Annotated in this window: 59 protein-coding genes, 1 tRNA gene, 1 pseudogene and 1 riboswitch (2 of these 62 only partly in view); of the genes and pseudogenes, 18 read left to right on the top strand and 43 right to left on the bottom strand. The window is 72.0% G+C overall.

Annotated features, from left to right (window positions below):
- On the top strand, positions 1-614 hold the 3' portion of the coding sequence (locus tag E0H26_RS00790) for a tyrosine-type recombinase/integrase (RefSeq protein WP_131299532.1). 388 nt of this gene lie to the left of the window's left edge; the window shows 614 of its 1002 coding nt (coding positions 389-1002); its start codon lies beyond the left edge, outside the window; the stop codon is at positions 612-614.
- On the opposite strand, the gene E0H26_RS00785 is transcribed toward E0H26_RS00790, so the two are convergent.
- Positions 602-1168, bottom strand: a complete 567-nt coding sequence (locus E0H26_RS00785) for a TetR/AcrR family transcriptional regulator (RefSeq protein WP_131299529.1) — start codon at positions 1166-1168, stop codon at positions 602-604. The two genes, E0H26_RS00790 and E0H26_RS00785, sit on opposite strands and share 13 nt — an antisense overlap.
- 54 nt (positions 1169-1222) lie before the next feature.
- Between E0H26_RS00785 and E0H26_RS00780 the strand changes: the two genes are divergently transcribed.
- Positions 1223-2284: an FAD-dependent monooxygenase gene (locus E0H26_RS00780; RefSeq protein WP_131299526.1), complete on the top strand. Its 1062-nt coding sequence runs from the start codon at positions 1223-1225 to the stop codon at positions 2282-2284.
- A gap of 10 nt (positions 2285-2294) precedes the next feature.
- Here E0H26_RS00780 and E0H26_RS00775 read toward each other — a convergent pair whose 3' ends face one another.
- Positions 2295-3050, bottom strand: coding sequence for a hypothetical protein (locus tag E0H26_RS00775; RefSeq protein ID WP_131299523.1), 756 nt, complete (start codon positions 3048-3050; stop codon positions 2295-2297).
- A 201-nt stretch (positions 3051-3251) separates the two neighbouring features.
- Here E0H26_RS00775 and E0H26_RS00770 point away from each other — a divergent pair, with 201 nt between their 5' ends.
- Positions 3252-3647, top strand: a complete 396-nt coding sequence (locus tag E0H26_RS00770) for a MerR family transcriptional regulator (RefSeq protein WP_131299520.1) — start codon at positions 3252-3254, stop codon at positions 3645-3647.
- Between the two features lie 108 nt (positions 3648-3755).
- The gene (locus E0H26_RS00765; RefSeq protein ID WP_131299517.1) at positions 3756-4691 is read left to right on the top strand and encodes an NADP-dependent oxidoreductase; all 936 of its coding nucleotides are present in this window, start codon (positions 3756-3758) and stop codon (positions 4689-4691) included.
- Here the strand turns inward: E0H26_RS00765 and E0H26_RS00760 are convergent.
- The gene (locus tag E0H26_RS00760; RefSeq protein ID WP_131299514.1) at positions 4671-5450 is read right to left on the bottom strand and encodes an endonuclease/exonuclease/phosphatase family protein; all 780 of its coding nucleotides are present in this window, start codon (positions 5448-5450) and stop codon (positions 4671-4673) included. The two genes, E0H26_RS00765 and E0H26_RS00760, sit on opposite strands and share 21 nt — an antisense overlap.
- Before the next feature lie 178 nt (positions 5451-5628).
- Here E0H26_RS00760 and E0H26_RS00755 point away from each other — a divergent pair, with 178 nt between their 5' ends.
- The 3 genes from E0H26_RS00755 to E0H26_RS00745 all read left to right on the top strand — a co-directional run bounded on the left by E0H26_RS00755 (position 5629) and on the right by E0H26_RS00745 (position 7587).
- Complete coding sequence (locus tag E0H26_RS00755) at positions 5629-6408, top strand: TSUP family transporter (RefSeq protein WP_276320371.1); 780 nt, start codon at positions 5629-5631, stop codon at positions 6406-6408.
- A gap of 33 nt (positions 6409-6441) precedes the next feature.
- On the top strand, positions 6442-6915 hold the full coding sequence (locus E0H26_RS00750; RefSeq protein WP_240741947.1) for a hypothetical protein: 474 nt from the start codon (positions 6442-6444) through the stop codon (positions 6913-6915).
- A gap of 72 nt (positions 6916-6987) precedes the next feature.
- The gene (locus tag E0H26_RS00745) at positions 6988-7587 is read left to right on the top strand and encodes a GNAT family N-acetyltransferase (RefSeq protein ID WP_131299511.1); all 600 of its coding nucleotides are present in this window, start codon (positions 6988-6990) and stop codon (positions 7585-7587) included.
- On the opposite strand, the gene def is transcribed toward E0H26_RS00745, so the two are convergent.
- Positions 7540-8046 carry a peptide deformylase gene (gene def / locus E0H26_RS00740; RefSeq protein ID WP_131299508.1) on the bottom strand — a complete coding sequence of 169 codons (507 nt, stop codon included), beginning with the start codon at positions 8044-8046 and terminating at the stop codon, positions 7540-7542. The genes E0H26_RS00745 and def overlap by 48 nt on opposite strands.
- Before the next feature lie 49 nt (positions 8047-8095).
- Positions 8096-9304 carry a chorismate-binding protein gene (locus E0H26_RS00735; protein WP_206024826.1) on the bottom strand — a complete coding sequence of 403 codons (1209 nt, stop codon included), beginning with the start codon at positions 9302-9304 and terminating at the stop codon, positions 8096-8098.
- 96 nt (positions 9305-9400) lie between these two features.
- Here E0H26_RS00735 and E0H26_RS00730 point away from each other — a divergent pair, with 96 nt between their 5' ends.
- On the top strand, positions 9401-9601 hold the full coding sequence (locus tag E0H26_RS00730; RefSeq protein WP_131299502.1) for a DUF5999 family protein: 201 nt from the start codon (positions 9401-9403) through the stop codon (positions 9599-9601).
- A 128-nt stretch (positions 9602-9729) separates the two neighbouring features.
- Here the strand turns inward: E0H26_RS00730 and gcvP are convergent, their stop codons facing one another.
- The 14 genes from gcvP to E0H26_RS00660 form a co-directional block, all read right to left on the bottom strand.
- A complete protein-coding gene (gene gcvP / locus E0H26_RS00725; protein WP_131299498.1) occupies positions 9730-12552 on the bottom strand; it encodes an aminomethyl-transferring glycine dehydrogenase in 2823 nt (940 codons plus the stop codon).
- Positions 12553-12630: 78 nt separating this feature from the next.
- A riboswitch (glycine riboswitch) is annotated at positions 12631-12730 on the bottom strand.
- 74 nt (positions 12731-12804) lie between these two features.
- The gene (locus E0H26_RS00720; RefSeq protein WP_420812768.1) at positions 12805-13647 is read right to left on the bottom strand and encodes an NAD-dependent protein deacetylase; all 843 of its coding nucleotides are present in this window, start codon (positions 13645-13647) and stop codon (positions 12805-12807) included.
- Positions 13648-13759: 112 nt separating this feature from the next.
- Positions 13760-14356, bottom strand: a complete 597-nt coding sequence (locus E0H26_RS00715) for a MerR family transcriptional regulator (protein WP_206024785.1) — start codon at positions 14354-14356, stop codon at positions 13760-13762.
- A gap of 204 nt (positions 14357-14560) precedes the next feature.
- A complete protein-coding gene (locus E0H26_RS00710) occupies positions 14561-15025 on the bottom strand; it encodes a bifunctional nuclease family protein (protein WP_131299495.1) in 465 nt (154 codons plus the stop codon).
- A gap of 175 nt (positions 15026-15200) precedes the next feature.
- On the bottom strand, positions 15201-15902 hold the full coding sequence (gene ftsR, locus E0H26_RS00705) for a transcriptional regulator FtsR (RefSeq protein WP_206024783.1): 702 nt from the start codon (positions 15900-15902) through the stop codon (positions 15201-15203).
- Between the two features lie 50 nt (positions 15903-15952).
- On the bottom strand, positions 15953-16405 hold the full coding sequence (odhI, locus tag E0H26_RS00700) for an oxoglutarate dehydrogenase inhibitor Odhl (protein WP_013733916.1): 453 nt from the start codon (positions 16403-16405) through the stop codon (positions 15953-15955).
- 217 nt (positions 16406-16622) lie between these two features.
- Positions 16623-17003 (bottom strand): glycine cleavage system protein GcvH, encoded by a 381-nt coding sequence (gene gcvH, locus E0H26_RS00695; RefSeq protein WP_131299489.1) that lies wholly within the window; start codon positions 17001-17003, stop codon positions 16623-16625.
- A 56-nt stretch (positions 17004-17059) separates the two neighbouring features.
- On the bottom strand, positions 17060-18010 hold the full coding sequence (locus tag E0H26_RS00690) for a DUF881 domain-containing protein (protein WP_131299486.1): 951 nt from the start codon (positions 18008-18010) through the stop codon (positions 17060-17062).
- 9 nt (positions 18011-18019) lie between these two features.
- Positions 18020-18352 carry a small basic family protein gene (locus tag E0H26_RS00685; protein WP_013733919.1) on the bottom strand — a complete coding sequence of 111 codons (333 nt, stop codon included), beginning with the start codon at positions 18350-18352 and terminating at the stop codon, positions 18020-18022.
- Positions 18349-19278, bottom strand: a complete 930-nt coding sequence (locus E0H26_RS00680; RefSeq protein ID WP_131299483.1) for a DUF881 domain-containing protein — start codon at positions 19276-19278, stop codon at positions 18349-18351. The genes E0H26_RS00685 and E0H26_RS00680 overlap by 4 nt, the downstream gene beginning before the upstream one ends.
- Positions 19275-19901, bottom strand: a complete 627-nt coding sequence (clsA, locus tag E0H26_RS00675; protein WP_131299480.1) for a cardiolipin synthase ClsA — start codon at positions 19899-19901, stop codon at positions 19275-19277. Before clsA ends, E0H26_RS00680 begins: the two co-directional genes overlap by 4 nt.
- A gap of 280 nt (positions 19902-20181) precedes the next feature.
- Positions 20182-20631 carry a MarR family winged helix-turn-helix transcriptional regulator gene (locus E0H26_RS00670; RefSeq protein WP_131299477.1) on the bottom strand — a complete coding sequence of 150 codons (450 nt, stop codon included), beginning with the start codon at positions 20629-20631 and terminating at the stop codon, positions 20182-20184.
- 56 nt (positions 20632-20687) lie between these two features.
- Positions 20688-21866 (bottom strand): PP2C family protein-serine/threonine phosphatase, encoded by a 1179-nt coding sequence (locus E0H26_RS00665; protein ID WP_131299474.1) that lies wholly within the window; start codon positions 21864-21866, stop codon positions 20688-20690.
- A 62-nt stretch (positions 21867-21928) separates the two neighbouring features.
- Positions 21929-22675 (bottom strand): SAM-dependent methyltransferase, encoded by a 747-nt coding sequence (locus E0H26_RS00660; RefSeq protein WP_131299471.1) that lies wholly within the window; start codon positions 22673-22675, stop codon positions 21929-21931.
- Positions 22676-22812: 137 nt separating this feature from the next.
- Between E0H26_RS00660 and E0H26_RS00655 the strand changes: the two genes are divergently transcribed.
- From E0H26_RS00655 to E0H26_RS00645, 3 genes are all read left to right on the top strand, one after another.
- Positions 22813-23691, top strand: coding sequence for a universal stress protein (locus tag E0H26_RS00655; protein WP_131300453.1), 879 nt, complete (start codon positions 22813-22815; stop codon positions 23689-23691).
- Positions 23692-23770: 79 nt separating this feature from the next.
- Positions 23771-23983: a phosphatidylethanolamine-binding protein gene (locus E0H26_RS00650; protein WP_131299468.1), complete on the top strand. Its 213-nt coding sequence runs from the start codon at positions 23771-23773 to the stop codon at positions 23981-23983.
- Positions 23980-24456: a hypothetical protein gene (locus E0H26_RS00645; protein ID WP_131299465.1), complete on the top strand. Its 477-nt coding sequence runs from the start codon at positions 23980-23982 to the stop codon at positions 24454-24456. The genes E0H26_RS00650 and E0H26_RS00645 overlap by 4 nt, the downstream gene beginning before the upstream one ends.
- On the opposite strand, the gene E0H26_RS00640 is transcribed toward E0H26_RS00645, so the two are convergent.
- On the bottom strand, positions 24453-24656 hold the full coding sequence (locus E0H26_RS00640; RefSeq protein WP_131299462.1) for a hypothetical protein: 204 nt from the start codon (positions 24654-24656) through the stop codon (positions 24453-24455). The two genes, E0H26_RS00645 and E0H26_RS00640, sit on opposite strands and share 4 nt — an antisense overlap.
- A 164-nt stretch (positions 24657-24820) precedes the next feature.
- Here E0H26_RS00640 and E0H26_RS00635 point away from each other — a divergent pair, with 164 nt between their 5' ends.
- Complete coding sequence (locus E0H26_RS00635) at positions 24821-25468, top strand: hypothetical protein (RefSeq protein ID WP_131299459.1); 648 nt, start codon at positions 24821-24823, stop codon at positions 25466-25468.
- A gap of 92 nt (positions 25469-25560) precedes the next feature.
- Here E0H26_RS00635 and E0H26_RS00630 read toward each other — a convergent pair whose 3' ends face one another.
- From E0H26_RS00630 to E0H26_RS00590, 9 genes and pseudogenes are all read right to left on the bottom strand, one after another.
- Positions 25561-25746, bottom strand: coding sequence for a hypothetical protein (locus tag E0H26_RS00630; protein ID WP_131299455.1), 186 nt, complete (start codon positions 25744-25746; stop codon positions 25561-25563).
- A gap of 73 nt (positions 25747-25819) precedes the next feature.
- Positions 25820-26017, bottom strand: a complete 198-nt coding sequence (locus E0H26_RS00625; protein WP_131299452.1) for a hypothetical protein — start codon at positions 26015-26017, stop codon at positions 25820-25822.
- Positions 26018-26080: 63 nt separating this feature from the next.
- Positions 26081-27859, bottom strand: a complete 1779-nt coding sequence (gene selB, locus E0H26_RS00620; RefSeq protein WP_131299449.1) for a selenocysteine-specific translation elongation factor — start codon at positions 27857-27859, stop codon at positions 26081-26083.
- Between the two features lie 2 nt (positions 27860-27861).
- A complete protein-coding gene (gene selA / locus E0H26_RS00615) occupies positions 27862-29166 on the bottom strand; it encodes an L-seryl-tRNA(Sec) selenium transferase (RefSeq protein ID WP_131299446.1) in 1305 nt (434 codons plus the stop codon).
- 21 nt (positions 29167-29187) lie between these two features.
- A tRNA-Sec gene (locus E0H26_RS29080) sits at positions 29188-29283 on the bottom strand.
- 53 nt (positions 29284-29336) lie between these two features.
- Positions 29337-30371 (bottom strand): NrfD/PsrC family molybdoenzyme membrane anchor subunit, encoded by a 1035-nt coding sequence (nrfD, locus tag E0H26_RS00610; RefSeq protein WP_131299443.1) that lies wholly within the window; start codon positions 30369-30371, stop codon positions 29337-29339.
- Positions 30368-31333, bottom strand: coding sequence for a 4Fe-4S dicluster domain-containing protein (locus E0H26_RS00605; RefSeq protein WP_131299440.1), 966 nt, complete (start codon positions 31331-31333; stop codon positions 30368-30370). Before E0H26_RS00605 ends, nrfD begins: the two co-directional genes overlap by 4 nt.
- A 79-nt stretch (positions 31334-31412) precedes the next feature.
- Positions 31413-34626, bottom strand: a pseudogene (gene fdh, locus E0H26_RS00600) (formate dehydrogenase); the annotation flags it as partial.
- A 526-nt stretch (positions 34627-35152) separates the two neighbouring features.
- Positions 35153-35740, bottom strand: a complete 588-nt coding sequence (locus tag E0H26_RS00590; RefSeq protein WP_131299431.1) for a hypothetical protein — start codon at positions 35738-35740, stop codon at positions 35153-35155.
- Between the two features lie 414 nt (positions 35741-36154).
- On the opposite strand from E0H26_RS00590, the gene E0H26_RS00585 reads away from it, so the two are divergent.
- Complete coding sequence (locus E0H26_RS00585) at positions 36155-36496, top strand: hypothetical protein (RefSeq protein ID WP_131299428.1); 342 nt, start codon at positions 36155-36157, stop codon at positions 36494-36496.
- Positions 36493-37152, top strand: a complete 660-nt coding sequence (locus E0H26_RS00580; RefSeq protein ID WP_240741946.1) for a nucleotidyl transferase AbiEii/AbiGii toxin family protein — start codon at positions 36493-36495, stop codon at positions 37150-37152. The genes E0H26_RS00585 and E0H26_RS00580 overlap by 4 nt, the downstream gene beginning before the upstream one ends.
- 150 nt (positions 37153-37302) lie before the next feature.
- Here the strand turns inward: E0H26_RS00580 and E0H26_RS00575 are convergent, their stop codons facing one another.
- Positions 37303-38205 carry an SDR family oxidoreductase gene (locus E0H26_RS00575; RefSeq protein ID WP_131299422.1) on the bottom strand — a complete coding sequence of 301 codons (903 nt, stop codon included), beginning with the start codon at positions 38203-38205 and terminating at the stop codon, positions 37303-37305.
- Positions 38206-38366: 161 nt separating this feature from the next.
- Here E0H26_RS00575 and E0H26_RS00570 point away from each other — a divergent pair, with 161 nt between their 5' ends.
- Positions 38367-40154 (top strand): bifunctional metallophosphatase/5'-nucleotidase, encoded by a 1788-nt coding sequence (locus E0H26_RS00570; RefSeq protein WP_131299419.1) that lies wholly within the window; start codon positions 38367-38369, stop codon positions 40152-40154.
- Between the two features lie 99 nt (positions 40155-40253).
- Here the strand turns inward: E0H26_RS00570 and E0H26_RS00565 are convergent, their stop codons facing one another.
- Positions 40254-40595 (bottom strand): PPC domain-containing DNA-binding protein, encoded by a 342-nt coding sequence (locus E0H26_RS00565; protein ID WP_131299416.1) that lies wholly within the window; start codon positions 40593-40595, stop codon positions 40254-40256.
- Between the two features lie 438 nt (positions 40596-41033).
- Positions 41034-42188, bottom strand: a complete 1155-nt coding sequence (locus tag E0H26_RS00555) for a geranylgeranyl reductase family protein (protein ID WP_131299413.1) — start codon at positions 42186-42188, stop codon at positions 41034-41036.
- Between the two features lie 146 nt (positions 42189-42334).
- Between E0H26_RS00555 and E0H26_RS00550 the strand changes: the two genes are divergently transcribed.
- Positions 42335-42571 carry a hypothetical protein gene (locus tag E0H26_RS00550; protein WP_131299409.1) on the top strand — a complete coding sequence of 79 codons (237 nt, stop codon included), beginning with the start codon at positions 42335-42337 and terminating at the stop codon, positions 42569-42571.
- Between the two features lie 58 nt (positions 42572-42629).
- Positions 42630-44051 carry an MFS transporter gene (locus E0H26_RS00545; protein ID WP_131299406.1) on the top strand — a complete coding sequence of 474 codons (1422 nt, stop codon included), beginning with the start codon at positions 42630-42632 and terminating at the stop codon, positions 44049-44051.
- Between the two features lie 60 nt (positions 44052-44111).
- Here E0H26_RS00545 and E0H26_RS00540 read toward each other — a convergent pair whose 3' ends face one another.
- The 6 genes from E0H26_RS00540 to E0H26_RS00515 all read right to left on the bottom strand — a co-directional run bounded on the left by E0H26_RS00540 (position 44112) and on the right by E0H26_RS00515 (position 49969).
- Entirely contained in the window at positions 44112-44819 is a 708-nt protein-coding gene (locus E0H26_RS00540) for a hypothetical protein (protein WP_131299403.1), read from the bottom strand.
- Positions 44820-45035: 216 nt separating this feature from the next.
- The gene (locus E0H26_RS00535) at positions 45036-46124 is read right to left on the bottom strand and encodes a DUF3626 domain-containing protein (RefSeq protein WP_165521724.1); all 1089 of its coding nucleotides are present in this window, start codon (positions 46122-46124) and stop codon (positions 45036-45038) included.
- A 71-nt stretch (positions 46125-46195) separates the two neighbouring features.
- Positions 46196-46825 carry an MBL fold metallo-hydrolase gene (locus E0H26_RS00530; RefSeq protein ID WP_131299400.1) on the bottom strand — a complete coding sequence of 210 codons (630 nt, stop codon included), beginning with the start codon at positions 46823-46825 and terminating at the stop codon, positions 46196-46198.
- The gene (locus tag E0H26_RS00525; protein ID WP_131299397.1) at positions 46825-47910 is read right to left on the bottom strand and encodes an S-(hydroxymethyl)mycothiol dehydrogenase; all 1086 of its coding nucleotides are present in this window, start codon (positions 47908-47910) and stop codon (positions 46825-46827) included. Before E0H26_RS00525 ends, E0H26_RS00530 begins: the two co-directional genes overlap by 1 nt.
- The gene (locus E0H26_RS00520; protein WP_240741945.1) at positions 47907-49310 is read right to left on the bottom strand and encodes an MFS transporter; all 1404 of its coding nucleotides are present in this window, start codon (positions 49308-49310) and stop codon (positions 47907-47909) included. Before E0H26_RS00520 ends, E0H26_RS00525 begins: the two co-directional genes overlap by 4 nt.
- On the bottom strand, positions 49307-49969 hold the full coding sequence (locus E0H26_RS00515) for a GntR family transcriptional regulator (RefSeq protein ID WP_131299395.1): 663 nt from the start codon (positions 49967-49969) through the stop codon (positions 49307-49309). Before E0H26_RS00515 ends, E0H26_RS00520 begins: the two co-directional genes overlap by 4 nt.
- Positions 49970-49975: 6 nt before the next feature.
- Between E0H26_RS00515 and E0H26_RS00510 the strand changes: the two genes are divergently transcribed.
- Positions 49976-50302 (top strand): hypothetical protein, encoded by a 327-nt coding sequence (locus tag E0H26_RS00510; protein ID WP_131299392.1) that lies wholly within the window; start codon positions 49976-49978, stop codon positions 50300-50302.
- Here E0H26_RS00510 and E0H26_RS00505 read toward each other — a convergent pair.
- The 5 genes from E0H26_RS00505 to ygiD form a co-directional block, all read right to left on the bottom strand.
- Positions 50193-51107: an alpha/beta fold hydrolase gene (locus E0H26_RS00505; protein ID WP_131299389.1), complete on the bottom strand. Its 915-nt coding sequence runs from the start codon at positions 51105-51107 to the stop codon at positions 50193-50195. The two genes, E0H26_RS00510 and E0H26_RS00505, sit on opposite strands and share 110 nt — an antisense overlap.
- The gene (locus tag E0H26_RS00500) at positions 51104-51967 is read right to left on the bottom strand and encodes an SDR family NAD(P)-dependent oxidoreductase (RefSeq protein WP_131299386.1); all 864 of its coding nucleotides are present in this window, start codon (positions 51965-51967) and stop codon (positions 51104-51106) included. The genes E0H26_RS00505 and E0H26_RS00500 overlap by 4 nt, the downstream gene beginning before the upstream one ends.
- A complete protein-coding gene (locus E0H26_RS00495; protein ID WP_131299383.1) occupies positions 51960-53444 on the bottom strand; it encodes a flavin-containing monooxygenase in 1485 nt (494 codons plus the stop codon). Before E0H26_RS00495 ends, E0H26_RS00500 begins: the two co-directional genes overlap by 8 nt.
- A 58-nt stretch (positions 53445-53502) precedes the next feature.
- Complete coding sequence (locus tag E0H26_RS00490) at positions 53503-54174, bottom strand: phosphotransferase (RefSeq protein ID WP_131299380.1); 672 nt, start codon at positions 54172-54174, stop codon at positions 53503-53505.
- Between the two features lie 173 nt (positions 54175-54347).
- Positions 54348-55060, bottom strand: partial view of a 4,5-DOPA-extradiol-dioxygenase gene (gene ygiD, locus E0H26_RS00485; protein WP_240741944.1) — the 3' portion only. Its footprint extends 154 nt past the window's final position; 713 of the gene's 867 nt are visible here — the last part of the coding sequence; the start codon falls outside the window, past its right edge; it ends in the stop codon at positions 54348-54350.

The raw sequence follows: 55060 nt of genomic DNA, 5'->3' as shown, positions 1-55060 counted from the left end.
CGGAGCAGTTGCTCGCCTCGGCGGCGCGGGGTGAGGGGCGCCAGCGTGATCCGTGGCCGGAGCGGGATGTGGCGGTGCTGGCGTTGGCGCTGTGTGCGGGGTTGCGGCTGTCGGAGCTGCTGGCGTTGCGGGTCGGTTCGTTGGCCGGTCGGCCGGGTGAGCGTCGGGTGGAGGTTGCCGGCAAGGGTGGGCGGCCTCGGGTGTTGCCGGTGGAGCCGGGTCTGGACGAGGTGCTGTCGGCCTATCTGGACAGTCGGGTACGCCGGTTCGGTGCCCGTACGGTGCGACCGGACTCGCCGTTGCTGGTGGATCGGCGGGGTGAGCCGCTGCGGCGGGGTGGGTTGCAGTATCTGGTGGAGTCCTGTTACCGGCGGGCCGGGATCGGTGACCGGGTGCCACGTGGGGCGCGGCTGCACGCGTTGCGGCACACGTTCGCGACGCGGTTGGCGGAGGACGGTGCGGGGGCGGCGGAGATCATGCGGCTGTTGGGGCATGCGTCGCTGGCGTCGTCGCAGACGTACATCGAGGTGACGGCGGGTCAGCAGCGGGAGGCGGTGCGGGCCAACCGGACGAACCGGGCGCTGGTCGGGTTGGTGCGGTCTCAGGCCGGTTGAGCGTTGAGGATCGCTGGCAGGACCGTGGCGATGGTGGTGGTGGGGTCGAAGGTCGGGTCGGGGTTGGCGAGTTGGTTGTTGAGTAGGCCGTCGATGAGGGCGAGGAGTAGGCGCAGGGCGGTGGTGGGGTGCTGGGCGCCGAGGGCGGCCAGCAGTGGGGTGGCCCAGGCGGCGAGGTCCTGCTGGCGGTGGGCGATCTGTTGTTGCAGGGCGGGTTGGTGGGCGGCTTCGGTGAAGATGGCGAGCCGGGCGAGGGTGAGGGTGCGGCCGGTGGTGGTGAGGTGGTGTACGAGTGTGCCGAGGGCGGTGGCGAAGGTGTCGGGGGCGATGTGGTCGAGGTGGGCGGCGAGTTGGTTCCAGCCGGTGGTTTCGGCGTCGAGGATGCGGGTGAGGACGCCGGCGAGGAGGGCTTCGCGGGTGCGGTAGCGGTTGGAGGTGGAGCCGGCGGGTAGGGCGGCCTGCTCGTCGACGGCGCGGTGGGTGAGGTGGCGGGTGCCGCGGGTGCCGAGGACGGTGATGGCGGCGTCGAGGAGGTGTTGTTGGCGGGCGTCCACGGGCCGACACTACAGCAGTAGTTTTTTGGACTACACATGTAGTACGGTCGGTGGATGAGACGTTCAGCGGCCGTCATCGGAGGCGGCGTGGGTGGGCTGGCGGTGGCCATCGGGTTGCTGCGGGCGGGCTGGTCGGTGACGGTCTTCGAGCGGGCCACGGGGTTGCCCGAGACCGGCACCGGGCTGGGGATCTGGCCGTCGGCGTTGCGGGCGCTGGACCAGCTCGGAGTGGGCCCGGTGGCGCGCGACCGTGGTCACGCGCAACCGGGCGGGGCGATGCGGCGGCCCGACGGGTCGGTGGTCGCCACGCTGGATGTGGATCGGATCCGGCGGCGCCACGGTGAGGGGGTGTTGCTGCTGTCGCGTCCGGTGTTGCTGGGTTTGCTGGCGGAGGCGTTGCCGGCGGGTACGGTGCGGTTCGCTTCACCGGTGACCGATGTGGCGGCGTTGGCCGACGGGTACGACGTGGTGGTGGGTGCCGACGGGATCCGCAGCGCGACCCGGGTGTCGATGTTCGGTGACCGGTATCCGTTGCGGTACGCGGGGATGACGGCGTGGCGGGGCACGGTGTCGTTGGAGTTGCTGGCCGGTGGTGAGACCTGGGGGCGGGGCCGCAAGTTCGGGTTGACGCCGCAGGGGCCGGGGATGACGAACTGGTACGCGGCGGTGGCCACCCGGCCGGGGTACCAGCCACCTGAGGGCGATCTGGCGGCGCTGCGCGGGTGGTTCGGTGACTGGCACGATCCGGTGCCGACGGTGCTGGGGCGGCTCGACCCGGCCGGGTTGTTGCGTCATGACGTGCAGTTCCTGCCGGCGTTGCCGTCGTACGTGCGGGGGCGGCTGGTGTTGCTGGGTGACGCGGCGCATGCGATGACCCCGGATCTGGGGCAGGGTGCCTGTCAGGCGTTGATCGACGCGGTGGTGTTGGCGCAGGCGTTGGCGGCGGAGCCGGACGTGGCGTCGGCGTTGGCGCGCTACGACGGGTTGCGGCGTGGGCCGACGCAGCGGATGGCGGCGATGGCCACGTGGGCGGGTCGGTTGGCGCAGGTGCGCCGGTTCACCGGGGTGCGTGACGCCGCGCTGCGGATGGCGTTGGCGTTCGGTCCGCCGGGTTGAGCGGTGGGGTCTATTGGCGGGTGAGGACGGTGGTCTCGGGCGATCCTGGCGCGCTGAGGGTCAGTTTGTCGCCGAGCAGGTTGAGTTTGCCGTCGAAGGAGGTGCGAAAGAGTCCGCAGTCCATCTCCAGGACGTACACGGATCGGCCTGGGGAGCTGACGCGTCCCGGGCAGTTCCAGTTCGGGTCGGCGATGGCGAAGGTGCCGTCGGGGCGGATGGTGAGGCTGCCGTTGTTGGGTGGTGGTCCGGTCCAGGTGCCGGAGATTTTGTCCAGGCGGGCGCCTTCGGTGAGGCCGGCCTGGGGCAGCACCAGTTTGACCAGCAGTGTGGTGCTGATGGTCAGCAGGATGACGGCGACGGCGGCGATCAGGACGATGGCGCCGGTGTTCGGCTGCGGGTGTCGTGGTGGCGGGCCGGGGGTCGGGTCGGTGCTGGGCGCCGGTGGGGTGTGGGTGGTGTTCGGGCGGTAGGCGTGCGGCAGGTTGCGGGTGAGTTGGTCGACCAGGTGTCGCAGTTCGGCGGCGAAGTGCTGGTCGGCTTCGGCTTCGGCGGCTACGGCCTGGGTGGCGTCTCTGCGGGCGGTGGTGGCCGTCGGCTGGTTTTCCAGTTCTTTGAGGAGGCGGGCGCCGATGACGGAGGCGTCGAGTTTCCGGGCGATGCTGCGGTAGAGGTGGTCGACGGTGGTGTCGGTGCGGGTGGTGGTGCCGGCGGCGATGCGGTCCGCTACGGCGGCCACGGCCGTGTGGACGACCTGGGCCAGTTCCAACGTCTCACCCCGTTTGTCGAGTCGATCGAATCTTGGTCAGATGGCCCACTGTCGATGACTCGGTGTGTGCAGTCAATACCCGGTTGGTGAGGTTCGGCGTGGTATTCGCCGAGAATCGGGCGGATCTGCCGGACCAGCGCTGATGGTCCTCCCGCAGGCCGGCGGTCTGGTTCTGGGGCAGGCGGGCGTAGCGTTGTGGGGATGCGGATCGGCGAGTTGTCCAGGCGTACGGGCGTGAGTCCGCGTTCGCTGCGGTACTACGAGGAGCAGGGCCTGCTGACCAGCTCACGCTCCGAGTCCGGGCAGCGGCACTATTCCGACGCCGAGGTGCTGCGGGTGTCGCTCATCCGGCAACTGTTCGGCGCGGGCATGTCCAGCCGGGTGATCGCGAGTGTGCTGCCGTGCGTGGAGACTCCCAGTGACCCGGGCGTCGTCGAGCTGGCGTTCGCGACGATGACGCGCGAGCGTGACCGGATCGACGCCGACATCGTGCACCTGATGGAGACCCGGGATGCGCTCGACGTGCTGATCAAGGCGAACGGTCGGCATCAGGCAGAGCTGTCCCGTGGCCCGGAACCGGTGACCCGGGCGTCCTGATGCTGTGACCTGTGCCTCAGCCGGTTGCCTCTGACATCGGTGTGAGCGATGAGGATGGCCGCAGCGCCCCGGAAGCACCGGGGTCGGTCACCCGGGAGGCGGCAGCAGATGGGGCAGGCGTGGGGTTTCCGCAGGTACGGCGGGCCCGAGGTGCAGGAGTTCTTCGATCGTCCCGATCCCGTACCCGGTCGCGGTGAGGTGCTGATCCGGGTCGACGTCGCCGGGGTGAATCCCCTCGACCACCTGCTGCGTTCGGGTCTGGTCTCCGGGCTCGACGGTGGGCGTCCGTTCCCCCGCGTGCTGGGCATGGAGGCGGCGGGATCCGTTCTCGCCCGGGGCGAGGACGTCGACGGGCTCGAGGTGGGTGACGCGGTCTTCGGCTTCGCCCTCACCGGTGGCGGCACCTACGCGGAGACGACGGTGCTGTCCGCGCCGCACACCGCGCGCATCCCGGCGGGCCTGTCCGCGACGGTGGCGGCAACGTTGCCGGTGGCCGGGACGACCGCGGTGGATGCGCTCGACCAGCTCGGCCTCCCGGCCGGTGCGACGGTCCTGGTCAACGGGGTCGGGGGTGGGGTCGGCCTCGCCGTCGCCCGGCTGGCTGTCGGGCGTGGGCTGCGGGTGGTCGGCACCGGGAGTGCCGGCAAGCGGGAGTACGCCGAGGCCGTCGGGGTGCGGTTCGTCGACTATTCGGCCGGGGATGTCGTCGCCGCGGCGCGGGAGTTGTTCGCGGACGGCTTCGACGGGATCGTCGACCTGGTCGGCGGCGCCTCGTTGCGGACGGTCGTCCCGCTGGTCCGGGATCCCCGCAACGTGATCGCCGTGGGTGATGTGTCGGTGTCGGAGCTCGGTGGGCGTTTCGTGGAGCGTCGCCTCGACCGGGAGAGCCTGGAGCGGGCCGCCCGGCTGGCCCTGGACGGCGTTCTCGCGCCTGTGGTCACTGCGGTCCATCCGCTTGCCGACGCCCCGGCGGCCCTCACCACCGTCGAGAACGGTCACGCCGTGGGCAAGGTTGTCCTCACCTCAGCCGAGGTCGACCAGTAGGGGCCGGTGGTCGGAGATGGTCGACAGGGGGGTCCGTACGGCGGTGACCGGGGGTAGCTGGTCGAAGCGTTGCCGGTCGGCGAGGGCGTGGTCGAGTTGGACGCGGGGTGCGCCGGCCGGGTAGGTGGGTCGGCGGCCGAGCAGGTGCCAGCGGGAGGTCAGGCGGGCGGCCCAGGCCGGCAGGTTGAGGTCGCCGAGCAGGATCCGTGGGGCGGGCAGGGTGCGGACGGCGCGGACGACCTGGCGGAGTTGGCGGATGTTCCAGCCGGGCACGAAGGACAGGTGGGTGGCGGCGACGGTGAGTGGGCCGTGTGGGGTGTCGAGTACGGCGGCGAGCACGACGCGGGGTTCGTCGCGGAGCAGGATCAGTCCGCCGCCGGGGCCGGGCACGTAGACCGGGGAGCGTACCGGGGCGGGGCGCAGCCGGGTGACCTGCCAGGCGGTGACGGGGTGACGGGAGACCAGGCCGACGCCGTAGCAGGGTTCGCCGTGGCCGTCGTCGTCGTGGGTGAGGGGGCGGAAGGCTTCGCCGGGGGTGCCGACCACGGCGGCGGCGAAGCGGTGTTCGGGGGCGCCGAGGGCGCGGGCGGCGATGGCGGTGAGGTCGAGGTTGCCGCTGCGGCTCTGGTCGCGGTCGACTTCCTGCAGGGCGAGCACGTCGGCGTCGAGGGCGGTGACGGCGGCGGTGAGGCGGTCCGGGTCGACCAGTCCGTCGGTCAGGGACCGTCCGTGTAGCAGGTTGAACGTGGCCAGGCGCACGGTGTCACCTTAGCGACGCTGGTGGCACAGTTTCGGTAATGGTGAAGGGTCTGTTCTGTTCGATGCTGCTGTTCTTGGCGGTGGGTGCGGTCGGGATCTGGGTGCGGCGGCTGCGGGGCCGGTGAGGCTGGCCACAGCAGGCCGTGCCGGGCGTGCTGGGCTGGGCAGAATGCGGCGCGTGGAGTTGGATCCGTTGACCGTCGGGACGCTGCTGGCCGTTGCCGCGATGGCTGGTTGGGTGGATGCGGTGGTGGGCGGTGGCGGCTTGCTGCTGTTGCCGGCGTTGCTGGTGGCGGCGCCGGGGATGCCGCCGGCCACCGCGTTGGGGACGAACAAGTTGGCGGCGATCGCGGGGACGTCGACGGCGGCGGTGACCTTCGCCCGCCGTACGAAGATCGACTGGGCGGTGGCGGGGCCGGCGGGTGCCTTGGCGGTGGTCTGTGCGGGGCTGGGTGCGGCGTTGGCGGGGGCGGTGCCGGCGTCGGCGTACCGGCCGGTGGTGTTGGTGGTGCTGCTGTCGGTGGCGCTGTTCGTGGTGTTGCGGCCCCAGCTGGGGGTGTTGGCGGTGCCGCAGCGGCGTACCCGGGTGCGGATGGTGGTGGCGGTGCTGGTGGCCGGGGTGGGTATCGCCACCTATGACGGGTTGATCGGCCCGGGCACGGGGACGTTTCTGGTGGTGGCGTTCACCGCGCTGGTGGGGGCGGATTTCCTGCACGGTTCGGCGATGGCGAAGGTGGTGAACGCGGGCACGAACGCGGGGGCGTTGGCGGTGTTCGCGGTGACCGGGCACGTGTGGTGGCTGCTCGGTGCGGCGATGGCGGTGTGCAACATCGCCGGCGCGATGGTGGGGGCGCGGATGGCGTTGCGTCGGGGCGCCGGGTTCGTGCGGGGGGTGCTGTTGGTGGTGGTGTTGGCCTTGGTGGCGAAGCTGGGGTACGACCAGTGGCTGGCCGGCTGACCGGGGCATCGACTCCTGTGTGATCATCGGCGGATGCCGGTGCGTGCGGAACACGATCGGGTGGTGCTGGCGGGGCTGTTGGGTCGGGATCCGTGGCTGTACGCCTACCAGTTGGGTGACCTGGACGAGTTCTTCTGGCCGTACACGTCGTGGTTTCGGCGTGGGGACGCGGTGGCGTTGCTGTACCACGGCGCGTTGCCGCCGACGTTGTTGGCGTTGGCGCGGCCGGCGGACGTCGGGGAGTTGGCGGCGCTGGTGGGTGAGCTGGCGCCGGTGTTGCCGGCGCGGTTGCAGGCGCATCTGTCCCCCGGTGTGGAGGCGGCGTTGCGCGGGTCGTTCCGGGTGGCGTCGTCGGGGGCACATCTGAAGATGGCGTTGACCGCGCCGGATCGGTTGGCGGCGGTGGAGCCGGCCGGGGAGTTGCTGGGCCGTGCGCAGTTGCCGCGGTGCGGTTGTACGAGCGGCTGGGCTTCAGCCGGGTGGCCGACTACGGGGAGTTCGAGTTGACCGCTGCCGTGGGGTGAGCCGGCCGCGGATTTCCGGTGGTCGCCGGCGTCGGGCCGGTGACAGGATGCGCGGATGACTCAGGCGAGACTGCGTACCGCCCGGCTGGTGTTGGTGCCGTTGGCTGACGAGCATCTGCCGGGTGAGGTCGAGTTGGACGCGGATCCGGAGGTGATGCGTTTCCTGGGGCCGGTGCGGTCGGCCGAGGAGGTGCGCGGGGCGCATCGGCGGCGGTTGGCGGTGGCCGGTGAGGTGCCGGGTCTGGGGTTCTGGGCGGGGCTGCTCGACGGTGAGTTCGTCGGCTGGTGGCTGCTGGAGCCGCCGCGGCGTCCCGATCAGGGGCCGGTGGCGGGGCAGGCGGAGTTGGGTTACCGGCTGGTGCGCCGGTGGTGGCGGCGGGGGCTGGCCAGCGAGGGGGCCCGGGAGTTGATCCGGCACGCTTTCGTCGACCTCGGGTTGCGGCGGGTGTTCGCCGAGACGATGGCGGTCAATGTCGGGTCGCGGGCGACGATGGCGGCGGTGGGGATGCGCCAGGTGCGTACCTTCCACCAGTCGTGGTCGGATCCGCTGCCGGGCGCCGAGCAGGGTGAGGTGGAGTACGCGATCACCCGGCAGCAGTGGGCGCGTTCAGGCGCGGCGGGGCGAGTCGAAGCGTCCGGCGCGGATCTCCCGTAGGGCGCGGCGGCGGACCTCGCCGCGCAGGGTGTCGACGTACAGCCGGCCGAGGAGGTGGTCGGTTTCGTGTTGCAGGGCGCGGGCGAGGAAGCCGCTGCCGGCGATGGTGAGGGGTTCGCCGTGCTGGTCGAAGCCGTGTGCGGTGGCGTGCAGGGCGCGGGGGGTCGGGAAGTAGAGGCCGGGGATGGACAGGCAGCCCTCGTCGTCGTCCTGTAGTTCGTCGGACAACTCCAGGGTGGGGTTGATCATGTGGCCGCGGTGGCCGTCGGCTTCGTAGACGAAGACCTGGGCGTTGACGCCGATCTGGGGGGCGGCGACGCCGGCACGGCCGGGTTTGCCGAGCAGGGTGTCCATCAGGTCGGTGACCAGGGCGCGCAGGTCGGCGTCGAAGCTGGTGATCGGTTCGCTGGGGGTGCGCAGCACCGGGTCGCCGATGATTCGGATGTCCCGCATGGTCATGGTGGAAAGGCTAGTCGGTTGCGGCGGCGGGGCGGGTGTCTGGTGGTGGTCATTCGAGGGCGGCGCGGACGGGTGCGGTTTTGGCTGCCGCCTCGGCGACTTCGGCGTCGGGATCGCTGTCCCAGGTGATGCCGCCGCCGGCCCAGACGTGGACGGATTCGCCGTCGACGGCGGCGGTGCGGATGGTCAGTCCCAGGTCCAGGTGACCGGGGCCGACCCAGCCGAGGCCGCCCATGCTGGCGCCCCGGCCGACGGGTTCCAGGGCGGCGATGTGGTGCAGGGCGGCGAGTTTCGGGGCGCCGGTGACGGAGCCTCCGGGGCAGACGGCGCGGAGCAGGTCGGCCAGGCCGAGGCCGTCGGCGACCTCGGCGCGGACGGTGGATTCGGCCTGCCACAGGTCGCACCAGCGGCGTACGGCGAACAGGTCGTCGACGCGGACGCTGCCGGTGCGGGCGATGCGCGCCAGGTCGTTGCGTTCCAGGTCGACGATCATGATGTGTTCGGCGCGTTCCTTGGCGGAGGTGAGCAGGTCGGTGCGGCCGGCGGCGGTGGCGGGGCGGGTGCCTTTGATCGGGCGGGTGGTCAGGGTGCCGTCGTGGACTTCGATGAGGGTTTCCGGGCTGGCGCAGCCGATGGCCCAGCCGGGGCCGGTGAGTACCCCGCCGTAGCGGGCGCCGGGTAGCCGGCCGAGGCGGGCCAGGGCGGGCAGCGGGTCGCCGGCGTACGGGGCGGCGGCGTGGCCGACCAGGTTGACCTGGTACACCTCGCCTCGGCCGATGCCCCGGCGGACCGCCTCGACGGCGGCGGCGTGGTGGTGGGGGGTCCAGCTCTCGGTCCACGGTCCACGCCACCAGCCGGCCGGTGCGGCGGGCGGTGGCGGCGTGTCGGTGTGTTCGTAGACGACGACCGCGATGTCGGGCAGGTCGGCGGGGCTGGGCGCGCCGACGGCGCCGCCGACGAGCAGGGTGCCGGCGGTGGCGGAGACGTAGAGGGCGGCGCCGCAGACTCCGTCGGGGTGGTGGGCGGGTGCGGGGCGGGTCAGGTCGTGCAGCGGTAGGCCGTGGGCGGCGAGGAAGTCCTCGGTGCGTGCGGCGGGGTCCCCGCCGTCGGCGGGGCGCCATTCCCAGCGGGCGCGTTCGACGAGTCGGCCGCGGCAGCCGGCGGGTGCCGCCGGTGGATCGACCACCATACGTGGGAGCGCTTCCACGACGTCTGGGTAGTTGTTACTCATACGTTCAGTGGATTTCCCGCGCACCACGCGGACATCTGCTCGATGCCGCATGCTTCCGCTTGGTACTGTGCGTCACTGGTCATGTGAACCATGACACAGTGCCCCCACAGTCCGGAGAACCCGATGTGCCAGCACCAACCCACCTGCCCCTCCGCCGAAGCCACCGACCGGGAAGCCGCCAAGGCCATCGCCTGCTTTCCTGAGCAGGGCTGGAGCCTGCTCTGCAACGGCGTCATCGTCTTCGAGGACACCGGCGAGTTGCTGCCCGACGGCAGCAGCATCGCACCCCACCGCGGACCCGCCCGGCACGCCCTCGCCGCCTGAAACGATCACGATCCGTCACGACCTTTTCCCGCGTCGCCCCAGGCTAGTCCCCCGGTCCGGCGCCGTTCGCACCCAGGTCGGCGCACCGCCGGGGCGGCTGGTGCCGCCCCGGGCGCACACCCCGTGACTCAGTCCGCGTACGCCTGCGGCGACGGACACGAGCACACCAGGTTCCGGTCGCCGTACCCGCCGTCGACCCGCCGCACCGGCGGCCAGTACTTCGCCACCCGGTCCACCCCGGCCGGGTAGCCACCCACCGACCGCGGATACGGATGCGGCCACTGGTCACCGGAGACCATCGCCGCGGTGTGCGGCGCGTTCACCAGCGGGTTGTCGTCGGCCGGCCACTGCCCCGCGGCAACCGCGTCGATCTCCGCCCGGATGGCGATCATCGCGTCGCAGAACCGGTCCAGCTCGGCCAGATCCTCACTCTCCGTCGGCTCCACCATCAACGTCCCCGCCACCGGGAACGACATCGTCGGCGCGTGGAACCCGTAGTCGATCAGCCGCTTGGCCACATCGTCGACGCTCACCCCGGTCGCCTTCGTCAACGGCCGCAGATCCAGGATGCACTCGTGGGCCACCAAGCCCTTGTTGCCCGCGTACAGCACCGGGAAATGCCCCCGCAGCCGCGCCGCCACGTAGTTGGCCGCCAGCACCGCCACCCCGGTCGCCCGGGCCAACCCGTCGGCCCCCATCATCCGCAGGTACGCCCACGGGATCGGCAGGATCCCCGCCGACCCGTACCGGGCCGCCGAGATCGCCGGCCGACCGTCCACCGGCTCCCCCGCCGGGTCACCGGGCAGGAACGGCGCCAGGTGCGCACGCACCGCCACCGGACCCACCCCCGGCCCACCACCACCGTGCGGAATGCAGAACGTCTTGTGCAGGTTCAGGTGCGACACGTCCGCCCCGAACCGGCCCGGCTTGGCGAACCCCACCAACGCGTTCAGGTTCGCCCCGTCGACGTACACCTGACCGCCGGCCTCGTGCACCTTCGCACACAGCGACGCGATGCCCGTCTCGTACACCCCGTGCGTCGACGGATACGTCACCATGATCGCCGCCAGCGCGTCCCGATGCTTGTCGATCTTCGCGTCGAGGTCGACCAGGTCGACGTTGCCGTCGGCGTCACAGCCGACCACCACCACCCGCATCCCCGCCATCACCGCGCTCGCGGCGTTGGTGCCGTGCGCCGACGACGGGATCAGACACACGTCCCGGTGCGCCTCACCCCGGCTACGGTGATAGGCACGGATCGCCAACAGACCCGCCAACTCCCCCTGCGAACCGGCGTTGGGCTGCACACTGACCGCGTCATAGCCGGTCACCTCCGCCAGCCACCCCTCCAACTGGGAGATCATCTCCCGGTAGCCGGCGGTCTGCTCAGCCGGCGCGAACGGGTGCAGGTGGGCGAACTCCGCCCAGCTGACCGGCTCCATCTCGGTGGTGGCGTTGAGTTTCATCGTGCACGAACCGAGCGGGATCATGCCCCGGTCCAGGGCGTAGTCCAGATCGGCCAGGCGACGCAGATAACGCAGCATCGCCGTCTCCGAGCGGTGACTACGGAACACCGGATGGGTCAGGAAATCCGAGGTCCGCGCCAGCCCCGCCGGCAGCGCCTCGGGCACCTCCCCGTCGACGGCCGGCACCCCGAACGCCGCCCACACCGCAGCCAGGTGCGCGTCGGTGGTGGTCTCGTCGCAGGAGATCCCCACCCGGTCGACGTCCACCAGCCGCAGGTTCACCCCCTGCCGTGCCGCCGCCGCGACCACCTGCGCCGCCCGACCCGGCACCGTCGCGGTCACCGTGTCGAAGAACGTCACCTCGGCCACCGACACCCCACCGGCCCGCAACCCCGCCGCCAACCGGGCCGCCATCGCATGCGTACGCGCGGCGATCCGCCGCAGCCCGTCCGGGCCGTGATAGACGGCGTACATGCTGGCCATCACCGCCAGCAGCACCTGCGCGGTGCAGATGTTGCTGGTCGCCTTCTCCCGACGGATGTGCTGCTCACGGGTCTGCAACGCCAACCGGTACGCCGGATCACCCGACACGTCCCGGGACACCCCGACCAGCCGACCCGGCAACATCCGCTCCAGCCCCGACCGGACCGCCAGATACCCGGCGTGCGGCCCACCGAAGCCCATCGGCACCCCGAAACGTTGCGTGGTGCCCGCGGCGATGTCGACACCGACCTCCCCCGGCGGCCGCAGCAACGTCAACGCCAGCAGATCCGCCGCGACCGTCACCAACGCCCCGACGGCGTGCGCGGCCCCGACCAGCGGAGCATGGTCACGCACCGCCCCGGACGCCCCCGGATACTGCAGATGCAGACCGAAGAACTCCGCCGGCAGTTCGTCCCGGTCCACGTCGACGACCCGCACCTCGATACCGAGCGGCTCCGCCCGACCGGTGAGCACCGCGATGGTCTGCGGCAACGTGTCCGCGTCGACCACATACACCGCACTGGCACTCTTCGACGCCCGCCGCGCCAAGGTCATCGCCTCGGCCGCCGCCGTACCCTCGTCCAGCATCGACGCGTTGGCCGTCGCCAACCCGGTCAACTCCGACACCATCGTCTGGAAGTTCAGCAACGCCTCCAACCGGCCCTGACTGATCTCCGGCTGGTACGGCGTGTACGCGGTGTACCAGGCCGGGTTCTCCAGCACGTTGCGGCGGATCACCGCCGGGGTGTGCGTACCGTGGTAACCCAACCCGATCATCGAAACGGCGACCGTGTTACCGGCCGCCAGGGCCCGCAACTCCGCCAGGGTGTCCTGCTCACTGGCCGGCTCCGGCAGCGCCAGCCGGCCATGCCAGCGGATCACCTCCGGAATCGCCGCATCCATCAACTCGTCGATCGACGCGTAGCCGACGGTCTCCAACATCCGGCGCTCGTCGTCCGGGCCCGGCCCGATGTGACGGTCGGCGAAGAACTCTGCGGTCATGGGTGGCGCTCCCGCGGGGGTGGGGGTCGACAGGTCGGCCCTCCCCCTCTGTCACACCCACGGGCGCTCCACAGTGCCTGTCCCGACGCGGTCCTTTTGCCTGAGAGGTTCCGGGGAGGATTTGCCCCTTCGGCGCCGACCCGGCTCCCGCCAGGCCGGTCTCTCCCACGTGGGTGCTACCGGCGCGATCAACGCTACCAGCGTCCCCACCGGCGCACAGCGAACCCCCGGCACCCCCGCATCGGCCCGACGTCAGCCAGCCGCCGGAACCACCGGCACCCCACCGGCCGACACGGCCCGCTGAACACCGAGAAGCCGATCGGCCAACGCCGGCAACACCCGACCCAACGGCGCGTCCACCCGCACCTCGGCGTACCCGTCACCCCGCGTCGGCCCCTGGTTGACGATCACCACCGGTGTCCCCCGCTGCGCCGCCCGCAGCACGAACCGCCGCCCCGACAGCACCGTCAACGACGACCCCAACACCAGCAGCACCCGCGCCCGCTCCACCGCCGCGAAACACCGCCGCACCCGCTGCGCCGGCACCGTCTCACCGAAGAACACCACATCCGGCTTGAGCATCCCCCCACAGGCCAGGCAGTCGACGGTACGGAAACCCGCCACCACGGCGTCGTCCAGCTCCACGTCACCATCCGGGTTGACCGCCGCCACCCGCCCCGCGAACCCCGGATTGGCCCGCCGCAACCGCCCATCCAGATCCAGACGACTCGTCCGCTGCCCACACCCCAGGCAGGCCACCTCGTCCAGACGGCCATGCAACTCCACCACGTCCCGGCTACCCGCCGCCGTGTGCAGACCATCGACGTTCTGCGTGATGACCTCCGACACCAGGCCACCACCGTGCAGACGGGCCACCGCCCGGTGCCCGTCGTTCGGCACCGCCCGCGCCATCAACCGCCACCCCAGATGACTGCGGGCCCAGTACCTCCGGCGGGCCTGCGCGTCCCCCACGAACGTCTGATACGTCATCGGCGTGTGCCGGCGGGCAACACCAGTAACCCCCCGATAGTCGGGAATCCCCGACTCGGTGGACAACCCGGCGCCGCTGAGCACCACCACACCACCGCCGGCCATCAGACGCGCGACCGGCTCGATCACATCCTGCACCCGACCAATGCTGCCCCAACCGCACCGCCAGCGACCAGCCACGCGAGGTGCTCGGGCCACCGCAGCGGCGGCAGGAAACTCAACCCGCGCGTCGCCGGGCCCGCCGCGCCGCCAACTCGTCGCCCACCAGATCCCCCGCCGCAGGCTCCTGCGCCGGCTGATCCGCCGCCCCGACCGCCGGCTCCGCCGGAAGATGCGACAACGACCCCAGGATCTCCTTGAACGCACCACCGATCGCGATGCCGAACACCCCCTGGCCGCCCTGCAACAGGTCGACCACCTCCTCCGGAGAACGACACTCGTACACCGTCGTCCCGTCAGAGATCAGCGTGATACCCGCCAGATCCTCCACCCCACGCGACCGCAACGCCTCGATCGCCTTACGGATGTTCTGCAACGACACCCCGGCGTCCAACAGCCGCTTCACGACCTTCAACACCACCAGGTCCCGGAACGAGTACAACCGCTGCGTACCCGACCCCGACGCGTCCCGCACACTCGGCACCACCAACGCCGTACGCGCCCAGTAGTCCAACTGGCGGTAGCTGATCCCCACCGCATGGCACGCCGTCACACCCCGGTACCCCACCGCACCGTCACCGTCAGTTGCCGACCCGGGCATCCCACCCGACTCGTCCAGCCCGGTAACCGGATCGGAATCTCGCGGCTCGTGCATCCGGACAACCTCCCCGTCAGTGCGATGACACGTCGTATCCGGGACGCGCACCCCTCGACACGGGCAACCCTATAGCGACCCTCCAGGGTTACCCGGGAGAAACCGTCGCGACACGCCGCGCATCGACAGCGACGAGCATCACCATCACCGAGAGTCACACACCGGTATGGGACGACGAACCAGCCCGCACCACGGGCCACCAGCTCAGCCGGCGAAATCCTCCGGACGCACCTGCTCCAGGAACTCCCGGAACTTCTCCACCTCGTCCTCCTGCTCGTCGGGGATCACGATCCCCGCCTCACTGAGGACCTCCTCGGCACAACGAATCGGCGCACCAACCCGCAACGCCAACGCGATCGAATCACTGGGCCGCGCCGAAACCCGCACCCCGTCACCGATCAACAGATCAGCGAAGAACACGTTCTCCTTCAGCTCGGTGATCTCCACCGCCCGCAACGGCGCCTTCAACGCCGCCAACACATCCCGCAGAAGATCGTGAGTCAACGGCCGCGCCGGCTTGACACCCTGCTGCTCGTAAGCGATCGCCGTCGCCTCGACCGCGCCGATCCAGATCGGCAGATAGCGGTCCCCCTCGACCTCCCTGAGCAGGACGATCGGCTGGTTGCTAGGCAGCTCCACCCGAACCCCGACCACGCTCAGCTCGCGCACCGCCGCCTCCGTGTCGTTGTCACCTACGCCGCACCGCGCCCTTCCCTGCACGGTACACGGACCGCGACACGGCCGTCCCATGCGCTTCCCGCACCAACAACCGCGCCAGAAGAGGGGTTACCCCCGCAAGCCTACGCCACGCACCGACCAGCCGATCCGGCCACACACGGCCGCCTCACCGCCCCAACGTCGAGCGCAACCCCACCCGCACCAGCGCCGCATGCAACTGCTGCGACAGCGCCACCAACTCCCGCGCCGTCTCCGCCGCCCGCGCCCGCGCCGCCGGATCACTCTGCCGCACCAACGGCGCCACCAACTGCGCGAACAAACCGACCTCCCGGTCCGCCGCCGTCCGATAACCCCGCAGATGCCGCGGCTGGAACCCGTACGCCGACAGCCCCGCCACCGCCCGCGCGATGATCAACGCATCGCCGTCGTACCAACCCGGCGGATCCGACACCACCAACCCGAGCCGCTCCAACTCCCCCAACATCGACTCGTCGATCCCGCTGCGCGACACCAACTCCGACCGGGAGAGCCGCACCTGACCCGACTCAGCCGACTGGCCGGCACCCCGCCCCGGCACCTCACCATCGGGCCCCACCGCCACCAACGCCGGCCGGGACCGCTCCGGTGCCTCCCCCGAAGCGTCCCAATCCGCCAACTGCTCACGAATCACCCGCAACGGCAGATACTGATCCCGCTGCGCGGTCAGCACGAACCGCAACCGCGCCACATCGTCCCAGCCGTACTTCCGGTAACCCGCCGCCGTCCGCTGCGGCTCCACCAGGCCCTCAGCCTCAAGGAACCGCAACTTCGAAATGGTCACGTCGGGAAAATCCACCCGCAGCTGAGCCAACACCTCGCCGATACTCATCAACGGCTGAGGGCGACCCGCCCCGGACGGCGTCGAGGCCGCAGGCTCGTTCACCCCCGGCCGGCCTCGCCCTCAGGGCGCGGACCGGCGATGAACACCACCCGGAACTTGCCGATCTGCACCTCGTCACCGTTGGTCAGCGTCGCCGCCTCGACCCGCTCCCGGTTCACGTACGTGCCGTTCAGGCTGCCCACGTCCCGCACCGTGAACGTCCCACCATCACGGTGGAACTCCGCGTGCCGACGCGACACCGTCACATCGTCGAGGAAAATGTCACTGTCCGGGTGCCGCCCACTGGTCGTCACATCGTGATCAAGCAGGAACCGGGCACCCGCGTTCGGGCCCCGACGGACCACCAGCAGCGCCATCCCCGGCGGCAACGAACCAGACATCCGGCTCGGCACCACATCGGTGTCCGGCCCCTCCAACGCTTCTTCGAGCGAACCGAGATTGAGCGTCGACGTGACGTCGAGCGGGGGGAACTCGTCGCCTGGGCGAGTCATGGGACCACCTCACGGATCTGTTTCGGTCGGCGTCGGGAGACGGCGGGTCTGGCCGCCGGGCGTACATCCACCCGGCGGCTGGCTCTCCGTGCCCCGAAAGGCTGTCCGCGACGCTCAACAAATGGGTTCTCGGTCGACTGGGCGAGCCTAGCCAGCGCCGAAAAACAGGGCAACCGGACGCGCGGCACAGAAACCGACCCGCCGGCACAGCAAACGCTCAGCTCTCGGTCAACTCGCGATACGCATCCGCACTGAGCAGCCCGTCAACCGCCGCCGGATCCGCCGGAGTGATCTCCACCAACCAACCCGACCCGTACGGATCCGTGTTGATCACCTCCGGGGTGTCGGCCAACAACTCGTTGCGCGCCGACACCGTACCGGCCACCGGCGCGTACAACTCCGACACGCTCTTGGTCGACTCGATCTCACCCAACGACTCACCGGCCGCGACCGCCGCACCGGACTCCGGCAACTGCACGTACACGATGTCGCCAAGAGCATCCTGCGCGAAATGGGTGATGCCGACCCGCACAGCCCCGCCGTCAGCGACCGACACCCACTCGTGCTCAGCGGTGTAACGCAGATCCTCAGGAATCACCAGCAGCGTCCTCATCCATCGCGACACCGGCCCGACCGGTGCCGGCCCCCACCGACCTAACCGACCGGCCGGGCGTGTTCCAGCGTCCTCGGCACGTGCAGCGCCGAAACCTCGGCAACCTCACGATCCTCAACGATCACGTTACCGCCGTCCTGCGCCACCGACGCCACCACCCCACCAGGAATGTTCAGCCCCGTGCGCATCGTCGCCGGATCCCCGATCACCGTGATCGTGAACGGCCCCGTCAACCGGCGCCCGTCCACGATCAACGAACCGCTCTCCCCATCCAGGAAGTACGTCGACGCGACGATCCGCACCGACGCCCGGTCACCACCGGAAATCTGCATCGCCTCCGCGCCGGCACCCCGCAACTCCTGCACCGCGTCCAACACCCGGATCGCCGAAATCGGCTTCGTACCCGCCTGGAACCGCACCGCCAGACCCGGACCCCGCGCCGGCAACGTACCCGCCAGGATCCCCAACTCGTCCGCCCGCCGGGTCGCCTCCTCCAACGCCGCCTGGCGCCCCTGCTCACCCGAACGCAACTGCCGCTGACTGTCCTCCAACGCCGTGATGTCCTGCCGCAGCCGGATGTCCCGCGCCTCCAGGTCGTACAGGATCCGGACCAGGTCCTCCTGCCGAGCCGCCGCCAACGACGAATCCGTCGACGTGGTCTTCAGCTGCACCGCGAGCGTGAAACCCAGCAGCACCAGCAGCACGCCGATCATCACCGTCGCCGAACCGAACCGCCGCCAACCCGCCGCCGCAACCGCCACCGCCGTCGCGGTGGCCGACGCCGTACCAGCCGACGCCGCCGACGGCTCGTCCGCCTCCTCGACCGGCGCCGGATCACCCTCGGCCGGCTGCCCCTGCGGCGACAACGGACTCAACTCATCCGGATCCGGCGCCTGCGGCCGCGGATCCGGCTCACCCGCCGGACCCTCCGGCCGGGCCGGCCCCGCCGGCTGCGGCCACCCCGTACCAGTCTCGGTGTGCTCGTCACTCACGCCACAAACCTACGCCCGGAACAGGTGCCGGCGGATCGCCGCCACGTTACCGAAAATCCGCACACCCAACACGACCACCACACCCGTGGACAACTGCCCACCCACACCCAACTGGTCACCCAGATAGACGATCAACGCGGCCACCAGCACGTTCGAGATGAACGACACCACGAACTGCTTGTCATCGAAGATCCGGTCCAACTTCGCCCGAACGCCACCGAACACCGCGTCCAACGCGGCCACCACCGCGATCGGCAGGTACGGCTGCAACGCCGCCGGCACCGTGGGATCCAACCACAGACCGAGAACCACACCGGCCAGCAGAGCCAGCACCGCGATCATCGACCACCTCCGGAGGGACTGGGGGACGTACCCGAGCCGGACGACTCGTCATCACCCGACGGCGACGCGCTCGGACTCACCGCAGGCTCCGCGTAGCGTAGCCGCGGCTCCGGAGCCGCCGGCAGGGTGAGGTCATCGACGTCCCGCACACCGAACGACAACCCGGTGTCCTGCGCCACCTTGCGCATCGTCAACGCGCTACGGCTGGACTCGTACCGCTTGCGCATCGAATCCGGACCGATCGCCGACACCTCGTACGGCCCGGTCACCGGCCGGAAATCCACCAGAATCGCCTGACCCGCGTTACGAATCGTCGAGGTCGCCGTCAACCGCTGCCCGTTGATCGCGATCGCCTCCGCCCCCGCACCCCACAGATCGTTGGCCACCCCCTGCAGGTCGCTGTAGAGCACCTGCGACGGCCCGACGTTGGCCCCACTGAGCGAATCCTGCCCGCCCGGCCCGTCCGCCAGCCGCACCACCACACCATCGCCACGCACCCGCCCAAGACCGGTGCTCGCCTCCAGGTCACGCAGCCGCGCCGCCTGCGAACCGCCCAGCGCCGCCTCCCGCTGCCGGTTCACCTCCTCGCGCAACTCGTCCGCCCGCACCGACAACGCGTCCGTGTCGGTCTGCCGCTGCTTGATCTGCGCCACCAACCCGGAACGGGCCTGCGCGCGACCCGGCTCCTCAGCCGTCGTCTGCCGGTACGCCACCGCGCACAGGAAACCGAGCAGCACGACGAGCACCAGGCTGACCGGCCCCACCGACCAGCCCGGCCGCGCCGGCCGCCCACTCTTCGCCCGCTGCGCCGCCGCATCGGCGTACCCGGGGTCCAGCGGATTGCGGAACAGCTCGGTGAGGAAGTCAGGGGTGAACGCCCGTACGCCGCGCCGGCCCTCGCCGTCGTCACCCACGCGCTCGCTCATGCCCCTCCTCGACCGCGTACCGCCCGCACCAACTGACGCGCCTGGACCACGTAGAACAGCCCGGCCACCCAGTAGAGCACCAGCCCCCACCACGCCAGGGCCCAGCCCACCGGGCCGGCGACCGCGGCGGCGCCCGACACGGTGGCCGCCAGCAGCAGCGTCGGGAAGGCCGCGAGCAGGAGGAACGTGGCGGTCTTGCCGACGTAGTGCACCGGCGGCGGGCCGTATCCGTACCGGCGGAGCACCACCAGCGAACCGAGCAGCAACAGCTCCCGCGCCAGCAGGGCGGCCGTGAACTGCCAGGGCACCACTTCCCGGGCGGTGAAGGCGACCAGGATGGCGAGGATGTACAGCCGGTCGGCGAGCGGATCGAGCAGCTCACCGAGGCGGCTGACCTGGCGCAGCCGCCGGGCGATCCAACCGTCGACCCAGTCGCTGGTGCCACCGATGGCCAGCACCACGATGGCCGCCACGTCCGCGCGGGCGACAAGGAACAGGTAGAGGAAGAGCGGGACACCGGCCAACCGCGCGAAACTGATCAGGTTCGGCAGGGTCAGCACCCGCTGCTCTTCGCCGGCGTCGGCGGCCTGGGGTTGCTCCGCTCCAGCGGGCCGACGCGACACCGAACCTCCTCCGCGACACGCTCGACCACCGCGGGCCCTCGGTCCGCCTGCGGTCGTGCGTGTTGTCCCTGCCGGCTCACGCCGGCGATCCCGATCCGGAATCTCCCCTGGCCCTGCCGTCCGCGCCGTCGATGATCGCGGACCGGCTGGATGCGCTGCCACTATATCGGGCTGCCATGACGCTCCCCTGGCCCAGCGGCACCGCGCCCGGTGCGTGGCTGTTGTTGTGACGGTGGTCACCACGTGTACAGCGTCCTAGGATGAATAGTCATGACGGCGGTCAGGCGGTACGCGCGGAGGTGTCCGCCGCCTCCGCCGCCTGCCCGAACGCCACCAGGGCACGCAGCAGTTCCTGCTGCATCCGGGCCGGCATCCGGTCGAGCACGGCCCGCACCGCCTCGTGCCGACGCGAGCGCACCTCCCCCAGCAGCGCCTGCGCCGCCGTGGTCGGGACCAGCCGAACCTCCCGACGATCCCGGGGGTCGGCCACCCGGCGCAGCAGGCCGATCGCCTCCAGCCGGTCACAGAGCCGACTCGCCGAGGAGGGCACCACGTCCAACAACTCGGCCAGACCGTTGACATTGGTCGCCGGTCGGCTGCACAGCAACGACAGCACCCGCAACTGGGTCGGCGAGACGGAGAGTCGATGCGGGGACACGGCCGAGTCGAGGACGGCCACCAGTGCCTCGGCGGCCCCGTCGACCGCCGCGGCGAGATCCGGTCGTTCCACCCGATGTCCCCTGCGAATGTCCCGCTGGTCCTGCCCTGTGGCTTCGGCCGCGTCCGTCAACCGCCCTCCCGGTCGCCGGAACCGTGCCAGTCCAGGCACACCACGACCGCGTCGTCACGCAGGTCGGCGTCGGCGTGGAAGGCCTGCAACTCGCGCATCACCGTACCAACCGCCTCGGTCGGCGGCTGCAACCGTGTGGCCCGCATCGACCGGGCCATCGCCCGCTGGCCGTACGTCTCCCGGCCGCTCGGGTCGGCGCCCCACACCCCGTCGGAGACGACGAACAGCCGGTCCCCCGGATCCAGGTCGAATTCCTGCAGGTCGTAGCGGGTCTCGGCGAACATGCCCAGCGGCAGTTGCTGGTCCAGCGCCACCCGGGTCACCGAACCACCACGTAGCCGCATCAGATGTGGAGAGCCCGCGTCCACCGCCCGCACCCGACCGGTGACACAGTCCAGTTCGAGCAGCACCGTGGCCACGTGCCGATGACCGCGATGCTGGTAGTAGACCGTGTCGGAGGCGAGTTCGGCCTGTTCCACGAGTCCGCCGCCGGAGCGGCGGGCGTTGCGCATCGCGTTCACCGTCACCGCGGTCAGCAGCGCCGCGGCCAGCCCGATGCTGTCGCCGTTGAGCACGGTGACGGTGAGCCGGTCGTCGTCCAGCGACCAGTCGAAGTGGTCACCGCCCACCGTGTACGCCGGTTCGAGCTGGCCGGCCAGGTGGAACGCGTCATGGCTGAGGCTGCGCCCCGGCAGCAGTTCCCACTGCAACTCGGCCGCCATGCTCAGCCGTTCCCGGCGGCGGGCCCGCCGGTACCGGTCGGTCTCCTGGTCGGCGGCGCGCAGCGCCATGGCCACCTCACCGGCGACGTCCACCGCCCGAGCGGCGACCTCCTCCGACGGCTCCTGGGGCAACTCGACCATCAGCACGCCCAGGCGTTCACCCCAGACCGTCAGCGGCAGGTAGAGCCGACACCGGCCGCCCGCGTCGCCGTCGCGCACGGGCTGCTGACTGCTGAAGCAGCGCTGGACCATGCTCTGCCCGGCCTGATCCGCGACCTCCGGCTGTCGCGAGTCGACCACCGGCCACAGACCGTTGATCCGGTAGTCGGCGACGAAGACAGCGGTGCCCGACGCACCCAGCACGGACCGGATGGCCCGGTCGGCGGCCTCGACCACACGGTCGGGCGGCGCCTCGCGCAGGGCGCGGGAAACCCCCGTGAGCGCATCCGCCATGACCATCCTCCGAAAATACTTGCCTTGGGGCAAGCATCATACGGAGGCGGCCCGGCGCCCGGTCACCCGGCCGACCGCACCGCCACCACGCCGTGGAAGGCGTCCGGCACCTGCTCCGGCGGCCCGTCCGGCCGCCACTGCGGCACCGCCACGATCCCCTCCGATGTGGGCGTCCACCGCCCCAGCAACGGCGCGAACGCCGCCGGCGACCGCATCCGGAAGGCCGGACCCATCATGGCCAGCGCCTGCGGGTTGTCGGCCAACTCCTCGGTATCGAAGTCGATCGCCAGCTGGCTGCCCACCGCCGTCGCCGCGTACAGCTCGTCGAGCGTGCGGGCGAGCGTGTCGTCGTCCAGGAAGGCGGCCAGGCCGAGGAACACCACACCCACCGGTCGCCGACCCCAGCCCGGCACGAAGCGGTGCAGCAACGCCGGATCCACCGTGCCGAGGTCGGTGGCGTCGCCGAAGCCGTACCCGGCCCGGTCGCTGCCGGCCAGTAGACGCTGACCGAGGCGGATGGTGACCGGGTCCACATCGGTGTAGAGGACCGTGGCGTCGGTGGCGACCTCGTGCACGTTGCCCATCGTCGGCACCCCCGCGCCGAAGACCAGGAAACTGTCCACACCGGTCGCGGCGATCGCGCGTACCGCCCGGCCGAGGAAGGCTCGCAGGGACTGGAAGACCGGCGCGCAGGGCCCGTACGCCTGCTCGAAGGCCCGAGCCGCGGCGACGTCGACCGGGTAGTGGTGCTCCCCGCCGAGCCAGAAGTCGATCATCCGTGCCGTGCTCGGCTGGTCGGGTTCCACCATCGACGACGCTCCCTCCCCAGGCGGTCCAGGCCAGCGTACCGACACCGGGCCCGTGGCCGGTATCGCCCCGCTGAGCAGCACCGGCCGGGATACTGACGAAAAGACCGGTCCCGGTGCCGGCACAGACGGGGGTGACGGTGGACTCGGCCGATGCAGCGGTGGTGGTCGGCGTGGACGGCTCCGAGTCCGCGCTCGCCGCGGTACGACTCGCCGCGGCGGAGGCGGCCCGCTGGCACCGGCCGTTACGAGTGGTGCACGCCTTCATCTGGCCGCTGCTGCACTCCCCGATCACACCGGCCACCGACGGTCCACCCGGCGGTGGGCTGCGTGGCCAGGCGCAGGGGCTGGTCGCCGCCGCGGTCGACGAGGCGCAGGCCACCGTCCCGGGGCTGCGGGTGACCGGTGAGATCGTCGACGGTGCGCCCACGGGCGTCCTGCTCGACGCGGCCACCACCGCCGCGCTGGTGGTGCTCGGCGATCGCGGACTGGGTGGCTTCGCGGCGCTCGTGGTCGGCTCCGTCGCGGTCACCGTCGCCGCCCACGCGCCGTGCCCGGTGCTGGTGGTCCGGGGTACCGCCCGCCCCGACGGGCCGATCGTGGTCGGCGTGGACGGCTCGCAGCTGTGCCGCCAGGCGGTGGAGTTCGCCGTGCAGACCGCCGCCCGGCGCGGCGCCGAGGTGATCGCCGCCCACGCGTACCGGCACCCCGTCCCCACCCGCCCCGGCGACATCCAACCCCTGGTGTACGACGAGTCCGCGCTCCAGGCCGACGAGGAGCGGGCCCTCGCCGAGTCCGTCGCCGGGCTGGCCGAGCGGTACCCGGACGTGCCGATCCACCGCGAGTCGGTACGCGGACGCGCCCCGAAGATCCTCACCGAGGCATCCCGCAGCGCACAACTGCTGGTGGTCGGGGGTCAGGGACGCGGCGAACTGACCGGGTTGCTGCTGGGGTCGGTGAGCCGGTCCATGCTGCACCACAGCCACTGTCCGGTCGCGGTGGTCCGCAGCCGAGACTGAGTGGATCGACGGGGTTGGCCCCGGTCCAGGCGGGTAGACGGGGCGCGTACATCACCGGCGACCACCAGAGGAGACCGTGATGCCAGGACCCAGGCCGGGCAGCAACGCCTACGACAAGCAACGTGCCCGCATCCGCAACGCCATCGACAACTCGGGGCGGGGCGCGTCGGACGAACGGGCCGACGAGGCCGCCAACCGGATCCTGCAGGGCGACCGGGGGCAGCGCGGCATCGTCCGGGGCGAACGCACCTACGGCCCGAAGGGCAACCGCGAACCGGGCGACCCGAAGTGAAGGGCACCGCGCTGGCCGACGGGCTGATCGCCGGAGCGGTGGGCACCGCGGCCCTGAACGTCGCGACCTATCTGGACATGGTGGTACGGGCCCGCCCGGCCAGCCAGAGCCCGGAGGAGAGCGCCGGACGGGTGGCCGACGTGACACACCTGGACCTGGGGCCACGGGAACGGGCCGGCAACCGTCGCTCCGGCCTCGGCGCACTGATGGGCTACGGCCTCGGTGTGGCGGCGGCCGTCGGCTTCGCGGCGTTGACCCGGGGCCGGCGGCAGCCGGTGCTGCGGGCCGCCGCGCTGCTCGGTGGCGGGGCGATGACCCTGTCCGACGGGTCGTTGACCCTGCTCGGCGTCACCGATCCGCGTACCTGGCGGCGCGTCGACTGGCTCGCCGACCTGGTGCCGCACATCGCGTACGGGCTGACGGCCGCAGCCACCTGGAACAGGCTGCGGCCGTCCGGCGCGACCGGGCGCTAGCCCTGGTCGCTCTCGTCCTCGGCAACCGGCTGCCCGGTCGGCCCGTACGGCGACACCTGTCCACGGGGGACGGGGCGCCCGGTGTCCGCCCGGGACCTGCCACGGCTACCGGGATGACCGGCCGGGCCGGGACCCTTGTTGTCCTGGCTCGTGCCGCCCAGGGCGTTGCGACGGAACTCCTGCTGCTGCGGGTTCGTCACGGTCGTCTCCCTTCGCGAGGGGCGGGACGCGGCAGTGGACCACGTCCACCAGCGGCTCGACGCCGCCGTCGTCCACCAGCGGCTTACCCGCCGCCGTCGGCGGCATTCCGCACCGGGGACCTCGACCCGGGCCTACTCGGCCGCGCAGCGGGTAAGCGCCGCCGATGGCTGACCAACGGGATGTCGCGCGGGCCCTGCTGACCCGCCACACGTACGCCGAGGAGGCCGGCATCTCCCTGGCCGACCGGCCGGCACCGCTGTACCAACTGCTCGTGCTCGTCACGCTGCTCAGTACCCGGATCAGGGCACAGGTGGCGGTAGCCGCCGCCCGGGAACTGTTCGCCGCCGGGTTTCGCACCCCAGCGGCGATGGAGGCGGCGAGCTGGCAGCAGCGGGTCGACGCGCTCGGCCGCGGCCACTACCGCCGCTACGACGAGCGGACCGCGACGATGCTCGGCACCGGCGCCCGCCGCTGCCTGGATCGCTGGCACGGTGACCTGCGGCGGCTGCGTCGGCAGGCCGGCGGCGACCAGGAACAGCTGCGCCGGCTGCTGATCGAGTTCCCCGGCATCGGCCCCACCGGCGCGGACATCTTCCTCCGCGAGGCGCAGACGGTCTGGCCGGAGCTGCGACCGTACGCCGACCGGCGCACGGTCGCCGGGGCGAAGCGGCTCGGTCTGCCCGCCACCCCGGACCGACTGGCCGGGCTGGTCGACGAGGTCGAGTTCGGGCGGCTGGCCTCGGCGCTGGTACGGGTGGCACTGGGCGAGGAATCGGCCGGGCAGATCAAGAGCAGCGTCGGCACCGGCTGAGCGGCCGGCGGTACGCGCCTGCGGTGTGGGTTGCGCACCGAGCGGCCGGGCGACACGTCGCCGGTGACCTCCAGCCGGGGCAGCGTGGCGGGTCACTTGGCCGCGTCGCCACCGGGCTTGGTCAGATGCCACACCAGCAACGCGGCGAGCAACGCCAACACCACCAGCCCGCCGGAGAGCCCACCGCCCTCCTCCGGGGAGCGGCCGGTGGTGCCGAAGTAGATCACGGCGAGGCCGGCCAACACCGCGACGAGCTTGCGGATGCCTCGGTCCTTCACAGCTCGCACCGTACACCGGACGAATCGGCCATTCCGGGCGTCCGGCGGGATGTCCCCCGACCGGGCGAAGCGGTCAGTCGGACTCCAGGTCGTCGAGCGAGATCTTGTGGCTCATCAACCAGCGGGCCAGCGCCGACATGCCGAACAACCACAACGGCGCCGACTCGGTGGGGCCGTTGGTGGCGAAGATGGCGAACCGCAGGTCCGGTGCGCGGTACGCCTCGATCCGCCATCGGTGCTGCTTGTCCCGCCAGACCGCACTCGGGTCCATGCCGTCACGGTAAGTGCTGGGACAGCGTCCCGACCGGCGATGCCGCCGAGCCGGGCCGTCGGATCAGGCGGTGGACGCCTCGCGGCGGGGACCCACCACCATCCGGGTGTCGTCCGGCAGCCGACGGGTACTGCCCTGCCGATCGAGCAACTCCAGCAGCGGCACCGCCACCCGGCGGGTGGTGTCCAGGGCCTGCCGGGCCGCGCTGAGCGTGAACGGTTGCGGCAACGTGGCCAGCACCCGTACCGCCTGCTGTGGCGCGGCCGGGGGCAGCAGCACGTTGCCGGTCAGCCGCAGCAACGCCCCGGCGCGTACCGCCGCGCCGATCTCCCGCACCCCGAGCCCGACGGCGGCGAGCCGGTCGGCGTCGGGGGCGCGGAACGGCCTCGCCGCCAGCTCGTCGCGCAGCAGGGCCAGCGCGCGGGCCACCGGCTCGGGCAGCGGATCCACTTCGTAGCAGCCGACCCGACCCGCCGCCAACCGCAGCGGCGCCCGCACCAGCGCCGCCACCAACGCCCGGTCCGGCAGGTCGAGACGCTGCCGCAACACCTCCACCGGGACGCCCGGCTCCAGCGGATACGTTCGGGCGTAGTCGGCGACCGCGTCGGTGAGCTGCCGGCCCAGCCGCCGCCAGTGCTCCGGGTCGGCCAGCCAGTCCCCCGCCACCGGCTCGACGGTCACCGGCACCCCGGCTCGGCGCAGGTCGGCGGCGCGGGCCAGACCTCGACGGCGCAGCTCGCCGGAGAGGTCCGGCCGGCCGTCCACGGTGGCCAGCACCGCCGCCCGCGCCGCCGCCGCACCCCGCCGACGCAACGGCGGCGGGGCGACGTCCAGCACGGTGACCCCGCCGGCCACGTGGCGACGGCCCGGATCGCGCAGCAGGGCCCGGTCACCGACCAGCAACGGCAGCGACCGGGCCAGCCGCAGCCGGACGGTGTCCGCGCCCAGCGGGCGTACCCGCACCGGCACCGCCGCCGAACCGACATGCAGTGTCAACGTCGCCGGCAGGTCGGCCGCCGGGTCACCGGCCAGCCGCACGTCGACCAGGTCGGTGCGGGCGAACCGGCCCGGGGTGAGCAGCGCGTCGCCGCGGGCGATCCGGTCGCGGGCCAACCCACGCAGGTTGACCGCGACCCGGGCGACCGGGTCGACCTGGCGGCAGGGCGCGCCGAGACGGTGCAGGCCCCGCACCCGCACCGGTTCGCCGCTGCCGGCCAACTCCAGTTCGGCGCCGACCCGCAGCCGGCCGGCGCCGAGGGTGCCGGTCACCACGGTGCCGCTGCCGCGCACGGTGAAGCTGCGGTCCACCCACAGCCGGACCGGTGCGTCGGCCGACGGGGCGGGCAGCCGCGCCGCGAGCCGGTCCAACGCGGCCCGCAACTCGGGCAGGCCGGCACCGGTGGCCGCGCTGACCACCACCGCGTCCACGCCGCGCAGCGAGGTCGCCGCCAGCTCCGTTCGGGCCCGCTCCAGGGCGGGTCCCGGGTCGGCGAGGTCCGCGCGGGTCACCACCAGCAGCCCGTACGCGACCCCGAGCGCGTCCAGCGCGGCCAGGTGCTCGCTGGACTGCGGCATCCACCCCTCGTCGGCGGCGACCACCAGCATCGCGGCGGGCACCGGACCGACGCCGGCGAGCATGTTCGGCACGAACCGCTCATGCCCGGGCACGTCGACGAACGCGACGGTGGCACCGGAGGGCAGCGCCGTCCAGGCGAACCCGAGGTCGATGGTCATCCCGCGGCGACGTTCCTCCGCCCACCGGTCGGGCTCCATCCCGGTCAGCTCCCGCACCAGCGTGGACTTGCCGTGGTCGACGTGCCCGGCGGTGGCCACCACCAGCATGCTCAGTCGTCCCCGGGCACGGCCAGCACGGCGGCGCGTACGGCGGCGTCGGCGTGCGGGGGCACGCAGCGCAGGTCCAGCAGCAGGCGGCCGTGCGCGACCCGGCCGAGCACCGGCGGTTCGCCGGTGCGCAGCGCTGCGGCGTACCGCTCGGGCAGGCTCAACGCCCACGATTCGAGCTCCACCCCGGGGGCGCCACCGCCACCCACGACCGCCACCGACGGCACCACCTCGATCTTGTGACCGTCGGCGGCGACGGCGTCACGCAGCCGCTCGGTCCGGTCGCGCAGCGCCGCCGGATCGGCGTGCAGCGCCGACCGGGTGGGCGTGACCGGATCACCGAGTGTGGCCGCCAGCGCGGCCAGGGTCAGTTTGTCCACCCGCAACGCCCGGGCCAGCGGGTGCCGGCGCAGCCGCTCGACCAACTCGGCACGGCCGAGCAGCAACCCGGCCTGGGGACCGCCGAGCAGCTTGTCGCCGCTGGCGGTGACCAGCGCCGCGCCGGCGCGCAGGGTGCTCGCCGCGTCCGGCTCGTCGGGCAGCAGCGGGTCCGGCGCGAGCAGCCCGGAGCCGATGTCCACCACCACCGGCACCCCGAGGTCGGCCAGCCGCCGCACCGGCACGGCCGAGGTGAAGCCGGTGATCCGGAAGTTGGACGGGTGCACCTTGAGCACGAACCCGGTGCGCGGGCCGACCGCGGCGGCGTAGTCGGCCAGCGTGCTCCGGTTGGTGGTGCCCACCTCGCGCAGTCGGGCCCCGGTGCTGGTGAGCAGGTCGGGCAGCCGGAACCCGTCGCCGATCTCCACCAGTTCACCCCGGCTGACCACGATCTCCGCGTCGGCGGCCAGGGCGGTGGCGGCGAGCACCAGGGCGGCGGCACCGTTGTTCACCACGTGCACCGCCCCGGCCGACGGCACGGCGGCGGCGAGGGCGTCCAGCGCGTCACGGCCACGGCGGGCCCGTCGACCGGTGTGCAGGTCCAGTTCGACGTCGGTGTGGCCGGCGGCGGCGACCATCGCGGTCACCGCGGCGTCGGAGAGCGCGGCACGGCCGAGGTTGGTGTGCAGCAGCACCCCGGTGGCGTTGAGCACGGCCCGTGGCGTGGCCGCCGGCAACGCGGCCAGCGCGGCGTCACGTACCTGCTCGGGGTCGATCTCGCCGCGCCGGGCCCGGTCCTGGGCCTGCCGGACGGCGGCCTTGACGCGGTCCCGGCCCAGGCTGACGGCGGCCGTGGCCAGCCGTGGCTCGGCCAGCAGCGCGTCGGTGCGTGGCACCCGACGCCTCGGGTCGGCGCGACCGTCGCCCATCGGGTCATCTCCTCGCAGCGCTGGCGGAGACGGACGGGAATCGAACCCGCCTGGCCCGGGTCCCGGACCACACCGGTTTTGAAGACCGGGAGGGGCACCAGCCACCTGAACGCCTCCACCGAGCATTGGATCACAGCTCGGTCACGGCGGCACCGGGAGGTGGCCCGGCCCTACCCGTCCGGTGCCTCGGCCGCCCGCCGCCGGGCCAGGCGCTCCCGCTGCGGCAGCACCGTGTACCGGGGGTCGCGGGCGGAGACGACACCGGCGTGGAAGACCCCGAACCGGGTGGCCAACGACGCGGCCAGCAACGCCGCACCGGAGAGCGCCGCCACCGTGCGGTTACGCCCGGCCAGCACCGCGCCGGCCACCCCGGCGGCGGTCAGGGTCCGGCCGGCCCGCAGCAGCCGCCCGGCACGGCCGGTCCGGTACGGCTCGCCGAGCAGACCGAGACGGGTCTCCACCTGATGGGCGCCGTACAGTTCCAGGGCGGCACCGGCCACCGCCATCCGGCGCGCCGGACCGGCCTGTGCCGGCGGCACGGCGATCAGACCCACCGCGGCGCCGCTGGCCAGGGCACTGCCGCCGAACACCAACGGCAGATGTGGGTACGCCTCGTGCCACGACGGTACGGCGGTGTCGGCCAGCAACACCGCCGTGTACGTGCCCAGGGCCGGCGCGGTCAGCGCGGCCGCCAGCCCGGCGGCCCGCCCCAGCGGCGGCAGCGCCCGGCGGGCCAGCCGCAGCGGACCCCGTTCCGGCAACAGCGGTGCCGCCTCGGCGATGGCGGCCACCCCGGCCGCCGAACCGTACCCGGCGAGGATCCAACTGCCCACCGACATCGGGGAGGTCGGCTTGGCCACCCGCAGCATGTGGTGGAAGCGCTCCGGCCGACCCAGGTCCTTGACCAGCAGCCCGGCACTGGCGGTGATCGCGGCCAGTGCGGCGACCCGCCCGGCCCGCCGTACCGCCGGCCGGTCGGTGAGCTGCCCACCGGCCGCCAACAGCGACGACCCGGCGGCGAGTCCGCCGGTGAACAGGTACGCGGCGATCTCCCAGGTCCACACCGGCGGTTTCAGGATCGGCCGCCCGTAGTACGAGGTGAACTCGGCCGGCGGCACCGTCAGCCCCGCGTCGCCCCGCCCGCGGCGCCCGCCCGACATCTCCCGACGGAACCGCTCACCCACCGGCGGTCGCTCGGGGCTCATCGGCGACCGCCGAGGAACGCGACGACCGCGCCCGCTGCCATGGCCAGCGCGGCCACCCCGGCACGCTGCCACATCTTCGGCAGGTCACGGGTGGTGACCTGCGGATCGGGCGGCAGGCCGTACACCTCAGGCTCGTCGAGCAGCAGGAAGAAGGCCCCGTCGCCGCCGACACCGTCGTGCGGGTCGTGGCCGTAGAGCCGCGCCTCGGGCGTGCCCCGCTCGTGCAGGGTGGCGACCCGGGCGGCGGCCCGCTCCCGCAACTCGTCCAGCGGGCCGTACTGGATGGACTCGGTGGGGCAGGCCTGCGCGCAGGCCGGCGTCAGGCCCGCGCCGATCCGGTCGTAACACAGGGTGCACTTCCAGACCCGGCCGTCGTCGACCCGCCGGTCGATGACGCCGTACGGGCAGGCCGACACGCAGTAGCCGCAGCCGTTGCAGATGTCCTCCTGCACCACCACCGTGCCGAACTCGGTACGGAACAACGCCCCGGTCGGGCAGACGTCCAGGCAGCCGGCCTGGGTGCAGTGCTTGCACACGTCGGACATCATCAGCCACCGAAAGTCGCTGCGCCCCTCGGCGGTGCCGGTACGCCCCGGCGGACCGGCGGCGGGCATCCCGAGGAACTCGGTGGCCCCGGACGCCGGAGCTTCGGTCGGCTCGGATCCGCCGCGATGCCCGGCCGGCCGGGGCTGCTCGACGAAGGCGACGTGCCGCCACGAGTTCGCGGTCAACGCCCCGGTGTTGTCGTACGACATGCCGAGCAGGTCCAGCCCGGACGTGGGTACGCCGTTCCACTCCTTGCAGGCCACCTCGCACGCCTTGCAGCCGATGCAGACGCTGGTGTCGGTGAAGAAACCCATCCGGGGCGGCGCGTCGACCCAGCCGGCCCCGGCCGCCGGATCGCCCGGCGGCGGGGCGGCCGGTGTGGCGGGCCCACCGGGTCGGCCCTGCGCGTCGACCATCAGCCGTTCCCCTCTCCGTCGCCGCCGGAACCGGGCGGCCCGATCGGCACTCCGGGGGTGACCGCCGGCGGGACGGCGCCCGGCGTGACGCCCGCCCGACGACGGTAGTCGTCCACCAGCTCACCGAGCGCCGCTCCGGTGGGCCGGCGGCCCGGACGGACGTCACACGTGCCGATCTTGCTCTCCTGGATCAGTACGTTCGGGTCCAGGGTGATGCCGAACAGGTCGTTCGCCGAGTCGCCGGTGACCAACCCCTCGAACCCGAAGTGGTACGGCAGCCACAGCTGGTGGATCACCCGACCGTCCACTCGCAGCGGCACCAGCCGGTCGGTGACCAGCACCTTCGCCTCGATCACCGCGCGGGCGCTGACCAGGTGCGCCCAACCGAGATGGTTCAGCCCGGCCAGCGTCGCCAACTCCGGGGAGACCTCGACGAACATCTCCGGTTGCAGTTCCGCCAGCGGCGCCACCGTACGACTCATCCCGCCGGCCGTGTGGTGCTCGGTCAGTCGGCTGACCGTGAACACGTACGGAAAGACCTGGCTGTGTTCCTGTGGCGGGCTGGGATTGACGGAGTTCACCGGATGCCGGTACGTCTTGCGGGTCGGGTTGCCCTGCTGACCGTAGAGCGGATTACGCACCGGCGACTCCGCCGGCTCGTAGTGGGTGGGCAGCGGCCCGTCCAGTACGCCGCTGGGCGCGTACAGCCAGCCCTTGCCGTCGGCCTGCATCACGAACGGGTCGTCACCGGCCAGCGCCGCCGGCCCCGAGGCGCCCGGCGGCGGCCGGTACGACGGCGCCTTGGTCACCTCGAAGTCGGGCACGTCGTGGCCGGTCCACCGCCCCGCCGACTCGTCCCACCAGACGTAGCGCTTACGGTCGCTCCACGGCCGGCCCTGCGGGTCGGCGGAAGCCCGGTTGTACAACATGCGTCGGTTCGCCGGCCACGCCCAGCCCCACTCGGCGGCCACCCAGTCCTGCTCGCCGCCCGGCCGGCGACGGGCCGCCTGGTTCACCCCGTCGGCGTACACCCCGGCGTAGATCCAGCAGCCGACGGCGGTCGTACCGTCGTCGCGGGCCTCGGCGAAGCCGGCGAGCGGGCGACCGGTGGCGATGTCGTACCCGTTGATCTCCCGCAGCACCGCCTCGGCGTCCGGCTCGTCGTGCGGACCATGGGTGGGATAGTCCCAGGCCAGGTCCAGCAACGCCCGGTCGCGGGGCAGCGGCGACCCGGCCAGCTTCTCCCGCAGCCGGCGCCCCAGGTGGTAGAAGAACCACAACTCCGAGCGGGCGTCGCCGGGCGGATCGACCGCCTTCTCCCGCCACTGCAACAACCGCTGGGTCTGGGTGAAGGTGCCCTCCTTCTCCACGTGCGAGGCGGCGGGTAGGAAGAACACCTCGGTACGGCACTCCTGCGGCACGATCTCACCGGTGGCCACCTCGGGGCCGCGCTGCCAGAACGTCGCACTTTCGATCATGAACAGGTCCCGTACCACCAGCCACTCCAGGTTGGCCATGCCGAGCCGCTGCGCCCGACCGTGCGCCGAGCCGACCGCCGGGTTCTGGCCGAGCAGGAAGTAACCCCTGATCTTCCCGTCGATCATGTCGAGCACCTGCTGGTAGGTGCCGTGGTCACCGGTGAGCCGAGGCAGGTAGCCGTAGCAGAAGTCGTTGTCCGGGGTGGCCGCCTCGCCCCAGTACGCCTTCAGCAGGCTGGCCGCGTACGCGCGGGCGTTGCCCCAGAAACCCTTCTGCCCGGGGTGCCGGATGGCGTTCACCCAGTCGTCGAAGGTGGGGTGCTGGGCGTGATGCGGCATAGGCAGGTAGCCGGGCAGCAGGTTGAACAGCGTCGGGATGTCGGTGGAGCCCTGGATGCTGGCATGCCCGCGCAGCGCCAGCACCCCGCCACCGGGTCGACCCACGTTGCCCAGCAACAGTTGGATGATCGCTCCGGTGCGGATGTACTGCACCCCGACGCTGTGCTGCGTCCACCCCACCGAATAGATCAGGCAGCCGGTCCGCTCCCGGCCCGAATTCTGCGTCCAGGCGCGGGCCAACTCCAGGAACTTCTCCGGCGGCAGCCCGCAGACCCGCTGCACCATCTCCGGCGTGTAGCGGGCGAAATGCCGCTTGAGGATCTGGTAGACGCAGCGCGGATGCTGCAACGTCTCGTCCCGCTCGACCTGGCCGGCGATCGGGGCACCATGCGACTCGTGCCGCAGCCCGGCGGCGGTCTCCCGCGCGGTCGCCGTGTGACCGCTGCCGGAATCCCGCTCGTGCCCGGCGTACTGCCAACTGTCCTGCACGTAACTGCCGGTGGCCGGATCGAACCCGGAGAAGAGCCCCTCGGCGTCCTCGGCGTCGACGAAATCCTCGCTGACGATCGTCGCCGCGTTCGTGTACGCCAGCACGTACTCCCGAAAGTCCAGCTCGTTAGTCAGGATGTAGTTGATCACTCCGCCGAGCAGGGCGATGTCGGTGCCCGCCCGGATCGGCAGATAGACGTCAGCCGACGCGCTGGTCCGAGTGAACCGTGGATCGACATGGAACACCTTCGCCCCACGCTTACGCGCCTCCATCACCCACTGGAAGCCCACCGGGTGGGCCTCGGCCATGTTCGACCCCTGGATGACGATGACGTCAGCGTTCGCCACGTCCTGTTGGAAAACCGTCGCGCCACCGCGACCGAAGCTGGCCCCCAGACCGGGGACGGTGGCGGAGTGTCAAATCCGCGCCTGGTTCTCGATCTGAAGCGCCCCCATCGCGGTGAACAACTTCTTGATGAGGTAGTTCTCCTCGTTGTCCAGCGTCGCCCCACCGAGGCTGGAAATGCCCAACGTACGGTTCAACGGCCGACCCTCGGCGTCCACGTCCTCCCACGTCTCGGCGCGGGCGGCGAGGATCCGGTCGGCGATCATGTCGAGCGCGGTGTCGAGGTCGAGGTCCTCCCACTCGGTGCCGTACGGCCGGCGGTAACGCACCGTCGTCTGCCGCAGCGGACTGGTCACCAGACTCTTGCTGGCCGAGCCCTTCGGGCAGAGCCGACCACGGGAAATGGGGCTGTCCGGGTCGCCCTCGATCTGGGTGACCTGGTTACCCGAGACGAAGACCCGCTGCCCACAACCGACCGCACAGTACGGGCAGACGGAACGGGCCACCCGGTCGGCGGCCTCGGTGCGCGGGGTGAGCGCCGCCGAACGGGCAGACTGGGCCGCCGCGCCCCGGCCCAGCGGATCGGCGCCGGTGAGCTGCCGGTAGACCGGCCAGCCCAGCAACACGTCCCGCAGACCCACGCCCGTCACCTCCGAGTTCGACCTTAGGGCAGACGAGCGCGGTCGGCGACCCGGCTCGGCAGAACCGGACCGCCCCCGACCCGTAGACGGGCCGGGGGCGGCAGTGGGTGTCGGTGTGCAGGTCGCCTCTCGGCGAGTGGCGCGACGCGGCTCCAGCCGAACGGTATTCCGCGAAGGCAATTAGGTGAGGCCCGGGGACACTGGATCACACCGACGCTCGGTACAACCGACCCACCTCCATCCTTGTTCCCACTCCCCAGCAACTCACTCCCACCAGCTCTGCTGTGCAAGGAAGGGCACCTTATTAACGCCTGAGGTAGAGGAAGGGCCCCCTGTTAACACCCGGCCCGGCAGCGCGCAGGGCGGCGTAGGGCGGGAGCCCGGCCGCGCAGGGCGGGAGCCCGGCCACGCAGGGCAGGACCGGCGGAGCCGAGCCAGGGCAGGCCGGGGGTGGTGGAGACGACGTTGGCCGGCACCCGGGTTCGGGTGCCGGCCAACGGTTTATTGCTCCCCCTGTGAAGGAATGTCAGCTGTTCCAGTGCTGGGTGACCAGGTCGGCGGCCTGCTGCTCCCACTGGGCGTAGTGGTCGGGGTACGCCGACACCTGCACGGTCTGGGCGGCCTTGGTCAGCGGCATGTCCTGCCACCCGTCGACCTGCTTGAGGCCCTTGAGGAAGGCCAGGGTGGAGTACTCGGGGTCGGTGATCTGCTCGACCGTGCCCCAACCGCTGGAGGGGCGCTGCTGGAACAGGCCCTGCGAGTCGTGGTCGTTACGGTCACCGAGGTGGCCGAGGTTCTCCAGCTTCGACTCCTGCAGGGAGGTGGCGATCGCGACCACGGCGGCACGCTCGTCCATACCGGCCTTCTTCGTCGCCGAGATGATCGCCTTCACACTCGCGACCTGCTCACCGTTGAGGTCGATGCGGGACTGGGCGCCCTGCACACCGTGCGGAATCAGCTTGCTCGTGTCGGGCTTGTCGGCCTGCACCGCCACAGCGGTGGTACCGGCCACGGGGGTCACGTCGGCGTGGGCGGCGACCGGGCCGGCGAACACGCCACCGGCGAACGCGACACCAGCGATACCCAGAACAGTCTTACGCAGCATCGAAGTCATGATCAAAGCTCCATTCGGGGGTAGACGCCACCCGCCACAAGGGGACGGCAAGCAACGCAAACGCCGTCAGGCGCTAAAAGACAAAAGAGGGAAAGAGGTCCGGCTGACTCGCGGGGTGGGGGGCCTCGCGGCGCCGGGACCATGTGTAACGACCGGCCGGGCCAGGTCATTCCGAAATCCGCCCGCCGACCACACCGACCAGCACCGCCACCGAAGCGGGCCCGGCCAGCCATGTACAACCAACCCGACCCGGCCGGCATTCCACCCCGAGGGCACTGCCACCCACACCCCGAAACGGACGTCTGGCTCAAATTGCCGACAACTGGGCGGGCACACTGCCCGCCGGTACGCCGATCCCGACGCCGGCGAGCCGGGACGATCCGATTTCGGCCGGTGCGGGGTTACCCTGACAGCATGCAGGCCGTCTCATCCGTCACGACCGGCGTGGCGTACCTCGCCCGGCCCGGCCGGCCCGCCGTGGTCGCCCGGACGCTGGCCGAGCTGCGCGGGCCCACCCGCGGGGTGGTGGAGTTGCCGGTGCGACTGATGTGGAGCAGCGACCGCGCGTTCGACCTGGCCGATCCGGACCAACTGCTCTGGATGTACGAAAACGTACTGCGCGAGACCACCAGCCTCGACGACCTGCGCCGTCTGGTCGACGGCCGGACACTGCGCCGGGTGTGGCGGCTGCTGAACCTGCCCCACGGCGTACGTGCGGCGTGGGAGAGCCGGCACCGGGGTCTCCGGTCAGCGTGACCGGGTCCCACCCGCACGACTTCTACCGCGAGGTGGCCCGGGTGGCGCTGGCCGTCGCCGGTCCGCACCGCTTCGTGCTCGGCGGCGGTGTGGCGTGGGCGGCCCACGGGCTGGTCACCCGCCCCACCGAAGACGTCGACCTCTTCGCCGACGTGGAGGGTGCTGCCGCCGCGGCAGCCGCCGGAGTCCGAGCGGCGTTGCAGGCGGCCGGGTTCGAGGTGACCAACGCGGACCCGGACAGCGACCTCGGCAACCTGTTCGACGGCTTCGACCAGGACATGCGGGACTTCGTCGTCGCCCGGGACGGCCGCCAGATCCGGCTCAGTCTGGCAAGACTCGACCGGCACCGTAGCCCGGTGGTGATGGACCTCGGGCCGGTGATGGACGTCCGCGATCTGATCGCCAACAAGACCGCCGCCCTGGTCAACCGTCGCGAGGTCCGCGACTACATCGACGTGGCCGCCGCCCTGGCGCACCGGTCGGTCGCCGACCTGCTGGATTTGGCCCGGCAGCTCGATCCCGCGCTCGACGACGAGGACGTCCGGGCCGCCGGCCGTTACCTGGACCGGATTCCGGACCGCCGCTTCGCCCGCTACGGCCTCGACGCCGCCGACATCGCCCAGATCCGGCGACAGCTCACGGACTGGCCCCGCTGACGTCGGCGCGCCGCTGGGTGTAGCCGCCGACGGCCACCTCGACCAACGCGGCCGACCACATCGACGGGCACCGCGCCCCTCCCTCGCACAAACGTTAAGAAGGGACCCCTTATCTACCGCAGGCGTTAACAAGGTGCCCTTCCTTTCATCTCATTTGGTGAAGCGGCCACCGGTGACGCCGAGTACCTCGCCGGTGATGAAGCTCGACTCCTGCGAGGCGAAGAAGACGTACGCGGGCGCCAGCTCGGCGGGCTGACCGGGGCGACCGACCGGGGTGTCCGTACCGAACTGCTTCACCTTCTCCTCCGGCATCGTCGCCGGGATCAACGGGGTCCAGATCGGGCCCGGCGCGACGGCGTTCACCCGGATGCCCTTGTCGACCAGGTCGGCGGCGAGGGCCTTGGTGAAGTTCGCGATCCCCGCCTTGGTGGTGGCGTAGTCGAGCAGCTGCGGTGACGGGTCGAACGCCTGGATCGACGACGTGTTGATGATCGCCGAACCTTCGTCCAGGTGCGGCAGCGCCGCCTTGCACAGCCAGAACATCGCGTACAGGTTGGTCTTGAACACCCGGTCGAACTGCTCGGTGCTGATCCCGGCGAGGCCCTTGTCCTGTGCCATCTGGTACGCCGCGTTGTTCACCAGGATGTCGATGCCACCCAGGTCGGACAGCGCCCGGTCGATCAGCGCCTGGCAGTTGTCCTCGTCGGCGATGTCGCCGCGTACCGCGACGCCCTTGCGACCGGCGGCCCCGATCAGCCGTACGGTCTCCTGCGCGTCGGCGTCCTCCTCCTCGCCGAGGTAGGAGATCAGTACGTCGGCGCCTTCCCGGGCGAAGGCGATCGCCACCGCCCGACCGATACCGGAGTCACCGCCGGTGATGACCGCCTTCTTTCCGTCCAGCTTGCCGGTGCCCTGGTAGGTCTCCTCGCCGTGATCCGGCTTCGGCGTCATCGCCCCGGTACGCCCCGGCGGCGACTGCTGCTGGCTCGGCTGTCCCGACTGCTGGCCGTACTGCTCGGTCGGGTCCTGCTGGGTGTGCTGGTCATGGCTCACGGACGTCTCCTCGTGCGGGTCGATTCGATCCGGTCCTGGATGGCCCTACCCGCACCGGTTGCCCGGAAACAGCCGATCGTGGGCAAGGCTGACGTCACTTGTCTGGTCTAAGGTGCCCACGGCGCTCATAAGGCGCCGAACCCGTCTGGAAAGGGCAGCAGATGACCTCCTCCCCCGCCGGTCCGTCCCGCCGTCAGGTGCTCGTCGCGGCGGCGGCCGCGGCCGCCGCACCGCTGGTCACCGCCGCGCCCGCGGCCGCCGCCGGCAAGCCACGGAGCTGGGACCTCACCCTGCTCGGCACGTCGGACACCCACGGCAACGTCTACAACTGGGACTACTACCGCGACACCGAGTACGACGACAGCCGGGGCAACGATGTCGGTGTGGCGAAGCTGGCCACTCTGATCAACCAGATCCGCGCCGAGCGGCGCGGCCGGGCCACGCTGGTGCTCGACGCCGGCGACACGATCCAGGGCACCCCGCTGGCCACCTACTACGCCAAGCAGGAGCCGATCACCGTCACCGGGGAGAAACACCCGATGGCCCGGGCGATGAACATCATCGACTACGACGCGGTGACGCTGGGCAACCACGAGTTCAACTACGGGCTGCCGCTGCTGGACAAGTGGATCCGCCAACTCGGCTTCCCCGCCCTGGCCGCCAACGCGGTCAACGCCGCCACCGGAAAGCCGGCCTTCCAGCCGTACGTGATCAAGAAGGTTTCGCTCGGCTTCGCCGCACCGACGCTGCGGGTCGGCATCCTCGGCCTGACCAACCCGGGCACCACGATCTGGGATCGGGCGCACGTCGAGGGCCGGCTCCGCTTCGACGACATGATCGCCACCGCGGCCAGGTACGTGCCGATCATGCGGCAGCGCGGCGCCGACCTCATCCTGATCTCGGCGCACGGCGGCGACAGCGGCACCTCCAGCTACGGCCCGGAACTGCCGGTGGAGAACCCGACCGCCATGATCGCCGCGCAGGTGCCCGGCATCGACGCGATCCTGTTCGGGCACGCCCACGCCGAGGTGCCCGAGCGTTTCGTGACCAACCCGACCACCGGCGAGCAGGTGCTGCTCTCCGAGCCGTCGCGCTGGGGCCAGCGGCTGACCCGGATGGATTTCACCCTGACCCGGGAACGCGGCCGTTGGAAGATCACCAAGAAGGGCGCCACGCTGCTCAACACCAACACCGTGGTCGAGGACCCGAAGGTCCTGGCCGCGGTGCGCAAGCAGCACGAGAAGACCGTCGCGTACGTCAACCAGGTGGTGGCCCGGTCCACCGAGGAACTGTCGGCTGCCACGTCCCGCTACCAGGACACCCCGATCCTGGACTTCATCAACCACGTACAGACCGAGGCGGTCACCACGGCCCTGGCCGGCGGCGAGTACGCCGACCTGCCGGTGTTGTCGATCGCCGCGCCGTTCAGCCGCTCCGCCGTCTTCCCCGCCGGTGACGTACTGATCCGTGACGTGGCCGGGTTGTACGTCTACGACAACACCCTCGAAGCGGTGGTGCTGCGTGGCGCCGAGGTGCGGGCCTACCTGGAATATTCGGCGAAGTTCTTCCGCACCCACGCCGTCGGTACGCCGGTCGACCCGGACACGATCAGCGACCCGGCGGTGCCGGACTACAACTACGACGTCTTCTCCGGCCTCGACTACGACATCGACATCTCCCGTCCGGTCGGCCAGCGGATCACCCGTCTCGTGCTGCCCGGTACCGACACTCCGGTCGGCGACGACGCCCGGTTCGTGGTGGCCGTGAACAACTACCGGCGCAGCGGCGGCGGCAACTTCCCCGGCATCGTGAAGACGCAGGTCTACAACGCGCAGCAGGAGATCCGCCAGCTGCTCATCGACTGGGCGCAGGAGCGCGGTGTGATCGACCCGGCCGACTTCTTCCGGCCGAACTGGCGCCTGGTCCGCGCTGGCGTTCCCGTCTTCTGACGGCCCCTTCCACCGCAGGAGCCCTCGGCGCCTACCGCCGAGGGCTCCTGCACGCAGCGCTCGGCCAGGTTGAGGGTGCGAACGCCTCCGGCGGACCGGTCACCCCTGTTGCAACGGGAGCGTGTACGCGTGCACGAAGAAGGTTTCGACACGCGCCCGGTGCAGGTGACCGGCCAGGGCAACGTCGCCCTCTCGGCCGAGGACCACATGCACATGGACTTTGCCGTCTCGGATCTCGCCGGTTCCGCTCAGCTCGAACGGCTGCCGGTACTCGTTGACGATATCCGTGCTTGCGTCGTCCGCAGGCATGTTGCTGATTGCACACTCATCGACAGCACCGATGAGAGAGACGATTGCGCCATTCGTTATACCCTCTTCTGCTGCACGTCGGGTAAGCGCGTCGATTACTTCTTCACCAGGCTTGACGCTCAACAGCTTCATCGGTCGTCTATCCATTCGATAGAGGAGTGGCACCGGCCAGCACTGCGGCATATGCGCGCAGGTTCTCGCGGCACGGTTCGTTCTTTACGGCCAGCAACAGAGCGGACCGTATCCGCACGAACACCACTGGGGCTGTCACCGTCACCGGGCCGGCGACGTCATGGACGGCTCCGCCGACAACGGCCGTGATCTCTTGAAGGCTCATCGGAAGCACGTGATGAACCTACCGGTGCCGGGCGAGCGGGGTGGGTGGCTCACCGATGTGTGTAGCCGGGTCGTGGGGCCTGCTCGTCGACAGCTACTGGCAATAGGCCAACTGGCACGCGTGCGTGGGTGACGACTGCCGGCACACCCGCTAGAGCATCCTAGGATCCTGTCTGGCTCGGCGACCTTCAGGGCGAGCCAGACAGGATCGACCACGTCACCCGCGAGCTTGCGTCAGGGCTGGTGGGTGAGGGATGCGCGCGGGCTGGGCAGCCGGGCGGCCAGGGCCAGCGCCGTCCGTACGGGCATCCGCTCGACCAACTGGCCGAAGTCGGCCCGGCCCAGGCAGAACCGGGTGAACGCGCGCCAGCCCGGCGGGGTGGCCACCGCCGCGTGGAAAAGCTCCGGACGCCGGGAGAAGACGTCGAGCAGCCGGTACCCGGCCCGCATGGCGGGCACGAGTCGCCGCTCGACCGCCCGTTCGTAGCCGGCCAGGTCGCCGTCGGCGACCGCCTCACCGGCCAGTTCGCCGGAGCGCAACGCGTAGCTGATCCCCTCCCGCGTCCAGGGTTCCAGCAGGCCGGCGGCGTCCCCGGCGACCAGGACCCGGCCCCGGCGCAGCGGCGAGTCGTCGGCCCGGCACCGGGTCAGGTGCCCCGAGTCATGCGCCGGTGGCAGCCCGGACAGGCCCAGGCGGTCGACGAACCGGCGCAGGTACTCCCGGGTCCGCTCCCCCTCGCCCCGGCCGGCGATCACCCCGACCGTGAGCCGGTCGCCTTTGGGGAAGACCCAGGCGTACGAACCGGGCAGCGGGCCCCAGTCGAGCAACACCCGGTGCCGCCACCGGGTCTGCTGCGGCGGCGGCACCGGCAGCTCCAGTTCCAGCCCCAGATCCACCTGCCGGCAGCGAACCCCGACGTGTCGCGCGCTGACCCCGGACGAGCCGTCCGCGCCGACGACCGTACGCGCCAGGAGCGTGGCACCGTCGGCCAGCCGCAGGCGTACGCCATCGGGGGTCTGGTCCAGGGCGCGGACGGTGACCCGCTCGCGGACCTCGGCCCCGGCGGCCACCGCGGCGGCGCGCAGCCGGTCGTCGAACTCCTCCCGGCGCACCAGGCTGACCAGGTGCCCGGCGCGGTGTCGCCGGGTGAACGGGCGACGCCCGTCCAAAGTGAAGGTGACCTGGTCGACCACGTCGTGGACGGGTACCTCGATCCGGTCGGCGACGGCGGCGAGCGAGGTGCCGGTCAGCCCGCCGCCACAGGTCTTGTATCGCGGGTGCGCGGCCCGTTCGAGGACCAGGGTGCGAACACCGCGCCGGGCGGCGACATAGGCGGCCGAGAGTCCGGCCGGGCCACCGCCGATCACCACGAGTTGCCAATCGGTCACCGATGCAGCGTAGGTCAGCGCGGACGGTCGTGCGGGGACGGCGAGCGCGGGCCGGCGGCCGGGTGGGGTGCATCTTCGGCGGCGCAGGGGGTAACCGCGCGACGCAGACCGCCTGCCGCAGGCGGGTCGAGCGTGAGGAGGACACCATGCAGCAGGTGCAGCTGTCGGACGTCGAGGCTCGGGTTTACGACGCGGTGGCGGCCCTGGAGGCGCGCGGACAGGTCCCGTACCCGGACCTGATCGCCCAGGAGTGCGGCCTGACCGAGGAGCAGTTGCAGTCCCCGCTGCACCTGCTCACCGAGAAGAACCTGCTGCACCGGGAGGATTCGCCGATGGCCGGGCTGGACTTCGGTCCCCGGTTCTGCGCGCAGCAACTGGCGTGACGGGCACCGCCGGACGGTACGTTCCCCGGGTAGCCGGGACGGCGCTCGGGGGGACACCATGAGTTCGGCGGGCTCCGACTCGTACGACGGTCGACGGCGTTGGCAGGCCCTCGGCGTCGGGCTGGTCGCGGCGTTCATGACGCTGCTGGACATCAGCATCGTCAACGTGGCCATCCCGTCGCTGGACCGGGCCCTGCACGCCAGCCCGGCCGACTTGCAGTGGGTGCTGTCCGGCTACGCGTTGACCTTCGGGCTGGTGCTGGTGCCGGCGGGCCGCTTCGGTGACGTGCACGGCCGACGCAACGCGTTCGTGTTCGGCATCGCCCTGTTCACGGTCACCAGCGCGGCGGCCGGGCTGGCCCAGTCCCCCACCTGGCTGATCGTCGCCCGGCTGCTCCAGGGCGCCGCCGCCGGCCTGGTGAACCCACAGGTGACCGGGATGATCCAGCAACTCTTCCAGGGGCCCGAACGGGCCCGGCCGTTCGGGCTGCTCGGCGCCACCATCGGTATCTCCACGGCGGTCGGTCCGCTGCTCGGTGGCCTGCTGATCGCCGCGGGCGGGCCGGAGCACGGCTGGCGGTGGGTCTTCTTCGTCAATGTGCCGGTGGGCATCGTCGCGGTGATCCTCGGCTGGCGGTTGATGCCGCGCCGGCCGGTGGGCCAAACCGTGCGCCGCCGGTCCGACCCGGTCGGCGTCCTGCTGCTCGGCGTCGGCGTGACGCTGGTGCTGCTGCCGTTGGTGCAGCGGGAACAGTGGCCGGGTGCGGCGAAGTGGCTGCTGCTGCCCGCCGGTCTGGTCACGCTGGTCGGCTTCACATTCTGGGAGCGGCGGTACGCCCGGCAGGGTCCCCCGCTGTTCGACGTCCGCCTGTTCCGCCGCCAGTCGTACGCCCTAGGCGCGCTGATCGCCCTGATCTACTTCGGCGGCTTCACCGCGATCTTCTTCATCTTCACCCTGTACCTACAGATCGGCCACGGCTACACCGCCCTCGTCGCGGGCCTGGCGATCACCCCGTTCGCGCTCGGTTCGGCCGTCGCGTCGGCGGTCGGCGGCCGGATCGTCAACCGGTTCGGCCGGCCGCTGGTCGCCGTCGGGCTGCTCGCCGTGGTGGTCGGGCTCGGCCTGGTGGCCCTGGCCATCGAGCTGGCGCCGCACGCCCCGGTGCCCTGGGTGACCGCCGCTCCCCTGCTGCTCGCCGGGATCGGCAGCGGTCTGGTGATCGCGCCGAATCAGACGTTGACCCTGTCCCAGGTGCCGGTACCGCAGGCGGGCAGCGGGGCGGGGATGCTCCAGACGGGCCAGCGCATCGGCTCGGCGGCCGGCATCGCCGCCGTCGGCGCGGTCTTCTTCTCGGTGGTGAGCAGCAGCGGCGACTGGTCGAAGGCGTTCGAGCGTTCGCTGCTGGTCTCTGCCGGGATCATCACACTGGCCCTGCTCGCCGCCCTCGTGGACATCGTCCGGCACCGCCAGCACGCCTGAGGCGCCCCGCAGACACGAACCGGCCGGCCCCGCATGCAGGGCCGGCCGGTTCTGTGGAGCTCACCAGAGTTGCGAGACGACGTCCGCCGCCTGCTCCTCCCACTGCGCGTAGTGGAACGGGTAGGCCGAGACCTGCACCGTCTGCGCGGCGTCGGTCAGCGGCATGTCGCGCCAACCGTTGACGTTGCGCAGCGCCTGGAAGAAGGCCGCCGAGGAGTACTCGGGGTCGGTGATCTGCGCTTCGGTGCCCCAGCCGCTGGACGGCCGCTGCTGGAACAGGCCCTGCGAGTCGTGGTCGTTGTACGCCCCCAGGTGACCGAGGTTGTACAGCTTCGACTCCTGCAAGGCGGTGGCGACGCCGATCACCGCGCCGCGCTCGCCGACGCCGGTCTTCTTGGCCACCTCGATGATGGTCTTGGCGTTCTGCCGCTGGGCGTTGTCGAGCGGGACCCGCGACTGCCCGCCCTGCACGCCGTACGGGACCAGTTCGTCGCGGGTCGGCTTGCCGGCGGCCGGCTTGTCGGTGCTCCCGCCGGTGGTCAGCCCGGATTCGACCGTGGCGTCCGTGGCGTCCGTGGCGTCCCGGCCGGTGGCCTTGTCGATCGCCGCCACGGCGCCCTGGTGCGGGCCGGTGGTGATCGGTGCGGCGACGGCCGTCGGGCCGAAAGCCAGCCCGGCGAGGGCGGTGACGCCCAACACGCTCAGTGCGGTCCTGCGGTTCGGGTTCGTCGCGATGGCCGGGAGCCATCGAGTGAAGTCGAGCTTCACGATGGTTGCCCTTTCGATCGTTACGAGCCGCTCGGGGTTGAGCCGCTCTCGGGGGAACTGCGGTGGCCGGACGAGGTTTACCTGCCGACGCTATGGGGGACACAACCTGGCCGAAGTGTCGGGCATTCCGGAAATGCCGGTCAGGGCGCAGGCTGCGATCCGGCTCACCCGACGGGTCGGGCAGGCGAGGTCAGCCGGGGACGGACCGGACAGTGGTCACCGGTCGTCGCAGGGCAGCCCGAACCGCACCAGGACATGCCAGAGCTGCTTGAGATGTTGCCGGGTGTCCGCGACCGGTCCCCGATCGGCCCAGCGGTCCGGGTCGGTGACCAGCGAGGCGGCGGCCCGACCGATCAGTGCGGCGGTGAGCGGTTCGCCCGGCCGGGCGAACTCGGCGTGCACCCGGGCGGCCAGCGGCGGGATCACCGGGCCCCGGAAGTCGGCGTCGACCCGGTCCACGGGCAGGGAGAAGCCAGCGTGCCAGCGCAGCCGGAAGCCGTGCCGTCGGGCTGCCGCGCCGAGGGCCGTCCCGACGGCGGTGCCCCGGAACGACGGGTCGGCGACCAACTCCCGCACGTCCCGGCTCAGGTCGACCTCGCCGTGCACCTGCGCCTCGATGTAGTCGTCCAGCGCCCGACCGGCGGCCCGGGGCGCGGCGGCGACGTGCTCGCGGCGTCGCAGCAGCGCCGCGGTGAGTGCGACCAGATCCACGCCCGGCCGACCCAGGCTGGCGCCGGTGTCCACCGTCGCCGTGAGGAGCGCGGCCAGCACCGGGTCGAGCACGTCGACGGTGCCGACGTCACGCGGGCCGAGATGACTGTCGCCGAAACAGAACGTGGTGCGGTCCAGCACCTCGGACCGCAGCCGCAGGTGACAGGAGCCGAAGCGCGGCGAGGCGCCGTCCGGATGGTCGAGCAGGTTCAGGCCGCCGTACTTCGGCCGGTCCGCCGGGCGCACACCCGGCAACTGGTACGCGCCGCCGAACAGCTGCCGCTCCCAGCGGTCCCGGTCCCCGCCCGGGTACGCGGTCAACCCGCCGCTGGAGATCCCGGTCTCGAACTGGCTGCGGTAGACGCCCTCGGTGGCGAGTGCCTGCGCGACCGTTCGACCGTCGGCGAGCAGCCGGTCGGGATGGAAGTTGAGGGTGATCCGCCCCTGCGTACCGATCGCCGCGACGAGCTGTTCCGGGTCGGCGCGTACGTCGGTGCCGGCGAGCAACCGGGCGATGGTGGCCAGCGCGACCGGCCGGTCGCGCAACGCCACCGCACGGACGTGGCGCAGCGCGTGGCGCTGCGCCGGCGTCACCGTGGGCGGTCGACCGGGCCGGCGTACCGACGCATCCGGACTGCCGGACCCGACCGGACCGCACCCGACGGTCAGTGTCCCCGAGCCAGCCACTGCGGCAGCTGCGGCGCCTCGGCACCGATGGTGCTGCTGTCGCCGTGGCCGGTGTGCACGACGGTCTGCGGCGGCAGGGTGAGCAGCCGGTCGCGGATCGAGTCGATGATGGTGCCGAAGTCGCTGTACGAGCGGCCGGTGGCCCCCGGCCCACCGGCGAACAGGGTGTCGCCGGTGAAGACGACGTCGAGCTCGGCGGCGTGCAGGCAACACGCGCCGGGGCTGTGCCCGGGGGTGTGCAGCACGGTCAGGGTGGTGCCGCCGACCTCGATCGTCTGGCCGTCGCCCAGCTGGCCGCCCGGCGCCTCGTCGGGGTGCACCAGGTCCCACAGCACCCGGTCGGCGGGGTGCAGCAGCACCGGTGCGCCGGTGGCCCGGGACAACTGCGGGGCGACCCGGACGTGGTCGTCGTGAGCGTGGGTGGCGACGATCGCGGTGACCCGGCGGCCGGCCACCACCTTCAGGATCGCGTCCACGTCGTGCGGGGCGTCGATGACGACGCATTCGGTGTCGTCGCCGACCACCCAGACGTTGTTGTCGACGTCGAAGGTCTGCCCGTCCAGCGAGAAGGTGCCGGAGGTGACGGCGTGGTCGATGCGGGCGGCCATCAGAAGACCACCACCGAGCGCAGCACGTCGCCCCGGTGCATCCGGGCGAACGCCTCCTCGACCCCGTCGAGCGGGATCTCCTCGGTGACGAAGGCGTCCAGGTCGAGGCGGCCCTGTAGGTAGAGCTCGGTGAGCATCGGGAAGTCGCGGCTGGGCAGGCAGTCGCCGTACCAGCTGGACTTCAGGGCGCCGCCCCGGCCGAAGACGTCCAGCAGTGGCAGCTCGACGCGCATCTCGGGGGTGGGTACGCCGACCAGCACGACCGTGCCGGCCAGGTCGCGGGCGTAGAAGGCCTGCTTCCAGGTTTCCGGCCGACCGACGGCATCGATCACCACGTCGGCGCCGAACCCGCCGGTGGCGGCCTGGATCTCGGCCACCGGGTCGGCCTCGGAGGCGTTCACGGTGTGCGTGGCACCGAACTTGCGGGCCCAGTCGAGCTTGCGGGAGTCGGTGTCCACCGCGATGATCGTCGTCGCGCCGGCCAGCACCGCGCCGGCCACCGCCGCGTCACCGACGCCGCCGCAACCGATCACCGCCACCGAGTCGCCACGGGTGACGCCGCCGGTGTTCATCGCCGCGCCGAGGCCCGCCATCACCCCGCAGCCGAGCAACCCCACCGCGGCGGGCCGGGCGGCCGGGTCCACCTTGGTGCACTGTCCGGCGTGTACCAGGGTCTTCTCGGCGAACGCGCCGATGCCCAGGGCCGGGGAGAGTTCGGTGCCGTCGGTCAGGGTCATCTTCTGGGTGGCGTTGTGGGTGGCGAAGCAGTACCACGGGCGGCCCCGCCGGCAGGCCCGGCACACCCCGCAGACCGCCCGCCAGTTGAGTACCACGAAGTCGCCGGGGGCGACCGCGTCGACTCCCGCACCGACCTGCTCGACGATGCCGGCCGCCTCGTGCCCGAGCAGGAACGGGTAGTCGTCGTTGATGCCACCCTCGCGGTAGTGCAGGTCGGTGTGGCAGACCCCGCAGGACTGCACTCGTACGACCGCCTCGCCGGGCCCGGGGTCCGGCACCACGATGTCGGTGACCTCGACGGGTGCGCCCTTGCTGCGCGAGATGACTGCCCTGACCTGTTGACTCACGCTCTCCTCCTCGTCCGCGCCGACGTGCCGCGCCGCCGCCGTACTGCGGCGTCGCCGGTGAGCCGGCGGCGCCGACGATCACGCCCGAAGGCGAACCTACCGCCGCCAGCGGTGATCGGCCCAGCTTCCGGGCGACCGGCGGGCGCGTCGGGCCCGCCGGGCTGGCGGCGGGCGGCGTTGCGCCAGCGCAGGACCTGCACCGCGCCCACCGCCCAGAGCACGTACTGCATGGCGAAGGCCCAGCGGTACGCGTCCAGGCCGGGCGCGTCCTGGCCGGCGGGGGTACGCAGGTCGAGTACCACACCGATGGCGAGCACCAGGACGATCGACGCGGCGAAGCCACCGACGTTGACGATCCCGGTGGCGCTGCCGATCCGGCTGACCGGGTTGAAGGTGCGCGCGTAGTCGAACCCGATCAGCGAACCGGGGCCGTTGAGGGCGAGCACCAGCACCAGCGTGACCAGCAGCCAGCCGGGGGCGGCGCCGGGCCAGGCGAGCACCACGGCCCAGATCGCGGCGGTGGCGCCGGTGATGGTGAAGACCAACGCCGACCGCTGGCGGGGGAACCGGGCGCACAGGTACGCGATCGTCGGACCGGTCACCAGCATGCCGAGCGTCAGCACGGTGAGCAGGACCGCCGCGCCGGTCGGGGTGAGTCCCTGCGCCTGCACCAGGAACGGAAAGCCCCACAGCAGCGCGAAGACGGTGCCGGAGAACTGGGTGACGAAGTGGGTCCACAGCCCGAGGCGGGTGCCCGGCTGCGCCCAGGCGGCGGCGAGCAGCCCGCGCTGCGGCGGGGCCGCGGGGGCCACGGCGACCCGGTGCGGGCTGTCGCGGATCGCGGCGACGACCACCAGCAGGATCGCCGCCGAGATCCCGGCGGCGGTCAGGAAGGCGGTGGTCCAGCCGGTGTGGTGCAGCAGCGCCACCAACGGTACGGCGCCGAGGACCGCTCCGAGTTGGCCGAGCGTGCCGGTCAACTGCACCAGCAGCGGGTTGCGGCGGCCCGGGAACCAGTACGCCACGATCCGCAGCACGCTGATGAAGGTCATCGCGTCGCCGAGACCGACCAGCACCCGGGCCGCCACGGCGAGCCGTACGTCGGTGACGAGGGCGAAGCCGACCTGACCGGCGACCATCAGCAGGCCGCCGGTCACCAGCAGCCGGCGTGAGCCGTACCGGTCGAGCAGCATGCCGACCGGTACCTGCATCACCGCGTACACGGCGAGTTGGGCGACGGTGAGGGTGGCCAGCGTCGCGGCGCTGATCTCGAAGCGGTGTGCCGCCTCCACCCCGGTGACGCCGAGCGAGCTGCGGTGGAACACCGAGGCGATGTAGGCGCTCAGCGCCACGCCCCACACCAGCATCGCCGGCCCACGCGGGGTGAGGGCCTGGTTCACCGCAGGCCCCGCAGCGCACGGGCGGCGTTGTCGATGTGGGTGGCCACGGCGGCCAGCCACGGCCCGGGGTCGTCGGCGTCGAGGGCGGCCAACTGCGCGGCGTGTTCGGTCAACGCCATGTCGGCCCAGCGGGGGGAGAATCGGAAGGTCGTCTCGCCCATCCGCAGTTGCCGGTCGCGCAGTCGCTGGTACAACTCGGCCAGGATCTCGTTGCCGGCCGCGTCGACGACGGTGGCGTGGAACGCCCGGTCGGCGGCCATCAGGGCGGTCAGGTCGCCAGCGGCGTGCGCGGCGCGCATCTCGGCCAGCCGGGCGGCCAGGTCGGCCCGGATCTCGGCGCGTCGGGGCCAGACCTGCTCGGCGGCGTGCACCTCGACCAGCCGACGGGCCTCGATGACGTCGGTGATCTCGCGGGCCGAGACCGGCAGGATCAGCGCACCCCGTTTCGGGTAGAGCCGGACCAGCCCTTCGGTCTCCAACCGCAGCAGCGCCTCCCGCACCGGGGTACGCGACACCCCGGTCGCCTCGGCGATCTCGCCCTCGCTGACCAGCGACCCACCAGGGTGGACCTGTTCCAGGATGGCCCGTTTGAGGTGGCGGTAGGCGCGTTCGGCGGCCGAGGGCGGGGCGGTTCGACCGACCGAAGAGGGATGCGTCATGTATCTATGATGCGCTTCAGGGGTCCCGGAGGTTCCGGCCGGGTCGGGTCGTTGTCCGAAACCGGCCCGGCGCTCCCGGCACCGCACCTATCGTGGTTGGTCGCCGGCTACGCGCTGGCCGTACCCGTGGCGGTCGTGCTGCTGGTGCTGTGGCTGCTGCGCATCGTCGCCTGGCGGGGCGCCGCCCGGCTGGCAGCACCGTTGACCGTGGTGGCGGTGCTGCTCACCCCGCTGGCCCCGGCGGAACCGGTGTACCCGGTGGCGGTGCTGCTGGTCGTCCTGGTCGTGACGACCCGGCTGCCGTGGCCCAGAACTCCCGCAGCAGCTCACTGAACTCCTCGGCGCACTCCACCTGCGGCAGGTGTCCGCAGTTCGCGAAGAGATGCGTGCGGGCGTGCGGCAGCAACGTGCCGGCGGCAACCAGGTGCGACGGCGGCAGGATCAGATCGTGGTCGCCCCAGACCACCAGGGTCGGCAGGTCGAGTCCGGTCAGCTCCGCCAGCAGTTCGTCGCGCCAGCGCCGGTGCACGCCACGCACCGTGCCGAGGCCGCGTGCGGTCTCCAGCACCACCCTTGCGGCGTACGGCCGGTAGGCCACCGCCAGGGTGTGCCCGACCCGCTCGGCGGTGACCAGCGCCGGATCGTGGAACAGCGCCCGCTCGGTGCGGCGGGCCGCGTACCGGCTGGGCCGCAGCAGCAGCCGGCCCAGCCCGGGCAGGGTGAGCAGCCGCAGCGCCATGGTCACCTCCTGGCCGAAGCCGGCGCTGGCGACCAGCGTGAGGGAGGCGACCTGGGTCGGTTCGGCCACGGCGAAACGCATGGCGATGGCGCCGCCGAGCGAGTTGCCGACCAGGTGCACCGGCCCGTCGACCCCGGCGGCGTCCAGGTAGCGGCCGACGAACCGGGCCAGCGCCGGCAGGGTGTGCGGCTGGGCCATCGGCATCGATCCGCCGTGGCCGGGCAGGTCGACGCTGTGCACCCGGTACCGCCCGGCGAGCAGTTCGTGCTGTTCGGTGAAGTCGCGCAGCGTACGGCCGATGCCGTGGAGCAGGACCACCGGCGGCCCGGCACCGTCGACGCGGTGGTGGACCCGCCGGCCGTCGACGGTGAGGTGCCGGAACCGCAGCGGACCGCTCACGCTGGTGTCCGGGCCCGCCCGGCCGCTTCGGACCGACGGGTCTCGGCGCGGCCGGCGGCGGTCAGCAGGCGGCCGTGACCGACCGGCGCGATCCGGGCCAGCAGGTCCGGCAGCCGGGCCGACCAGCCGATCAGCACCCGACCACGGCGGCGGGCGACGCCCCGCAGGATGACCTCGGCGGCGGTGGCCGGGTCGATGGTGAGCAACCGCTCGAAGCGGCGGCGGCCGTCCTCGAACTGGGCGCGGTCGACCCCGCTGCCCACCCGGGCGTCGGCGGCGATCCGGGTACGCACGCCGCCGGGGTGTACGCAGGTGACGCCGATGCCGTCGGGGGAAAGTTCGTGCCGCAACGCCTCGGTGAAGCCGCGCACCGCGAACTTGCTGGCCGAGTAGGCGACCTGACCAGGTGGGGCGATCAGACCGAAGAGGCTGCTGATGGTGACCAGGTGCGCGCCGGGCTCGGCCTTGAGCGCCGGCAGCAGGGCGTGGGTCAACTGGGCCACCGCCCGGAAGTTCACCTCGACCACCCAGTTGAACTCGTCGAAGGTCACCTCGTCGAAGCGCCCGCCGAGAGCCACCCCGGCGTTGTTGACCAGCAGTCGGATCCGGGGGTGCCGGTCTCGGATCAGCTCGGCGACGGCCGCGGTGGCCGGCCCGTCGGCCAGGTCGACCTGATACGTCTGCACCGTCCGGCCGGCGGCGCGCAGCTCACCGGCCACCGCCTCGAGTCGGCCCCCGTCGCGGTCGAGCAGGATCAGATCGCTGCCTCGGCGGGCCAGGCCGTGGGCCAGGGCGGCACCGATGCCACCGGCCGCTCCGGTGACCACCGCCGTGCCGCCGGTGAAGTCGAACCTATGCATCGACAGACCTCCGTTGTGCCGAGTCGGCCCGGGTGAAGCGCACCCCGGGATCGGTGAGCCGCCCGTGCCGCAGCAGCAGCAGATCGCGCAGGTAGTTCTGGTGCAGCCGCCAGGGTGCCCGGTGACCCTGCCGGGGCAGGCTCGCCACGCCCCGGCGGACGTACCCGGAGGTGAGCCCGATCAGCGGCGCACGCCGGTCGTCGGGCGGGGCCAGCGGCGTGGCCACCTGCGTGCCGGTGCGGTCCAGGTGACGCAGCAGCCGGCACACGTACTCGGCGACCAGATCGGCCTTGAGCGTCCAGGAGGCGTTGGTGTAGCCGAGGGTCAGGGCGAAGTTCGGCACGCCGGAGAGCATCGTCCCCTTGTAGGCCACGGTTTGCGCCAGGTCGACGTCGACGCCGTCCACCCGCAGCGTCATCCCGCCGAGGGCGAGCAGGTCGAGGCCGGTGGCGGTGACGACCACGTCGGCCGGCAGGTGCGCGCCGGAGACCAGCCGGATGCCCCGCTCGGTGAACCGGTCGATGGTGTCGGTGACCACGCTGGCCCGCCCGTCGGCCAACGCGGCGAACAACGTCCCGTCCGGATCCACGCACAGCCGCTGGTCCCACGGGTCGTACCGGGGGGTGAAGTGGCGGTCGACGTCGTAGCCGGCCGGCAGCCGGCGGGCCACGCCCCGACGCAGCAGCCGGCGAACCAGCCCGGGCGCCCGCCGGCTGAGCTGGTAGTTGACGGTGACGAGCAGGACGTTCTTCGCCCGGACCAGCAGGTACGCCAGCCGTGGCGGTAGCCGGCGGCGCAGGGCGTCGGCGAGCGCGTCGTGGGCGGGCAGCGCCAGGACGTAGGTGGGTGAGCGTTGCAGCATGGTCACCTGGGCGGCGTGCCGGGCCAACGCCGGGACCAGCGTGACGGCGGTGGCGCCGCTGCCGATCACCACCACCTGCCGGCCAGAGTGGTCGAGGTCGGCGGGCCAGTGCTGCGGATGCACGATCCGCCCGGCGAACCGCTCCTGCCCGGCGAAGTGCGGGGTGTGCCCGGCGTCGTAGCGGTAGTAGCCGGTGCAGGCGTACAGGAAGGAGCAGGTGAGGGTGAACGTGTCCGCCGTGTCGTCGCGGTGCACCTGCACCGTCCAGCGAGCCTGCCGGCTGTCCCACTCGGCCCGCACGACCCGGTGCCGCAGCCGGATGTGCCGGGTGACGTCGTGCTCGTCGGCGACGCGACGCAGGTAGTCGAGGATCGTCGCGCCGTCGGCGATCGCCTTCGGGGCCTGCCACGGGGCGAAGGAGTAGCCGAGGGTGAACATGTCGGAGTCGGAGCGTACGCCCGGGTAGCGGAACAGGTCCCAGGTGCCGCCGATCGCGTCGCGGGCCTCCAGCACCGCGTACGTCTTGTCCGGACACCGGCGACGCAGCTGGCAGGCGGCCCCGATGCCGGACAGCCCAGCGCCCACGATGAGCACGTCGACGTGGTCCGGGGCCATCTCATCCTCCTGATGCGCGAGGTGCTGCCCGGACCATATCCCGTAGCCGCGCACCGGCCTATCGCGCGGCGGTGACAAGGGCGGCGGTGACGAGGGCGGCGGCGGTGGGCAACCGGGCGAGTTCCGCCGGGGTCTGGGTGGGGTTGGCGCGACGGATCGCCACCACCTCGTCGACCAGTGGTACGGCGTGGCCCCGAATGGCCCGCAGGTAGCCCCGCAACAGTTCCTCGGCGGCAGCGGCGAGCGGTTGGTGCGGATCCACGGCGACCTGGGCGAGGATCAGCGCGGTCATCGCCACGTCCAGGCCGGGCGGACCGTGCCGGGCGTTGCGCCAGTCGATGACCACCGCGCCCTGCGGGTCGAGGATGACGTTGTCCGGATGCAGATCCAGGTGCAGGATCCGGGCCCCGTGCCCCGCGCCGGGCAGCGCCGCGACCGTGTGCAGCCGGCGGTGCAGGCCGGCGAGCAGTTCGGCGGCCGGATCGATGGCGACGCTGCCGGCGACCAGTGCGGCACGCATGGTCGGGCCGGACACCCGGCGCATGACCAGATCCGCACCGGCGGCGTGGTACACCCGGGGCACCGGGAAGCCTGACTCGTGCAGGTGGGCCAAGAACCCGGCCTCGACGGTGACGTCCCCGCCGTCGCGGTAGCGGCGCAACACCCGATCGCCGTCCAGGGCGTACACGTCGGCCTCCCGCCCTCGGGCGAAGGGAGTCGGAGCTGCCATGCCGGCGACGGTAGCCACCAACCGCCAACGGCGCGGCGGGGTGAGCACGACACACGGCCCGGCCGGGCGAGCGTCGCGCGGCCCAGCCGGGCCGTGTGTCGCGCGGCCCGGCCGATGTTAGGAAGGGGCCCTTCCTCTACACGAGGCGTTAATAAGGTGCCCTTCCTTTCCGGTCAGATGTTGGCGGAGTCGGCGGGTACCGCGTCGGGCAGGGTGGGCGCGCCGGCCAGGGGTTCGGTGCGGCGACCGGGCAGGCCCAGCGTGTAGGCGGTCATCGACAACGAGCCGTAGGCGTAGCCGTCCACCAGCACGTCGGCGCCCTCGTCGGCCGCCGCGGCCAGGCCGGCCAGGTAGAGCAGCGGGATGAAGTGGTCCGGCGTCGGCACGGCGAGCCCGAAGTCACGGTGGGCGTCCAGCCGGCCGGCCTCGGTCGGCTCGCCGAGCATGGTCGCCTTGGCCGCCTCGTCGAAGCGTTGTGCCCAGTCGAATCCCTGGTCGAGCAGCCGACGGTCGACGCCGCCGAGGTTGTGCACCACGTTGCCGCTGGCCACCACGAGCACCCCCCGTTCGCGCAGCGGTGCGAGCTTCGCACCCAGCTCAAGGTGGTAGTCCAGGCCCTTGAACGCATTGATGCTCAGTTGTACGACGGGAATGTCCGCCTCGGGGAAGGCGTGCACCAGCACCGACCAGGTGCCGTGGTCGATGCCCCAGGAGTCGACGTCGGCCCCGACCCAGGTCGGGTGCACCACGTCACTGACCTCCTCGGCCAGTTCGGGCAGGCCCGGCGCCGGATACCGGACGTCGAACAGCGCCTGGGGGAAGCCGTAGAAGTCGTGGATCGTCCTCGGGCGGGGCATCGCGGTGACCGCGGTGGCACCGATGTACC

It is taken from the genome of Micromonospora zingiberis (genome assembly GCF_004331455.1).
In the GTDB taxonomy this organism is placed as follows: Bacteria; Actinomycetota; Actinomycetes; order Mycobacteriales; family Micromonosporaceae; genus Micromonospora; species Micromonospora zingiberis.
This window is presented reverse-complemented; position numbering and strand designations above follow the sequence as displayed.

Coding starts and splice junctions, on each gene's coding strand:
- E0H26_RS00780 (WP_131299526.1), top strand. CDS start 1,223: ATGAGACGTTCAGCGGCCGTCATCGGAGGCGGCGTGGGTGGGCTGGCG.
- E0H26_RS00770 (WP_131299520.1), top strand. CDS start 3,252: ATGCGGATCGGCGAGTTGTCCAGGCGTACGGGCGTGAGTCCGCGTTCG.
- E0H26_RS00765 (WP_131299517.1), top strand. CDS start 3,756: ATGGGGCAGGCGTGGGGTTTCCGCAGGTACGGCGGGCCCGAGGTGCAG.
- E0H26_RS00750 (WP_240741947.1), top strand. CDS start 6,442: ATGCCGGTGCGTGCGGAACACGATCGGGTGGTGCTGGCGGGGCTGTTG.
- E0H26_RS00745 (WP_131299511.1), top strand. CDS start 6,988: ATGACTCAGGCGAGACTGCGTACCGCCCGGCTGGTGTTGGTGCCGTTG.
- def (WP_131299508.1), bottom strand. CDS start 8,046: ATGACCATGCGGGACATCCGAATCATCGGCGACCCGGTGCTGCGCACC.
- E0H26_RS00730 (WP_131299502.1), top strand. CDS start 9,401: ATGTGCCAGCACCAACCCACCTGCCCCTCCGCCGAAGCCACCGACCGG.
- gcvP (WP_131299498.1), bottom strand. CDS start 12,552: ATGACCGCAGAGTTCTTCGCCGACCGTCACATCGGGCCGGGCCCGGAC.
- E0H26_RS00720 (WP_420812768.1), bottom strand. CDS start 13,647: ATGGCCGGCGGTGGTGTGGTGGTGCTCAGCGGCGCCGGGTTGTCCACC.
- E0H26_RS00715 (WP_206024785.1), bottom strand. CDS start 14,356: ATGCACGAGCCGCGAGATTCCGATCCGGTTACCGGGCTGGACGAGTCG.
- ftsR (WP_206024783.1), bottom strand. CDS start 15,902: ATGAGTATCGGCGAGGTGTTGGCTCAGCTGCGGGTGGATTTTCCCGAC.
- odhI (WP_013733916.1), bottom strand. CDS start 16,405: ATGACTCGCCCAGGCGACGAGTTCCCCCCGCTCGACGTCACGTCGACG.
- E0H26_RS00685 (WP_013733919.1), bottom strand. CDS start 18,352: ATGATCGCGGTGCTGGCTCTGCTGGCCGGTGTGGTTCTCGGTCTGTGG.
- E0H26_RS00680 (WP_131299483.1), bottom strand. CDS start 19,278: ATGAGCGAGCGCGTGGGTGACGACGGCGAGGGCCGGCGCGGCGTACGG.
- E0H26_RS00665 (WP_131299474.1), bottom strand. CDS start 21,866: ATGGCGGATGCGCTCACGGGGGTTTCCCGCGCCCTGCGCGAGGCGCCG.
- E0H26_RS00660 (WP_131299471.1), bottom strand. CDS start 22,675: ATGGTGGAACCCGACCAGCCGAGCACGGCACGGATGATCGACTTCTGG.
- E0H26_RS00650 (WP_131299468.1), top strand. CDS start 23,771: ATGCCAGGACCCAGGCCGGGCAGCAACGCCTACGACAAGCAACGTGCC.
- E0H26_RS00635 (WP_131299459.1), top strand. CDS start 24,821: ATGGCTGACCAACGGGATGTCGCGCGGGCCCTGCTGACCCGCCACACG.
- E0H26_RS00625 (WP_131299452.1), bottom strand. CDS start 26,017: ATGGACCCGAGTGCGGTCTGGCGGGACAAGCAGCACCGATGGCGGATC.
- selB (WP_131299449.1), bottom strand. CDS start 27,859: ATGCTGGTGGTGGCCACCGCCGGGCACGTCGACCACGGCAAGTCCACG.
- selA (WP_131299446.1), bottom strand. CDS start 29,166: ATGGGCGACGGTCGCGCCGACCCGAGGCGTCGGGTGCCACGCACCGAC.
- nrfD (WP_131299443.1), bottom strand. CDS start 30,371: ATGAGCCCCGAGCGACCGCCGGTGGGTGAGCGGTTCCGTCGGGAGATG.
- E0H26_RS00605 (WP_131299440.1), bottom strand. CDS start 31,333: ATGGTCGACGCGCAGGGCCGACCCGGTGGGCCCGCCACACCGGCCGCC.
- E0H26_RS00590 (WP_131299431.1), bottom strand. CDS start 35,740: ATGACTTCGATGCTGCGTAAGACTGTTCTGGGTATCGCTGGTGTCGCG.
- E0H26_RS00585 (WP_131299428.1), top strand. CDS start 36,155: ATGCAGGCCGTCTCATCCGTCACGACCGGCGTGGCGTACCTCGCCCGG.
- E0H26_RS00570 (WP_131299419.1), top strand. CDS start 38,367: ATGACCTCCTCCCCCGCCGGTCCGTCCCGCCGTCAGGTGCTCGTCGCG.
- E0H26_RS00565 (WP_131299416.1), bottom strand. CDS start 40,595: ATGAAGCTGTTGAGCGTCAAGCCTGGTGAAGAAGTAATCGACGCGCTT.
- E0H26_RS00550 (WP_131299409.1), top strand. CDS start 42,335: ATGCAGCAGGTGCAGCTGTCGGACGTCGAGGCTCGGGTTTACGACGCG.
- E0H26_RS00545 (WP_131299406.1), top strand. CDS start 42,630: ATGAGTTCGGCGGGCTCCGACTCGTACGACGGTCGACGGCGTTGGCAG.
- E0H26_RS00530 (WP_131299400.1), bottom strand. CDS start 46,825: ATGGCCGCCCGCATCGACCACGCCGTCACCTCCGGCACCTTCTCGCTG.
- E0H26_RS00515 (WP_131299395.1), bottom strand. CDS start 49,969: ATGACGCATCCCTCTTCGGTCGGTCGAACCGCCCCGCCCTCGGCCGCC.
- E0H26_RS00510 (WP_131299392.1), top strand. CDS start 49,976: ATGATGCGCTTCAGGGGTCCCGGAGGTTCCGGCCGGGTCGGGTCGTTG.
- E0H26_RS00500 (WP_131299386.1), bottom strand. CDS start 51,967: ATGCATAGGTTCGACTTCACCGGCGGCACGGCGGTGGTCACCGGAGCG.
- E0H26_RS00495 (WP_131299383.1), bottom strand. CDS start 53,444: ATGGCCCCGGACCACGTCGACGTGCTCATCGTGGGCGCTGGGCTGTCC.
- E0H26_RS00490 (WP_131299380.1), bottom strand. CDS start 54,174: ATGGCAGCTCCGACTCCCTTCGCCCGAGGGCGGGAGGCCGACGTGTAC.